Annotated in this window: 30 protein-coding genes and 2 pseudogenes (1 of these 32 running past the window's edge); 20 read left to right on the top strand and 12 right to left on the bottom strand. The window is 42.6% G+C overall.

Annotated elements, in window-relative coordinates; all coding sequences use genetic code 11:
* The 5 genes from ACKTT2_RS51390 to ACKTT2_RS51370 form a co-directional block, all read left to right on the top strand.
* Positions 1-114, top strand: the 3' portion of a protein-coding gene (locus tag ACKTT2_RS51390; RefSeq protein WP_407900853.1) for a hypothetical protein. The gene continues 87 nt to the left of window position 1, outside the view; only the last 114 of its 201 coding nucleotides appear in the window; the start codon falls outside the window, past its left edge; the stop codon is at positions 112-114.
* A 224-nt stretch (positions 115-338) separates the two neighbouring features.
* Positions 339-2042 (top strand): protein kinase domain-containing protein, encoded by a 1704-nt coding sequence (locus tag ACKTT2_RS51385; protein WP_407900852.1) that lies wholly within the window; start codon positions 339-341, stop codon positions 2040-2042.
* Between the two features lie 8 nt (positions 2043-2050).
* On the top strand, positions 2051-4225 hold the full coding sequence (locus tag ACKTT2_RS51380; RefSeq protein ID WP_407900851.1) for a protein kinase domain-containing protein: 2175 nt from the start codon (positions 2051-2053) through the stop codon (positions 4223-4225).
* Between the two features lie 192 nt (positions 4226-4417).
* Positions 4418-4855 carry an adenosylmethionine decarboxylase gene (gene speD / locus ACKTT2_RS51375; RefSeq protein WP_407900850.1) on the top strand — a complete coding sequence of 146 codons (438 nt, stop codon included), beginning with the start codon at positions 4418-4420 and terminating at the stop codon, positions 4853-4855.
* A 113-nt stretch (positions 4856-4968) separates the two neighbouring features.
* Positions 4969-5919 carry a fused MFS/spermidine synthase gene (locus ACKTT2_RS51370; protein ID WP_407900849.1) on the top strand — a complete coding sequence of 317 codons (951 nt, stop codon included), beginning with the start codon at positions 4969-4971 and terminating at the stop codon, positions 5917-5919.
* A gap of 333 nt (positions 5920-6252) precedes the next feature.
* On the opposite strand, the gene ACKTT2_RS51365 is transcribed toward ACKTT2_RS51370, so the two are convergent.
* The 5 genes from ACKTT2_RS51365 to ACKTT2_RS51345 all read right to left on the bottom strand — a co-directional run bounded on the left by ACKTT2_RS51365 (position 6253) and on the right by ACKTT2_RS51345 (position 9893).
* Positions 6253-7182: a PEP-CTERM sorting domain-containing protein gene (locus ACKTT2_RS51365; protein WP_407900848.1), complete on the bottom strand. Its 930-nt coding sequence runs from the start codon at positions 7180-7182 to the stop codon at positions 6253-6255.
* Positions 7183-7769: 587 nt separating this feature from the next.
* Entirely contained in the window at positions 7770-7964 is a 195-nt protein-coding gene (locus ACKTT2_RS51360; RefSeq protein ID WP_407900847.1) for a hypothetical protein, read from the bottom strand.
* Positions 7965-7969: 5 nt separating this feature from the next.
* Positions 7970-8281, bottom strand: coding sequence for a hypothetical protein (locus ACKTT2_RS51355; protein WP_407900846.1), 312 nt, complete (start codon positions 8279-8281; stop codon positions 7970-7972).
* Positions 8265-8567, bottom strand: a complete 303-nt coding sequence (locus ACKTT2_RS51350; RefSeq protein WP_407900845.1) for a type II toxin-antitoxin system TacA family antitoxin — start codon at positions 8565-8567, stop codon at positions 8265-8267. Before ACKTT2_RS51350 ends, ACKTT2_RS51355 begins: the two co-directional genes overlap by 17 nt.
* 123 nt (positions 8568-8690) lie before the next feature.
* Positions 8691-9893: a phosphoglycerate kinase gene (locus ACKTT2_RS51345; RefSeq protein ID WP_407900844.1), complete on the bottom strand. Its 1203-nt coding sequence runs from the start codon at positions 9891-9893 to the stop codon at positions 8691-8693.
* Positions 9894-9983: 90 nt separating this feature from the next.
* On the opposite strand from ACKTT2_RS51345, the gene ACKTT2_RS51340 reads away from it, so the two are divergent.
* The gene (locus ACKTT2_RS51340; protein ID WP_407900843.1) at positions 9984-10385 is read left to right on the top strand and encodes a universal stress protein; all 402 of its coding nucleotides are present in this window, start codon (positions 9984-9986) and stop codon (positions 10383-10385) included.
* Positions 10386-10708: 323 nt separating this feature from the next.
* Here the strand turns inward: ACKTT2_RS51340 and ACKTT2_RS51335 are convergent, their stop codons facing one another.
* The 6 genes and pseudogenes from ACKTT2_RS51335 to ACKTT2_RS51310 all read right to left on the bottom strand — a co-directional run bounded on the left by ACKTT2_RS51335 (position 10709) and on the right by ACKTT2_RS51310 (position 17529).
* Positions 10709-11470 carry a thioesterase II family protein gene (locus ACKTT2_RS51335; RefSeq protein WP_407900842.1) on the bottom strand — a complete coding sequence of 254 codons (762 nt, stop codon included), beginning with the start codon at positions 11468-11470 and terminating at the stop codon, positions 10709-10711.
* 35 nt (positions 11471-11505) lie between these two features.
* A complete protein-coding gene (locus tag ACKTT2_RS51330) occupies positions 11506-11745 on the bottom strand; it encodes a PepSY domain-containing protein (protein WP_407901012.1) in 240 nt (79 codons plus the stop codon).
* Between the two features lie 60 nt (positions 11746-11805).
* The gene (locus tag ACKTT2_RS51325) at positions 11806-12750 is read right to left on the bottom strand and encodes a PepSY-associated TM helix domain-containing protein (protein ID WP_407900841.1); all 945 of its coding nucleotides are present in this window, start codon (positions 12748-12750) and stop codon (positions 11806-11808) included.
* Between the two features lie 371 nt (positions 12751-13121).
* Complete coding sequence (locus ACKTT2_RS51320; RefSeq protein WP_407900840.1) at positions 13122-15872, bottom strand: TonB-dependent siderophore receptor; 2751 nt, start codon at positions 15870-15872, stop codon at positions 13122-13124.
* Between the two features lie 205 nt (positions 15873-16077).
* A pseudogene (locus ACKTT2_RS51315) lies at positions 16078-16652 on the bottom strand (thioesterase II family protein).
* A gap of 151 nt (positions 16653-16803) precedes the next feature.
* Positions 16804-17529 (bottom strand): VOC family protein, encoded by a 726-nt coding sequence (locus tag ACKTT2_RS51310; protein ID WP_407900839.1) that lies wholly within the window; start codon positions 17527-17529, stop codon positions 16804-16806.
* 812 nt (positions 17530-18341) lie between these two features.
* On the opposite strand from ACKTT2_RS51310, the gene ACKTT2_RS51305 reads away from it, so the two are divergent.
* Positions 18342-19355: a DUF3102 domain-containing protein gene (locus tag ACKTT2_RS51305; protein WP_407900838.1), complete on the top strand. Its 1014-nt coding sequence runs from the start codon at positions 18342-18344 to the stop codon at positions 19353-19355.
* Positions 19356-19426: 71 nt separating this feature from the next.
* Here the strand turns inward: ACKTT2_RS51305 and ACKTT2_RS51300 are convergent, their stop codons facing one another.
* On the bottom strand, positions 19427-21460 hold the full coding sequence (locus ACKTT2_RS51300) for an AMP-dependent synthetase/ligase (protein WP_407900837.1): 2034 nt from the start codon (positions 21458-21460) through the stop codon (positions 19427-19429).
* Between the two features lie 783 nt (positions 21461-22243).
* Between ACKTT2_RS51300 and ACKTT2_RS51295 the strand changes: the two genes are divergently transcribed.
* The 13 genes and pseudogenes from ACKTT2_RS51295 to ACKTT2_RS51235 form a co-directional block, all read left to right on the top strand.
* The gene (locus ACKTT2_RS51295; protein ID WP_407900836.1) at positions 22244-22504 is read left to right on the top strand and encodes a hypothetical protein; all 261 of its coding nucleotides are present in this window, start codon (positions 22244-22246) and stop codon (positions 22502-22504) included.
* Between the two features lie 117 nt (positions 22505-22621).
* Positions 22622-22951: pseudogene (locus ACKTT2_RS51290) on the top strand (AMP-binding protein); the annotation flags it as partial.
* Positions 22952-22997: 46 nt separating this feature from the next.
* Positions 22998-23840 carry a cupin-like domain-containing protein gene (locus tag ACKTT2_RS51285; protein WP_407900835.1) on the top strand — a complete coding sequence of 281 codons (843 nt, stop codon included), beginning with the start codon at positions 22998-23000 and terminating at the stop codon, positions 23838-23840.
* Between the two features lie 265 nt (positions 23841-24105).
* Positions 24106-29430, top strand: coding sequence for a non-ribosomal peptide synthetase (locus ACKTT2_RS51280; protein ID WP_407900834.1), 5325 nt, complete (start codon positions 24106-24108; stop codon positions 29428-29430).
* Complete coding sequence (locus tag ACKTT2_RS51275; RefSeq protein ID WP_407900833.1) at positions 29423-36097, top strand: SDR family NAD(P)-dependent oxidoreductase; 6675 nt, start codon at positions 29423-29425, stop codon at positions 36095-36097. Before ACKTT2_RS51280 ends, ACKTT2_RS51275 begins: the two co-directional genes overlap by 8 nt.
* Positions 36090-41978 (top strand): beta-ketoacyl synthase N-terminal-like domain-containing protein, encoded by a 5889-nt coding sequence (locus ACKTT2_RS51270; RefSeq protein WP_407900832.1) that lies wholly within the window; start codon positions 36090-36092, stop codon positions 41976-41978. The genes ACKTT2_RS51275 and ACKTT2_RS51270 overlap by 8 nt, the downstream gene beginning before the upstream one ends.
* A gap of 26 nt (positions 41979-42004) precedes the next feature.
* Positions 42005-42910: a 3-hydroxyacyl-CoA dehydrogenase family protein gene (locus ACKTT2_RS51265; RefSeq protein ID WP_407900831.1), complete on the top strand. Its 906-nt coding sequence runs from the start codon at positions 42005-42007 to the stop codon at positions 42908-42910.
* Positions 42911-42976: 66 nt separating this feature from the next.
* On the top strand, positions 42977-43246 hold the full coding sequence (locus ACKTT2_RS51260; RefSeq protein ID WP_407900830.1) for an acyl carrier protein: 270 nt from the start codon (positions 42977-42979) through the stop codon (positions 43244-43246).
* Between the two features lie 45 nt (positions 43247-43291).
* On the top strand, positions 43292-44473 hold the full coding sequence (locus ACKTT2_RS51255; RefSeq protein ID WP_407900829.1) for an acyl-CoA dehydrogenase family protein: 1182 nt from the start codon (positions 43292-43294) through the stop codon (positions 44471-44473).
* A 4-nt stretch (positions 44474-44477) separates the two neighbouring features.
* Positions 44478-45548 (top strand): HAD-IIIC family phosphatase, encoded by a 1071-nt coding sequence (locus ACKTT2_RS51250; RefSeq protein ID WP_407900828.1) that lies wholly within the window; start codon positions 44478-44480, stop codon positions 45546-45548.
* Positions 45549-45586: 38 nt separating this feature from the next.
* Positions 45587-48148 carry a condensation domain-containing protein gene (locus tag ACKTT2_RS51245; RefSeq protein WP_407900827.1) on the top strand — a complete coding sequence of 854 codons (2562 nt, stop codon included), beginning with the start codon at positions 45587-45589 and terminating at the stop codon, positions 48146-48148.
* Between the two features lie 21 nt (positions 48149-48169).
* Complete coding sequence (locus ACKTT2_RS51240) at positions 48170-53674, top strand: non-ribosomal peptide synthetase (RefSeq protein ID WP_407900826.1); 5505 nt, start codon at positions 48170-48172, stop codon at positions 53672-53674.
* Between the two features lies 1 nt (position 53675).
* The coding region (locus tag ACKTT2_RS51235) for a non-ribosomal peptide synthetase (RefSeq protein ID WP_407900825.1) at positions 53676-57671 on the top strand (3996 nt) is incomplete at its 3' end.

Here is a 57671-nt window from a genome sequence, read left to right as displayed (position 1 = left end):
TATCATCCAGAATATATTGCTCTAGTTCCAGTCATTGCACCTTTCACACTTAAGATACTAACAGAACACAGCCAGAATAATGATGCAGGTGACGACGATGATGCAAAAACCTAGAGCGTCAGTATAGTAGTTAAGCAGGGGGTAAAAGTTTACAACAATGGAAAATCTACCGTTGGTGTTGTTCTACCTTCGCTTCCAATACTCCCCTGCTTTTTGTATAGCCATACAAATCTCTGCCAATTGCTGAAAAAATTTAGAAGAAGAAAAGCTAAGATGCGTAAATGAAGCTGACCACCTTGTAGCCATTTATAAAAATCTTTGATTCATCCTTCAGCACTATGCACGTCTATTGCAGCAAAAATCACGCGAATAAAGAGGGACACCGCTTTTGCACTCAATGCGGAGAACCATTGCCTCTTGCACCAGAGCAAATTGTGGATAATCGGTATCGAATTATACGTCATTTAGGGCAAGGTGGTTTTGGGCGTACCTACGTAGCTGAGGATTTGAAGCAGTCTCCAAAACAGTGCGTGCTGAAGGAATTTGCACCTCAAGTTGAAGAACAGCAGGATTTACAGAAAGCAAAAGAGCTTTTTGAACGAGAAGCGAGTGTTTTGAAACAACTACAGCATCCCCAGATTCCGCGTTTTCACGAATCGCTGCAAGTGAAGGTCGGTAACAAAGATTTTTTCTTGCTGGTGCAAGACTATATACAGGGCGATAATTACTGGGATCTGTTACAAGCGCGTTACGAACAGGGGCAAACCTTTAGTGAAGAAGAAGTTGTCAAACTGCTGCAACAACTCCTACCCGTATTATCTTATATTCATTCTCGTAATGTAATTCACCGCGATATTTCTCCTGATAATTTGATTTTGCGACGTACTGATAATATGCCAGTGCTAATCGATTTTGGTGGTGTCAAACAATTACCAGCTTCTAAAGGTTTTTGGTTTACTCAACTCAGTGGAAATCGCACTATTTTAGGTAAAAAAGGATATGCGCCAGAAGAACAGTTACGTCAGGGCAAAGCATTTCCTTGTAGTGACTTATACTCTTTGGCTGTGACGGCACTCGTGTTATTGACAGGGAAGGAGCCACAGCAACTTTACGATACCTATGAGGGAAATTGGCGTTGGAGAACAGATATTCAAGTTAGCCCAAAACTGGAAGCAGTGTTAAAAATAATGCTTGCTTACAAACCGAGCGATCGCTACCAAAAAGCTGACGAAGTTCTCAAGAACCTACAGCTATACGCTCCTGCGGAACCAACAAGTACCCGTCAAACAACCAAAATCAAAACAATGGTCGTTGCACCGGGACGAAAACCTATCAAAACCATTGTTACTAGCCTTCATAACAGAACTCAAGCAATTGCCCAAACACTTCCTTTACCTGTTTGGCTTCGCCCCTTTGCTGTCAGCCTTGTAGGGACAAGCGTTGTTCTGTTAACCTTTGCGGGAACTTGGGCGCTCGTTAACGCTGTCATTGCAGCAGTATCATCTATTACCATACCAAGCATTTCTTTACCAAAATTACCAGAAGGTTCCAAACCAGTCAACAATCCCTCAAGTAATAATGAAACAAATCGGATAAACGCGATCGTGAGTCGTCGTCAGCAACTAGGAATTCAAGACTCTTATTTTACACCAACAGTAGATAAAATTTTTTATACCAAATATCCTGAAGCACAAGGACGTGCTTTAACGAGTAAGCCAGAGGATACCGCTCTAAGGAATAATTGGTATCGTATTGCCGAAGACTTGCTAGATAAGTTAGAAAGAGCAGAACTGAGTACTAGAGCTAGGAACAAACTAGGAAGGTACAGTGGTACAGATTACCAAACTTGGAGGAGACAAGCAGAATCAGGAGAACTCGGAGATTATAGCATCGAACAACTAACTAAAGACACAAATAGAAAATTTGATAGATTATTTCCAGGGTTGCGTCGGGGTCAGGAGAAACTCGAATCCCAAACATACGGTCAAATTTGGTATGCCATAGCTGCCGATCGAGTGAGTAAACTAGAATCTGCAAACTAAACGTTATTATGGTTTATTGCTCCAAAGGACATGAAAATCCCACAGGTAGTCGCTTTTGTCTTCATTGCGGCGAAAAATTGGATAGCCAGGTGAATCTTGCTGGTATTCAACCGGGGCAAACTTTGGGTCATCGATATCTGATCGTGCGTCAACTCGGTCAAGGAGGATTTGGACGCACGTATTTAGCTGAAGATAATAATCGTTTTAACGAAGTTTGTGTTTTAAAAGAATTTTCGCCTCAAGTTCAAACGCCATACGTCTTACAAAAAGCTGAAGAACTCTTTCAACGAGAAGCGACTGTTCTATATAAATTACAACATCCTCAGATTCCACGTTTTCGAGAACTATTCCGCAATAATATCAACGGGAAGGAATACTTATTTCTCGTACAAGATTATGTAGAAGGGCGAACTTATGGATCTTTATTAGAGGCTAAAAAACAACAGGGTTTGCGATTTTCAGAAGCAGAAATTCGTTTGCTGTTGGAGCAAATTTTGCCAGTTATACAGTATATCCATTCTATAGGAGTTATTCATCGCGATATTTCTCCAGATAATTTAATGCTTCGTCATCTAGACCAACTGCCAGTTTTAATTGACTTTGGTGGTGTCAAACAAGTGGCAGCAACGGTTGAATCGCAGTATTATCAATCGGGCGCTGTGGTATCTCCGGTACCACTTACGCTTTTGGGTAAGGCTGGGTATTCTCCTCCAGAACAGATGCAGACAGGTTTAGTTGAACCTCACAGCGATTTATATGCTTTGGCAGCGACGATTCTCGTTTTACTGACAGGCAAACAACCACAAGAATTAATTGATACGCAAAGTCTCACTTGGCAGTGGCGACAGTTCGCGAACATCACCCCTTCTTTGGGGATGGTTTTGGATAAGATGCTGTCTCCAACAACAGGAATCCGTTTCCAAAGTGCTACTCAAGTTCTGCAAGCACTCAACCCAGTTCCTGTGGTTTCGCCACCATCACCTCCTCCTCCCCTACCAACACCACCACAACGCACGGAACAAACTGTAGCTGTATCTCCACCACCTCCGCCATCTCCGCCATCCCCTCCTCTTCCCGAATCCCCCTCTCCCTCCAAAAGTTGGTGGACTCCAGCCAAAGTTATAGTCATAGCTGCAGTGTTGACTGGAACGGCTGGTGTGGGTTTTTGGGGAGTGACTCAGTTAATCAACTCCTCTTCTGATAAAGTCCTGTCATCAAACGATCCTAAGTTACCTACAGAAGAACGACAGCGCAAAGCACGACTTGAGGAACGCCGTCAGCTATTGGGGATCGATGTCAAATTTTTAAACGATGTCGTCAATCAACTGTTTTGGGAAAAGAACCCGAATTTACGCAACCGCACATTAACAGATTCTCCAGACGATTTACAATTGAGAGCAGATTGGGATGCAATTGCAGATGATACTCTATCCAAAATCTCTGTCTTAAGTTCTGGTTCGCGCCGACAGTTAGGTAGTTTTACTTCCGCCGAGCGCGATCGCTGGAAAGTGGAAGTCAATCAAGTTAATGTTGGTAGCCGTTCTTTATTCGATTTAGGAGATGCGGCTTTCTTTCGTTACTTTCCACAACAGCGAGGTAAAAATTTTATTGACCAACCCATCGGTCAAATATGGCACGGGTTTGTGACTGATAAACTCAATGCTATCTTAGCTGGAAGTGCTTTCAAAAAAATTTCATTTGCAACCGGGGCTACCAGTACCAGAAGAAAGGGAACTTTAAAACCAGGTGAAGGTCAAGTGTTCATAGCAGATCTTCAGCAAGAGCAGTTGATGGAAGTGAAACTGAGTGCCAGCCTCAAAATTTTGCTTTCCGTTTACTCTCCTAGTGGTAAGCTCAAAATTTTAGAAGATTCACAAAAACGGAATGTATCTCTTAAGCTTACCGAAAGCGGATTTTATGAATTTGTTGTTGTCTCTACAGCTTCAAGAGACGCTTTGGATTATACGCTAACCATCACAGCAACTACAGAAGACCCCACCCCACTTCCAACTCCTACACCAACACCTACAGAAACTCCCACATCTACCCCAACCCCAACACCCGTAGAAACACCAACGCCTGCGCCAACACCTACAGAAACCCCAACCCCAACACCTATAGAAACGCCCACGCCTGTAGAAGTACCCACACCTACACCAACACCCACTCAATCAAATATATAAATTTCAAAATAAAATTCTATAACAAAAAACTATACACAAAGCCCCTTTAAGTATGCGATAATTGCCGTTCTGTGCATAACTGCATAGCAGCCTCTTAAGTACAATAGCTCACTTGAAAGTAGCGAAGTGTGTATTTAATGCCAGGGGTTCATTTTCTGTAGTCTTCTGTGTTTTTAGGGTGGAAAATTGAAAATGCAATCTTACCCGGTGGGGGACACTCCTTTGGTTCCAGTTGGCAGACACTGCATTTTAGAGCTTTATGACTGTCCAACACACCTACTCAACAATCCTGTTTTTATTAAACAGGCTCTTGAGGAAGCGGCTAAAGTGGCAAAGTCCACTTTGCTTTCTGAGGTGACTCACCATTTCGAGCCATATGGGGTCACTGGTCTAGCACTTTTAGCCGAGTCTCACATCTCAATACATACTTGGCCGGAGTATGGCTATATAGCTGTAGATATTTTTACCTGCGGCGAACATGCCGAACCGGAGAAAGCTTGTAAATACCTCGTGCAAGCTTTCCAAGCTAGCAATCATACCCTCTTAACGCTTCCCAGAGGGAAGTTATCGCCTGAAATCCAAAAACGACTTGAGGACAGTTTGGTTCTTCAAGCTGCGGCTGAGCGTTAGGCAGATCGGTAAATAGTACACAGTTATCAGTAAACAATACACAGTCTTAACTGATAACTGATAACCGATAACTGATAACCGATAACTAATCAACAAGTAGAGAGGGTTATTGTATGTCAGGTAGCAGTGTGGGTGCAGATTTTTGGATGAGCGAGTATATTACTCCTTGGGATATTTATTCTCATGGAGTTACGGGGGTACTCGCCCACAAGAAAACTGCTTACCAGGAAATGTATATTGTGGAGACTGGTACTTACGGTAAAGCACTGGTTTTAGACGGTAAGTGGCAGTCATGCACTGGGGACGAGTTTTTATACCACGAACCTCTAGTTCACCCAGCAATGATTTTTCATGGTACACCTCAAAAGGTACTGATTTTAGGTGGTGGTGAAGGAGCAACAGCACGGGAAGTGTTGCGATGGCACACCGTCGAAAAAGTCGTGATGATTGACATTGATGGCGAAGTGGTGGATGCATGTCGCCAATACTTAAGTGAGATGCATCAAAACGCTTTTGATGATAAGAGGTTTCAAGTTATCATTGCAGATGCGCTTGATTTTCTAGACAATACCCAAGAACAATGGGATATCATCATTTCCGATCTTTCCGATCCCATTGAATCCGGTCCGTCATTTCCGCTATTCACTAAGGAATACTTTGAGAAAGTCCGTCGGGTACTCTCCCCGCAAGGATTTTTTGTTATCCAAGCAGGTCCGGTGTCTCCAGGTGAGTTAACCCTCCATGCCCGCTTGGTACGGACTTTAAAAGAGGTTTTTCCTCAAGTTCAATCATACAGTAGTTATACCTCTACCTACGGTAGACCTTGGGGTTTTGCCGTAGCTTCTGAGGAAAAGATTGACACTCGACCCACACCAGAAACAATCGACCAACTGTTAAAGGAAAAAACAAGCGGTGGTTTGCGAATGTTAGATGGTGTTACACTTGTTGGGATGTTGCATTTGCCGTTGCATTTGCGGCAGGCGATCGCAGCAGAAACTCAAGTTTACACCCTTACCGAACCTCCAAAGTTTTTTGGACAAGGAGCGGTAAAACCGATTTCATAATGGTCAGGACTTACGCAAAGCCCCCCAATTTATCGGGGGGTTGGGGGGATCTACAAAGCGTGAAATCCCTAAAGTCCCGTTGAGGTTGCGTAAGTCCTGATGGTATGGAAAAGTCAAAAGTTAAAAGACTTCTTTTGACTTTTTCCTCATTAAAATTCTTAACTTTGATATATAGATGCACTGATAATTGTTAAATAAGTAAGTCGGTACAATTAAAGTTAACTAGTAAGGAGCGTCATTAGTCATTCGTCCTTAGTAAGGATTTCAGACAGATTTACATTTTGTCATGTAGTTCTAGTTATTTCCGCCTACCTACTTAGGGTTGTTTTAGAATTAGCTAAACAATTTAGCTCTTTTATGACTGAGAACTTTGCGACGCCGGGAGATTAAGTAACCTCCCATAAGAAAAAGACCTCCAATAGTTGTTGGTTCTGGAACTGTTTGAGATTTTTTGGCACAATTAGCAAGGCTAGGATCGGCAGAACCACCTACTTTAGCATTTGCGTCTAGACAAATATCGACTTTGGCAACATTGCCGACTTTTATATGCTCATCGGAATCTACATGAATGTTAATGCCGCTAGAATCGTGTGTTATGTCCAACGTTGTTCCATTACCAGTTTTTTCAATAAGTGGATTCAACGAAGGTGATTCTTTAGTTGGATCTATCACTGCTGTATGGATTGTCTTATCACTCGTAGCTCCTACCTTATCGAGAACTTTGGTGTCTGTTGTCCCTTCAAGTGTATTATTAACGCCTTCCTTGATTTCTAAATTATCAACATGCTCGGTTTCACTTTTTAAAGTACCTTGAAGAACGTCAACATCAGATTTGACTTGTGCTTTTACATCAGATTCGCTTGGTGTTTCTGGTTTTGCAATCTCAGCAACCGATTCTTTTAGTTGCTCTGTTAATTTTGCAATCTCAGCAACTGGTTCTTTTGGTTGCTCTGTTAATTTTGCAATCTCAGCAACTGGTTCTTTTGGTTGCTCTGTTAATTTTGCAATCTCAGCAACTAGTTCTTTTAGTTCTTCTTTTGGTTTTAGAGTCTCAGCAACTGGTTCTTTTGATTGCTCTTTTAGTTTCCCAATCTCAGCAACTGGTTCTTTTGATTGCTCTTTTAGTTTCCCAATCTCAGCAACTGGTTCTTTTAGTTCTTTTTTTAATTCCATATTCAGAGCAGAAGCTGGTGCAATGGCAGAAGTTACTCCAATCAAGTTTGCACAAATAACGAGAATGCTGAGGGAAAGTTTATTATTCATTGATAGCTCCAAGTGAATCTTTAGGGCTGTTTGATTCTTATCCTAAAGACTCTAATGAGAACTTGTAAGTTGAAAATTTACTAGACTTTTTTATAAAGTTAGATTGAAATAAAAGCAATTTTTTCAGTATAAATATAAATATTTAAAATTTTCAGTAAATTTATTTAGTAGATAAGCTATCTCAAGTTGAAGATTTCATCAAGATAGTCCGTACTTACAAATTATCCGTAACTACTCCCTTTCCGCTATAAGACTACCGAACATATGTTCCTCTTTCTTTGCGCTCTTTGCGTCTTTGCGGTTCATTTAGATAGGTAATCTTTGGGCGGGAAGGGAGTAATCAAAGTCTGTAGGCGGATTTGGATTGCGGCAATGTTCAAAAAGTCAAGTAATTTGAGTTGGTGTCACGCGCCCAAGAGAAAGTTCTGGAATCAATACTACAAGGGCTGAGAATTTTTGTGGGTTGGGATCACCGTGGAGAAACTCAACAAATACCTATAAATGTTGGGTAGAGTTCCTCTACCCAACCTACGTACTTGAAGAAAGAAGTCGGGGAGTGGGGAGTAGCAGGAAAAGGGAGTAAGATATCAAGATTGTGGCAAGGATTCGACGATTGATTTCATGGGTAAATAGAGATTAAAAGAATGTTCCTTAAATTGCTGAAAACCATATTTTTGATAGAAATAAACTGCATTTTCATCTATAGCTTCCACTACTATAGCTAGTGATGCAACCAGTTCTGTAGCGTCCAGCGATCGCTTGAGAGCATCAAAAAGAACCAATTCACCTATACCTTAACCTTGACAGGTACGTCAACAGCAAGGCGTCCTAGTAAGGTCGAAGGTAGTAATGGATAGCGTGGTAAACCCTTAGCTAAAGTCTCATCTACTGCTTTAATGTCTAGGGTATACGCAGAAAGAGTGTAGTAAGCAATGATATCAGTGTTAGGTGCATTAATCAAAACAAACACTGCGGCAACCTTTTTCTTCTGGTCTTGAGATGCTCGCTTGCGTATGTAATCATCTAAAGTATCATTTCCACAAGAAAACAGAGAGCGGTTATGCTTTTTGGTATCAAGCAACTCAATCGTTAGTGCCATAATTTTGCATTACTTGCTTGTAGCGTAAAGCTGCGGTGACGAGAGCATCCGAGGGTTGAGGCGGATTTAAAAGCGCTTCTACAAGAGCCTCGCTGTCTTCTATACTCAACTTCAGCGTTTGATGCCGATCGATTATCTTATGAGCTGCTGCCTGAACGCTAGCGATAACAAAATCTGTTAAGGTGACCCCCTCCAAATCAGCGGCTTTTTGCCACAGGGCTTTTATCTCCGGAGCAACGCTAGCTTCCAATTGAACCATTGGTTGCGGCGTATTAGGGGAAATCATAAAACATCCTCATTAATCCACATCTCTAATTATATGGGGCAAAATTTTGTTAGTGGATAGTAGTTAGTGGATAGTGGAAATATAACTAACCACTAACTACTAACTACTATCCATTATCATACTTTACGCTTCATCCAAGGCAGCGATACCGGGTAGTACCTTACCTTCAAGCAACTCCAAACTAGCGCCCCCACCAGTGGAGATGTGACTCATTTGGTCGGCTAGACCAACTTTTTCCACAGCCGCTACAGAATCACCACCGCCAATAATGGTGATAGCGCCTTTTTTGCTAATCTCGGCAAGAGTTTGAGCAACAGCCTCAGTACCAACAGCAAACTTATCAAATTCAAACACACCCATCGGACCGTTCCAAATAACCGTTTTGCAATCAGCAAGGGCATCTTGGAAGAGTTTTACAGAGTCGGGACCAATATCCAAACCCATCCAACCATCGGGTATATTTTCCACGCTTACGGTTTGTGAGTTAGCATCGGCAGCGAATTTATCTGCAACTACCACATCAGTAGGAAGCAGGAAAGTTACGCCTTTTTCCTTTGCCTTAGCTTCCAAAGACTTAGCTAATTCTAGCTTATCTTCTTCCACCAAAGACTTACCGACACTTAAACCACGGGCTTTAAAGAAAGTGAAAATCATACCACCACCCAGGATCAGCTTGTCACACTTCTCCAAAAGGGCTTCAATTACACCGATCTTGCTGGAAACTTTGGAACCACCGATAATCGCCACCAAAGGACGTTGGGGATTCTCGATCGCATTTTGCAGGTACTGCAATTCTTTTTCAATCAAATAACCAGCAACAGAAGGTTTTAGGTATTTTGTGACACCTTCAGTAGAAGCATGGGCGCGGTGTGCGGTACCAAAAGCATCGTTGACGTACAGATCTGCATTTGCTGCTAATTTTTGGGCAAATTCCGGGTCATTTTGTTCTTCTTCCTTGTAAAAACGGACGTTTTCTAGTAAGAGAACTTGACCGTTTTCCAACGCTGCGACTTTGGCTGCAACATCATCGCCGATGGAGTCATCAGTTTTCACAACTTCTTGCCCCAATAACTCGGAGAGGCGCTTGGCAACTGGAGTGAGGCGAAGTTTATCATCCACACCCTTGGGTCGTCCAAAATGACTTGTTAGAATTACCTTAGCTCCCTTTTGTGTTAAATCCTGAATGGTTTGTAGGGCTGCCCGGATGCGCGTATCATCTGTGATGTTACCGGCATCATCTAGAGGTACGTTAAAGTCAACTCGCACTAGGGCGCGTTTACCAGACAAGTCTGCTGCAGATAAATTTGCCAAAGATTTCTTTGACACGTTACGAACCTCCTGATTGCCTTTTTGATATGTTTTGATAAGTAGACCCATCCAGATTTTACCGACTCAGGGGGGCGGAGGTGAATCCAAATGTTTAAAACTGTTTTATTTCCAATTGACCAAAGTAGGGAAGCACGAGAAGCAGCCGATATGGTTGTGAATATTGTGCAAAAGTATGGTAGTCGCTTGGTGCTGCTGAGTGTGGTTGAAGAAGTTACAGATTCCACCGGAAGTGTGATGACATCCCCAGAGACAGTAGCCCAACTTCTAGAAAATGCTAAATCCTTGTTTTCCCAACAAGGGATTTCAGCCGAAACTATCGAACGGCAAGGAAAACCTGCTTTTACTATCTGCGATGTTGCAGATGAGGTAGGAGCAGATTTAATTATCATGGGTTGTCGCGGGCTGGGATTAACAGACGAGGGGTCACAAGATAGCGTGACAACTCGTGTCATTAATCTTTCTCCGTGTCCCGTGTTGATAGTGCCGTAGGGCAGTGACCACCTGACCAGTGACCAGTGACCGGGTAAATAGTTTCTTGGCTAGGGACGCATCTACCTTTAAGTTCTTGTAGGGTGGGCAAGATGCCCGCCTTATTATTTATGACGGGCATCTTGCCCGTTCCACGGGATTTATGACGGGCATCTTGCCCGTTCCACGGGATCTATGACGGGCATCTTGCCCGTTCCACGGGATCTATGACGGGCATCTTGCCCGTTCCACGGGATTTATGACGGGTATTTTTATTTCCCCAGAGTGACTGAAGAGGGTTAATCTGAAAATTGCTGTCAATTGAAACCCTGTAAATCCAAAATCTAAAATTTCAAATTCAAAATACGCTTAGCTAAACTGTCCAATAAAAGCGACTGCGCTGAATTGATAAAAAAGTGGTCGCCAGGAAACATTTGTAATGAGAAACTAGAACTTGTTTGCTCCCGCCATGCTTCCAATTCTTCATAATTGGCTTCTAAGTCTTCCAAACCACCAAAAACAGCTATAGGAGAGTCAAGCGGTGGCTCCTGAGTATAAACATATGTTTCCAAAGTCGCAAAATCTGCCCGTACAATGGGGACAAGTATTTCCATCAATTCGGCGTTTTCCAGTACTGCTTTGGGAGTCCCATTAAGTTGGCGTAATTCTTCTTTGAATTCAGAGTCTCCCAAAGTGTGGATAGGCGGTTTTGGATCGGAAAGTTGTGGAGCACGACGACCAGAAACAAACAGGTGTACTGGTTCAAAACCGTACTCTTTTCGGAGTAAACGAGCAAGCTCAAAGCTAACAAGCGCACCCATACTGTGACCAAAAAAGGCGAATGGTTTGTCTAAGTGCGGTTTGAGAGCTTGAGCTAGAGCCTCAACCAAAGGTACCAGTCGAGTAAAAAGAGGCAATTTTATTTGAGATCCCCGTCCGGGAAGTTCCACAGGGCAAACTTCTACAGTTGAGGGTAGACTGTCTGACCATTTGCGAAAAATCAGAGAGCTACCACCTGCATAGGGGAAGCATAACAAACGTAAGTTTGCGTCAGGGTTGGGTTTGGGATATGTCACCCAAGAGTTAAAGGTGGATGTAGGAGTCATAGCTCCCGATTATACCAGAAAGTTCTTTGTATCTGTTAGCGAAGTTGCTCGCTTTGCTCGGCTAAGTTCAAAACTTTCCTTGCTTCTTTGCGTCTAGCTTCTGCCCAACGACGCTGTTGCCATAGAATTAAGCCAGTGATAAATAGACCATTAGGAGCCACGCCAACTAAGCTGTATAAAATTTTAATTAAAAAACCTCCGTATTGACCGCCATGCAAAGTATATTGTGCATCCATGATGCGTTTGGCAACAGGAACTTCTTTGGGATTATCTATCCGTAACAGTTTACCAGTATATTGGTCAAAATAAAGGAAAGGTCTTTTATGAAACTCGTTTTACTGGGGGAATTCCATCCATATCCTAAATGCATCTTCCGGTTTCTTAGCTGGAAAAATCTTGAAGAATTTGGCATTTGGTAAAGTTGCTTGGGCTTTCTCCAACAGTGCGTCAATTTCCATTGGAGCCACACCAGCTACAACTGTAGATTTGGGTTCAGGGGCTGGTTGTGTGTTTGTTATTTGATAGAGAGCAGTTTCCACAGGAGTCCAAAAAACCATCATAGTGCCAGTAAAGGCAATCAGGCTTAAAAGCACTACTGAGACGATCCCTCCTACTTTATGGAGGTCATAGTTCACCAGTTGTTTGGGGGAATTCCAGCGAATTTTGAAGCCATGTTTTAGGCTGCGCCAGCCATTCCACAAAATTAAGCCTGTCACCCCCAAGAGCAAAAGTATCCCGCCGCAGACCCCAACTACTTGCATCCCTATGTCGCCAGCAAACAAATGAACGTGTGCTTCAATAAGCCAACCGTATAGAGATTGTTTCCAAGGACGAGAACCAGTCACCTCACCGTTATATGGATTGATGTAAACATCAGTATATTCATCCTTTGAAGATGTCATCATCACTGTGTACACCCGTTCGGGTTGTTCGGGAATGGTGATGCGGTGGGGTTTTAAGTCTGGATAGCGCTTCTGGGCAATATCTACGACTTGCTGCATTGCAATAAGATCTCCTTGCGGAGAGACTTGGGTAACTTCTAATACCTCTGGTGCAGCTTGTGGAGAAGGTGTTGGCGACTGAACTAGCTTTTGGGCACTCCTGAAAGGACGCTCTATCTCACTCAGTTGTTGAATCTTTTTAGTTGGTGCAGATGGCTGTGCTAAAGTCAGCTGGCGGAATAGTTGGCGATCGCTTTCCCCTTTGTCAGTTATCCTATGTCCAGGCTTTACATCTAGAACTCGTACCTTCTCACTCCTCGCAGGAGTTATTAACAACATAATAGGAGAGCCTGAGATTAACAGGCTGAAAAGTAATTGCTATAATTTCATCTGTTTTTTTACACCGAGCAGCGCCACTCAACTTGCGGTTAGGAAGGCATTAAGTTATTAGGATTTATTAGCATTAGTTTTGCCATCATAAACTACTTTTGTGACAAAATAAAGTGATAGTTCGTGTAAAAATTCTGTAATAATATTATCAAGATGTATGTTACTACTTTTTCCACTTAGAATCATTTAAAAACAACGTGTAAATTATTACAAGTAAAATTTCTGTTCTTCAAGCGGGTAAAAAGCTTTGCTCGTTAATGAATTATGCTTTATACTATGTAAGGGCTTGACTTTCGTTCTCCTATCTAAAGAAGTCGCGATCAAAATTCCACCGACAACGAACCGATGATAGTTAATGGAGCACCCGGTCTGACTGTTACTCTACCGAAATCGGAAGCCTCAAAATACTTCACATCGAAAAGGTTATTGACGTTAATTGCAGCTCTCCAATTGTTTTGTCGATAAAAAATCGCTGCATCACTGCGGAGATAGCTTGGTAACACAAAAGTGTTTTCCAGGTCACCCTGTCTTTCACCAACAAAAAACAATCCAATCCCAAAACCTAGACCTTTCAAATTGCCGCTTTGGATTTCATAAGTCGTCCACAGACTGGCACTATTGTATGGGACATTGGCTAATTGATTACCTAAATTACCTCCTCTGGATCTTGGATTATCTTCCGTCACTTCAGCATCGGTATAAGCGTAAGAAGCGATAATATTCCAGCCAGGAAGGATTTCGCCTACCACATCCAGTTCGAGCCCTCGACTTCTTTGCTCGCCAACTGGAACTACAAAAGCATTATTGTTAAGGTCAGCCGTGGCTATATTCGTCTTCGTAATTTGGTAAGCTGCTAGTGCTGTTGAAAGCTTTCTGTTGAAGAATTCGCCTTTGATGCCAACCTCATATTGTGTGCCACGAGTAGGCTCAAGGATTGAACCATCAACCCTGATTCCACTATTTGGAACAAACGACTGACTATAGCTGGCGTAAAGGGAAATCGGTTCTATGGGTTGATAAACGATGCCAATACGCGGAGTAAAGGCTTCATCATATTGGCTGGTAGTAGTATCGTTTAAGTTGTTAGTACTTTCTTGATCGACAAGATCGAAACGACCGCCCAACAGCAGTTTGAAATTGTCTGCAAAAGCAATTTGATCTTGTAAAAAAATACCTAGTGTGTTTGCTGAGGAATTATTATCTCGAACTACATTTGTCAGAAGCGAAAGACCAGGTCGGGGAATCAAATTGTAAACCGGAGCAAAAATGTTTATAGATGGAGTTCTTCCTCCAGGTAACCGACGCTGTGTCCCTTCAGTCGTTTGCCTGGTGAGATCGACTCCAAACAAAAGAGTGTGTTTGACTGCACCCGTCGCAAACTTACCAACAATATCTGTCTGTAGAGAATACCTTTCAAGGATGTCATTGTTAGATCTGAAGTTCCGCGATAAAATTCCTGTAGTCGCGTTAAGTGCCAAAGGCTCAGCACGGTAATCAAAAGTATCTTGTGACAGAAATCGGAAGCTATTGCGAATCGTCAGGTTTTCGCTAAACTGATGCTCTAAACGATAACCAACACCTAGTTCTTCAAACTCGAAGACATCATCCGGTTCGCCCAAAATGCGTGTGATTGGAATATCGGCTACTTCTCTACCAATGGCAACCAAACCGCGATCGAATGGTCGCTCGTCGTTGAGATAATCCAATTCAAGGTTCAGTTTTGTGCGCTCGCCAATATTCCAAGTTAATACAGGCGCAATGAAATAACGCTCAATTCCTTGGTCAAATTTACGAAAAGTATCTGAATTTTCATAAACTGCATTTAATCTATAGAGCAATGTTCTATCTAAGTTAAACGGACCAGATAAATCAATGCTGGGTCGATAAAGGTTGTAGCTTCCTATTTGAAGTTCACCTGAGTAGAAAGGATCTCTCAGTGGCTGTTCTATGACTATGTTGATGACTCCCCCCGGTTCGAGATTGCCATATAAAACCGAGGCTGGTCCTTTAAGAACTTCAATGCGTTCGATATTAGCAGTTTCTCGAAAGCCACCTTCACCTTCTCGAAAACCATTTCGCAGAAAACCACCTCCGAAAGAGGAGAAATTTGAAAAACCACGGATGTTAAACCTTTGCCGTGCAGATCCACCCTGACCGTCTGCAGCAATACCACTCACGTTGCGGACAGTATTGTCAATACGAATGGTTCCTTGATCTTCTAACACCTGTCGAGGAACAACCTGGATCGACTGGGGAATATCGCGGATAGGAGTGTCAGTTCTGGTCGCAGTTGTCGCATCGGAAGCGCTATATCCGTCTGCCTGTCCTGTGACTACCAATTCAATTGGCTCATCACCCCGAGCTGATGGTTTCTCTGGCGGATTTTCACGCGAAGGCTTATCAACTCCTGGCTTCTGTTGAGTGTCCGGTTGCTGCTGTAGCTGCGTAGAAGATGCAACTGGCATCAAACCAAGAATCAAACCTTCGTCAGTGTCAAACAATTCCACGGTTGGCATACCTGTTTCACCTATTACCGTCACCCGGATAGTATTGGCATCCTGATTAATCACAGTTATTTCCGTAATTCCCGCAGTTGGCTTTTGGGAGCGGAATGTAAACGCATCGCCACTAGGTAGACGCAGTTGTGCGTTCTGGATGTCAGCAATAAAGCTCTTCCCCGAACTGCGGTTAATCAGTTGCAACTGTTCCCCAACGGAGGTCTGTAAAATCACCTCCACACCTTTGTCGGTAGGATTGGCTTTAACTCCGGTAACTTGCACAACTTCTTTGGAGGGTGCTGTTTGGAGTGGTGGTGACTGCACTAGTAACATTTGGGCGCTCTTAAGTGGATGCTCTATCTCACTGACTCGCTGAATCTCCTTTGTGGGTTGAACGCGCCGGGAATTGGTCACCAGAGATGTTTGTTGGGGAGAACTGGCCCTCAAGTCAGTAGATGCTGTAATCTTTTTCAATTTAGCTAATAATATTTCCTCACTCCTAGTAAATGTTGTGAACGAAACAAATACCGTACCAGTCAGCAATAGACTGGGAACGAGTTGCAAAAATTTCATTATTTTCCTCTTAACTCCATCACACCACTGGATTTACCGTCGATTAGTCGAGCATTAAGAAATTTAAGAAATTATTGAAAATAGTTTGTAGTCATTTAGCAAGCCTAATTATACTACAATTAGTAATAATTTGCATTTAGTAGCAAAATTTTAACAAAATTATTGCTACTAATTTTTATATAATTTACCAGATTACACAATCATGTCAATTGGCTAGACTTTCCAGCAAGAGTGACTGCGCTGAATTGATAAAAAAGTGGTCACCTGGAAGCATATCTAATGAGAAAGCAGAATTTGTCTGTTCTCGCCATGCTTCCAGTTCTTCATAATTAGCTTGTGTATCTTCTAATCCACCAAAAGTAGCTATGGGAAAGTCAAGTGGTGGCTCATAACTATAAACATAGGTTTCCAGAACTGTAAAATCTGCCCGTACAATGGGGAGAAGGATTTCCATCAATTCGGCGTTTTCCAGTACTGCTTTGGGAGTCCCATTAAGTTGGCGTAATTTGTACTTGTTTCGGAGTAAACGGGAAAGCTCAAAGCTAACAAGCGCACCCATACTATGACCAAAAAAGGCGAATGGTTTGTCTAAATATGGTTTGAGAGCTTGAGCTAGAGCCTCAACCAAAGATTCCAGTCGAGTGAATGCAGCTAACTTCATTTAGGTTCCCGTCCGGGAAGTTCCACAGGGTAAACTTCTACAGTTTGAGGTAAGCTATCTGACCATTTGCGAAAAATCAGAGAGCTACCACCTGCATAGGGGAAGCAGAACAAACGTATGTTTGCCTGAGGGTTGGGTTTGGGGAAGGTAACCTAGGAGTTAAAGAAAGTGTGAGTGAACACTTGGAAATTTTGATGAGAACGATTGACTGTGATTGACTCCTAAATACTCCAAGATTCAGCTATCTGGTACTACGTCAATAAAACTTCTTCAGTACTTCAACAAAATTGGTAGTATTGGTCGTGCATCGAGAATTTTCCCTCTTATCTCACTATCAAACGTTAGCTCTAGCAGTGGGGATGTTCCTTTTTCAATAGTGACAATTCCGTGCAAACACAGCAAGGAGATAGCACGACTTAGAGATCTATCGCTACTCACTGTCACTTTAACTCCTGTTAACTTGTTTACACCTAGAGGATGAGAGATTAACTGCTGGTGTTCTGGTAATGAGGCATTAAACCAAGTTGTGAGTGCAATGGAGTTAGGAATAACAAAGCAAATAGGCTCTTCCAAACTAACAACGTTGGGAGTTGCAAAGCGAACAGATAAATCCGATCGCGTATTTTCTATCCTTCGTTGCCTAAAAGATAGGGGTGATTTGGCTGTTCTAAACTTGGAACGTAAACCAAAACCGAAGGGTGAGGCTCCCGTGCGCTGCCAATCAAAACGTGCCAAGGTATGGATACCATTACACCCAAAGTGCCGTTCAAAAGCACGTTCGTCTTCTACCCAAATCAGTTCAAGATAAGTGTTCTCAAAAAAAATTATCCTTGAGGCTGTTCCTTGTTCTACACGCCGAACCAGACATGATGAGCAATGAAGACCAAGTTCTTGAAGAACTAAAGCCTCGGCAACATATTTTGTCGTGCAAACAAAAATGTGATCGACTTCTAGGATGAAACTATTCACGCTTACCTGTGGTGAGGAAGTCAGCATGGCAACTATTTTTAGATGTGGCTTTATCTACTGTGGATCGAGGTCAAAAGATTTGATTTGCCTCGATCCAAGTCTGGAGAAGGTTGGAATGGAATCTGGAAGGTTTTTATTTTCCTGCCGTAATATCAAGTTCGGACACTCGGCGATCGTTGCAGTCCTCCGTTACCCCTGTTCAACCCTCGTCAAGGCATCAAGGAAGGTGCTGTCAGGCGGGTGGGGTTAGTAACTGCTGTACAAGCAATTGCTTTACAAAAGTTATCTAAGCGAATTTTGGACGGGATGACCCAAACCCAAAACACCACTATGTAGAATACTCCACAAAAATTTTGCCTCTAAAACCTTGTTTTTTTTATTTATCATCAGTCAATACAGTGATTAATTAAAATTATTGTCATTAAGCATAACATAGAATTGAATATTCTACAATCAAATAAATTCATAATACCGATCTAAATATTTTGAGTGGCTTTGAAAACTGGTGTAGTTTGACAAAAGCGATTAACAAATTAGAGTGCGATCGGGATAACCTTGAAGGCATTGCTGACTTCAGCAATGAATAACTTTCTCAATAGAAGTGTAATTGTCGTCGCAAAGAATTTTTTGGCATCAAGTATGGCGACTCAACTCCAGTCACTAGACGAAGAGTGCATTCCCGGAAGGTCTATGTGAACGCACTCTTCGTCCGGTGAGGAAAGGGAACGTCGAATGCGTGAGTTTTTATATTTGAAATCAGCAATGCCTTATTTTCGCTAGTTTACACTATGCTATTAAATAGAATACAGTAATATTATAAGCTTAAAGTATATAAAGTAATGTTACAAGGAAAGCAGCCTAAAGGAATTGCGAGCAAGTTGGAAAAACAGAACCAAGTCGTCACTAGTTTTGACTATGAAACTTTAGATAACAAACAGCGTAGTGTAGTTCAGCAGCGAACTGGGGAAATTAAAGAGCGTTTGCGGCGCACGGCTGAGGATATATGGGAAATTGGTCAAAAGCTAGCTGAGGTGCGATCGCAGCTAAAGCACGGTCAGTTTGAGACGTGGTTGAAAGCTGAGTTTGGTTGGAGTCGGCGCACAGCTTACAACTTTATTAATGTTTATGAAGCGTTTGGTGAATGTGCAAATCTTGCACAAATAGATATTGCCACAACTGCTCTTTATATACTAGCTGCACCATCAACCCCACAAGAAGTACGTCAGCAATTTCTACAACGAGCTAAAGAAGGTGAAAATATAACTAGTAAAAATCTTCGTCAGGTGATTGAGTCAGAAAAATCACAACCAACTGCTGTTGTTTCGTCTGAGCTACCAAAGCCACCTACTCAAAAGCAGGAGAGTACTGCTACGGTACCTCAAGTTACTGAGCTCGAAGCATCAGCGATGGAGGTGACTGCACCGAAGAGTGCGACTTCTTCTGTTGTTGCTATGGGTAACGAACTTCAGCCCGGTTGGTACTTGCTGGGAAAGCAGCATCTTTTGTTTTGTGGTGATACAGCCTCACACGAGTTTATCGAACGCATACCCTTTTCGACTCTTGCGATTGCGGTTACCGCTGATGACTGGGATCACGATTGGTTAATTGAACGGGCGAAGACTGTCATCGTTTTTCCGGAATCAGATCTCAAAGAGCAATTGATCGAACAGCTCGTCAAGATGTTTTCCTCAACTGGGGAGGTCATCGTTTTTCCCTGGTTACCAAACCGGGATATGATAGAAGTCGCTCATAAGCTACAGAGAAAGATTTTTGCAGGCGATCCCTCAGAGAAGCGTTGTGTTCAAGCGATCGCTCAGTCAGGATTGACAGCTGAGCTATTGAGTATGGCATAGCTGTTAAGTTTTCAATCTCTACAAATCCACACACCTTTTTTAAGTTCTGCCTGAAGAATTGGGCAACTGCCTTACCTTGAACCGTCTGCAAGGCTTGACGAGCCTTGTGAGGTAAACATCCCATTAATAAGATCGCGATAGCGTTCCATAACGATGTGTCGCCTAACTTTTAGTGTTTGTGTCATCATGCCATTTTCTATAGAAAACGGCTCCAAAATCAACTTGAATAAACCAATGCGGTCATTAGGTCGATAACCAGGACGGTTTTGCACTTCCCGATTCAATTCTTGCCGAAATAAATCCTGAAATATCTTACTCTCTAGATCCACTTCTGTCTTAGATGCCCAATCCTGAGTCGAGCTAAGTTCAATGGCTGCTTCCTCTGGAAGACGTAGATGCAGATTGAGAGTTTCTGCCCATTTTCGTAGGGCTTCGAGATTGGGAACAATCAAAGCACCGAGACTACGTCGATCTTGCCCAACAAGCAGAATTTGATCGATATAGGGCGATCGCAAACAAGCGTCTTCTATCGGTTGTGGCTCGATATTTTCTCCATTTGTTAATACAATTGTGTCTTTCGCCCGTCCGGTCAGTACCAAATCATTTTGCGGTGTCACCCAACCTAGATCGCCGCTATCAAACCAACCTTCGGTGTCAATTGCTTTCGCCGTTGCTTCAGGATTTTGGTAATAGCCTTGCATAATTTGCGGTCCAGTGAGCAGTACCAAACCTTTCTCTCCAGTGGGTAGGGGTTTGCGAGTCTCAGGATCTACTATTTTAGTTTCTGTACCAGATATCGGTTGCCCTGCAGAACCGCGTAAATTATGCCAAGGACGACGCACATGAGTGACGGGAGAAGTTTCCGTTAAACCATAGCCTTGCAAAAGCTCGACATTAATAATCTCAAAAAAGTTATCTATATGCTTGGGTAGCGCACCGCCACCGCTAATCATCTGCTTGATTCTTCCCCCTGTTGCTTCTCGTACCTTGGCATAAACTAGTCGTTCTCCCAAAGCGTGGAGAGGTAACAAAGCTGATGCTTGTATTCTAGCTGCTAAGCGCCCGACTAATGAGGGGTTCAAATTTTCTAAACTCAATCCTTGGGCAACTCGTTGCGCTTTAATATATTTCTCACTAACGCCCAGAAAATAATTAATCAAGCGTTGCTTATTTGCAGGTTGTTCGCGGAACTGCTTTTGTGCTCCTTCATAAATCGATTCCCATAGGCGCGGTACACCCAACATATAATTGGGTTTAAATTCTTTCAAATCCTGTTTGACAAAGCGTAAGTTAGTGTAGATTTGCGTGCAACCTTGAGAGAGTAAAAAATATTCAACTGTCCGTTCGTAAACGTGCCAAGTAGGAAGGATGCTGAGGGCTATGTCTCCTGGTTGCGGTTGTAGTACTGTCCCTAACACGATCGCCTGATGTATCAAATTGCCGTGAGAAAGCATCACCCCTTTGGGTTTGCCTGTGGTACCAGAAGTATATATAAGTGTCGCCAAAGTATCGTGAGTTTGCTTGACTGGCGTCAAACTACGCTTTGCCCCAATTTCCAATAACTGAGTAAAGTTAACTATTTTTAGGGTTTCGTCTGTCGGGGAAGCTTCATCTGAAAGTAAGATGACTAATTGAATTGGCAGCTCGTGAAGACGCTCTTGTAACTTATTGAAAGTTTTTAAATCTTCCACAACCAGCGCCGTGCTGCCACTATGGGCGATGATAAATAACAGTTCTTCTCGTTCGGCTTGGGAGCTACGCACCGCATCAACCGCCCCTGCGGTCATAATGCCTTGATCGGCAACGAACCAACGAGGACTATTATCCGAAATCAGGGAGACACGCTCAAGGGCTTTCACCCCTAATGCTTGTAAGCCAGCAGCAAATTGTTGAATTTGTTGACCGAGTTGAGTAAATGTCAAAATGACTTCTGGTTTAGCATGAGGGTCACGAAGGGCGACAATATCACTAAATCGCTGTGCTGCTAATGACCAAATTTCTGGCAGAGACTGAATGTTGGAGTAATCTGCTAGACGCTGTAATCCTTGGCGTTCTTGCTCAGTAATGTTAGATAGTAAAGAACAGTTACTGTATGTTTTTGTCATAAAACATTGTCTAAAGAGTAAATCTGTTGTATGTGCTGACCGTTTCTCTCTTAACTCAATTACACCACTGAATCTGCTGGTGCCGATCGCAAGCAGGATAGAGATTATTAAAAGTTATTTGCACTGAGTAAAGCAAGCCCAATGAGACTACAACAAATAAAAATTTACACGAACAGAGGAAATCTTAACATAATTATTGCTAATTCTTATCACTTATTGATGAGATTTAGCCGTTATGTTAAGTCGATATTCAGCCAAATCTTGGAAGCCTCTTGTTTATTTCTACACTAAACAATTCACCGTATTTTCAAAGAAAGCATTCCGCTGTCAAATCTTCTTGGGGAGTTTATCTCAGTAACCAAGACTACACAGAATCTTTAGACGATATTGAGACAGGCAAATTTATCTAAATTTTGCATTTAGCATCTATCCTAAGTTATAACTTTTTTGAAATTAGTGGCAGCCGATAGTTAGAGAAAATATTGATAACTTTTATCTATAACTCTGGGGGTTGCAAAAGATAATAAGCTACCTGTAGAGTAAAAAGAGTTAACTAAAAATAACTAGCAATAAGTTGAAACTAAGACCAGCGTGGCTAACTGGGCGGTTGCGCTGTATATTCTGTAAGGGAACAGTTGAGGTCTATCCAATAAAGAATTATCCCTGATTGAATAACATGAAGGCTTAAAGGCAGTGTCTTTTCTCAAGAGAGGGTTGAATTTGTCATTGAGCTTGCCCCCACTTAACCATTGTTTGCGTGTATCCGATCGCTTGAGGCAGAAAATGACTCAAATTCTCAGTAAATTACAAGAAGTCCCCTATCAGTATGCGACAATGGTTGAAGTTCTGCTCGCTCGCAGTTTCAAAACGCCGCACACACAAGCGTTCACCTTAATTCTTTCCACTGTACAGTCTTTAGTTACAAAAGAAACAAACCAGGAAAATCTACGTTGGCTAACAACGGATAACCTAACACAAGGGATAGAAGATTTTTGGCTTGAACGTGCAATTAATGCACGATTAGTTGAATGCTGCAATCATTAAAGAATTATGAATATGAAGGTTTAAAGGCAGTATTCCTTCTCTGTGAGGGTAGAATCTGTTATTGAGCTTGCCCTGTTGAACCATTGAAAGCGTGCATCTGATAGCCTGAGGTAGAAAATGACTTCGATTCTCAATAAGTTACAAGACATTCCCCATCAGTATGCGACAATTGTTGAAGTTCTGCGCGCTCGCAATTCCAGAACACCGCACACACAAGCATTCACCTTCCTTGAAGATGGAGAGACTTTAGAATCGACGCTGAGTTACCATGAGTTGGATCGGCGCTCTCGTGCGATCGCAGCTCAACTCCAAACCCTTGGTTTAAGTGGGGAACGTGCTATATTGCTTTATCCACCAGGGCTAGATTACTTGAGTGCTTTTTTTGGTTGTCTCTACGCAGGAGTCGTGGCGGTTCCAGCTTATCCACCAGTAACGCCAACTAAAAGCCACTATTACTCAACAAATAAGAGCAATTAAATTCTTGGAGTTTTTTATGGTAGTTAAAAATAGTGATTCAATTTTGAAGATTACAAATCCTAGTAGAAAAAAATTTGTAGAGCTTTGGAAGCAATATCAACCTTTTTTAATTGATAGTGTTGCTGAAAATTGGAATGCCTGTAAAAATTGGTCTAATGATTATCTAATAAAAAAATGTGGCAATCATACTATTCGTGTACTTTGTTATGCCGAAAACTATTTGAATAATTATCAATATGTATACGATAAAACTTACCCTGACACATTTATGAAGTTCAAGGAATATGTAGATATAAAATTTAGTGAAAAGAAAACAGAAAATTCTTTAAGATATTATATGTGTGCAGTAGATTTAGAAAAATTTTTTCCTGAACTAACTGTTGATATAAATTATCCAGAGTATTTTAGTAGAAAACCAAAAATTAACTTCTGGTTTGGTTCCTGTGGTAATACTACTACTCTTCACTTTGATAGAGAACATAATATTCTTGCTCAAATTCGAGGCAGAAAAAGAATACTTCTGTATCCTCCTTCAAATTATTTATCATTTTATCCACCTAATGGAGAGCGTGGCGCTTTAGAATATTGTAGTAAAGTAGATCCTCTCAACTCCAATTTGGAATTATTTCCAAAATTTCCTTGGCAACAAAAAAAGGAAATTATACTCCAAGCTGGAGAAATGCTCTATATACCACCTTTTTGGTGGCATCATGTTACAGGAGTAGATGAGAACATATCATTGTCATTTTGGTATGATATTAACATAGGAGATTGGTTCAGACAAAAGAGAATTTTCTCTATTATTTTGAATATATTGCATCATTCTAAAACAGTACTATTTACACATGATGGCTCGTAATTTTAGGCTCTTCAGTACCCGTTCAGGGTAAATGCATTAGATTTTTCTGATTCCTTGTGTCAAGCTTAATTGAGATGTTCTTACCCTGGGTATTTGCGCTATAGATTCTGTAAAGTAACAGTTGAGGTTTATCCGAGAAAAATTTTCCAAACATTAATTATGAAGGCTTGAAGGCAGTGTCTCTTCTCGAGAGAGGGTTGAATTTGTCATTAAGCTTGCCCCGTTTAACCATTGAAAGCGTGCATCTGATAGCCTGAGGTAGAAAATGACTCAAATTTTCAATAAATTACAAGACATTCCCCATCAGTATGCGACAATTGTTGAAGTTCTGCGCGCTCGCAGTTCCAAAACACCGCACACACAAGCATTCACCTTCCTTGAAGATGGAGAGACTTTAGAATCAACGCTGAATTACCACGAGTTGGATCGGCGCTCTCGTGCGATCGCAGCTCAACTCCAAACCTTGGGTTTAAGTGGGGAACGTGCCTTACTGCTCTATCCGCCAGGGCTAGATTACTTAACGACATTTTTGGGTTGCTTGTATGCAGGAGTCGTAGCGGTTCCAGCTTACCCACCGCACAATCAGCGCAATACCCCTAGAGTACAGGCGATTATCTCAGATGCACAAACTTGTGTTGCGTTAACCACAACTACTCTGTTGTCTAAATTACAATCTCTGCTTGCCCAAAAAAGGAATCTAGAGGATTTGCAGTGGCTAACAACTGACAACCTAGCACAGGGAATAGAAGACTCTTGGGAACATCCAGCTATTCATCAAGATTCTCTAGCCTTTCTACAATACACATCAGGTTCTACAGGAATACCGAAGGGAGTGATGGTAAGTCATGGCAATTTACTACACAATTCCGAGTACATAAAGCAGGCGTTTGAACTCACACCAGAAAGTGTCTCCGTTACGTGGTTACCTAGTTTCCATGATATGGGACTCATCGACGGGATTATCCAACCCTTATATACGGGGTTTCTAGGTGTTTTGATGCCGCCCGGAGCTTTTATTCAGAGACCAATTCGATGGCTTCAAGCAATTTCGCGTTGTAGAGCAACTCATTGTGGCGGTCCTAATTTTGCCTACGAGCTTTGTGTTAACAAGATTACCCTAGAACAACGGGAAACTCTTGACTTAAGCAGTTGGCGTAGCGCTTACAGTGGAGCAGAGCCAATTCGCCAAGAAACCTTGGAGAAGTTTGCAGCATTTTTCAAACCCTGTGGTTTTCAGTCTAGCTTTTTCTATCCCTGTTATGGTATGGCTGAAGCCACTTTAATGGTTTCGGGCGGTGATGTGAAAGATGAACCGATTTACTGTACTGTTCAAGCAGAGGCTTTAGAACAAAACCAAGTCGTGGAAGCATCTGAAAATACTGAGAATGTTAGGTATCTAGTAGGGTGTGGACGTTCATGGCTTGATACAAAAATTGTTATTGCCGAACCAGAATCGCTAACTCTGTGTGCTTCTGATAGAGTGGGGGAAATTTGGGTATCAGGATCGAGTGTTGCTCGGGGTTATTGGAATCGGAAAGAAGAAACAGAACAAACCTTCCATGTTTACTTGCGAGACACAGGAGAAGGACCTTTTTTGCGAACTGGGGATCTAGGCTTTTTGCACAATGGAGATCTCTTTATCACGGGAAGAGCCAAAGATTTAATCATTATTCGAGGTCGCAACCTCTACCCACAGGATATAGAACTGACCGCTGAGCGCAGCCACTCTTCATTGCGTTCGAGTAGTAACGCTGTTTTTTCTGTGGAAGTAGGCAATGAAGAACGGCTGATCGTAGTGCAAGAATTGGAGTTTCGCGCTAAACCGAACATTGATGAAGCGATCGCAGCAATCCGTCAAACAGTCACCGAAGAACATGAGGTGGAAGTGTATGCGGTAGTGCTCATTAAACCTGGTAGCATTTGCAAAACCTCTAGTGGTAAGATTCAACGCCGCGCCACTAAAGCAGATTTTCTGGCTGGCAAATTGGATGTAGTTGGTAGCAGCATCCTCAAAACCGCTGATATTGAAACTCAGGAAAATAGGGTGCAACGCGACGCTCTGTTGGCGCTTACCCCACAAGAGAGTCAGCTGTTGTTAGAGTCTTATTTAGTGGAACAAGTAGCGCGGGTGCTTTCAATAACACCGCAAGAGGTCAATTCTCAACAACCACTCAGTACTTTGGGACTCGATTCTTTAAAAGTTTTTGAGTTAAAAAATCGAATTGAGGTTGACCTGGAAGTTACTGTATCTATTGCTGATTTCTTTGAAGGTTTGAGTGCGCGATCGCTTTCCATCAAAATACTTGCTCTTCTGACAACAGAGGCTCATAAACCCTCCGTTTCTCAAGTGCAAAAAACCACGTCCTTTCATCCTCTCTCTTTTGCCCAGCAGCGACTGTGGTTTATCAATCAACTAGCTCTGAATTCCCCTGTATATAATATTCCTATCATTATTAATCTCACAGGACATATTAATGTAGTTGTACTAGAGAAAAGCTTAAACGAAATCATCAGACGTCACGAAGTTTTACGGACTAACTTTGTAGTCAATGAAGGCAGACCCGTTCAGGTTATCAAACCAGCTATACTTCTAACTTTGTCAGTTGAGGACTTGCAAGAATTCTCAGAAAGCGAACGCACAAAAGAAGTACAACGTCTATCCACTCTCTTAGCTCAACAGTCCTTCGACTTGTCAAGCGAACCGCTTTGGCGTGCAAAACTTCTACACTTAGCTGAACAAGAACATAGGCTACTCCTGACGCTGCATCATATTATTGCAGATGGATGGTCTACGGGGATTCTTATTAAAGAACTAGCAGCACTGTATGAAGCATTCTCCCAAGGAAGACCCTCTCCACTTCCTGAATTACCTATTCAATATGTAGATTTTACCTATTGGCAGCACCAGTGGTTACAAAGCGAGCGTATTCAACCCCTGTTGGAGTATTGGAAGCAGCAGTTAGGTGGAGATTTGCCAGTATTAAACTTGCCGACCGACCGTCCGCGATTGCCAGTTCAGACTTTCAATGGTGCTCAAGCTAGATTAGCTCTGCCTCAAGCCCTGACACAAGAACTCAAAAAGCTAAGCCATCAAGAAGGCGTCACTTTATTTATGACCTTGCTGGCGGCTTTTAAAACCTTACTTTACCGCTATACAGGACAGATAGATATCCTGGTGGGTTCACCAATTGCTAGCCGCAACCGAGCAGAAATTGAGTCGTTAATAGGATTTTTTGTCAATGTTTTGGTACTGCGGAGCAAACTTGATGGTAAACTCAGTTTTAGAGAGTTGCTTTTCCGGGTAAAATCAACAGCCTTAGAAGCCTATGTTCACCAAGACCTACCTTTTGGGAAGTTAGTGGAGGAATTACAACCGGAGCGCGACCTCAGTTACAACCCGTTATTTCAGGTAATGTTTGTTCTCCAGAATATGCCGTTGCCAACTCCTAAGTTATCCAACATATCAATAGTCGGTCAAGAGAGCTACAGCGGTACGGCAAAGTTTGACCTGACTCTGTTTATGGAAGACTCTGAACAGGGGTTGGTTGCGACTGGTGAGTACAATACGGATCTGTTTAATGCGGATACTATAACTCGAATGCTGGGTCATTTCCAGACAATGCTGGAAGGTATTATTGCGAATCCCAATAATGCAATTGTCGATTTGCCCTTACTGACTGCATCTGAGAAACATCAACTCATAGTTGATTGGAATGATACAAAGACAGATTATCCTTGTAATCAGTGCATTCATCAGTTGTTTGAGCAGGAGGTAGAACGAACGCCCAATTCGATTGCAGTCGTCTTTGAAAACCAGCAACTGACTTACCGTGAGTTAAACAACCAGGCGAACAGAGTCGCGCACTACTTGCAGAAGTTGGGTGTTAAACCAGAGGTGCTTGTTGGTATTTGCATGGAGCGATCGCTGTCCATGGTTGTGGGACTCTTGGGCATCCTCAAAGCTGGTGGAGCCTACTTACCACTAGATCCTGCATATCCTAAAGAGCGCTTAGCATTTATGCTAGCAGATGCTCAAGTGACAGTGCTATTAACCAAGCAGAGTTTGACAGAGAAATTGCCAACTGATGGATTAAGAGTAGTTTGTCTTGATACTCATTGGGAAAAGATTGGGGACGAAAGTTCAAAAAACTCTTTGAGCAAGATAAATTCTGACAACTTAGCCTATGCAATTTACACTTCTGGTTCTACAGGTAAACCCAAGGGCGTAGCAATCGAACATCGTAGCGCAAGTGCCTTATTGGGTTGGGCGAAAAAGTTCTTTTCTATTGAAGTTTTAGCTGGAGTTTTGGCAACAACTTCAATTTGCTTTGACCTTTCAGTTTTTGAGATCTTTGTCCCACTCAGCTATGGTGGTAAGATAATCTTAGTCGAAAATGCTCTTCATTTACCTACCTCGTCACAAGCCTTAGAAGTAACCCTTATCAATACCGTTCCCAGTGTCATTACAGAGTTATTGAGTGTTGACGGTATTCCAGATTCAGTGCATACAATCAACTTAGCTGGTGAACCACTTCAGAACAAACTTGTACAACAACTATATAAAAAGGATAACATTCAACAGGTTGTTAATTTATACGGTCCCTCAGAAGATACAACCTATTCAACATTTGCTTTGTTGCAGAAGGGGAGCAACGATATCCCGCCTATAGGTTGCCCTATTGCCAACACAGAAATCTATCTGCTCGATCGATACTTACAACCCGTTCCTGTTGGTGTACCAGGCGAACTTTACATTGGCGGAACAGGGCTAGCCAGAGGTTATCTAAATCGATCTGAGTTAACTGCTCTTAAATTTATTCCCAATCCCTTCAGTAAGAAGCTCGGAGCGAGATTGTACAAAACGGGAGACTTGGCTCGATATCGAGGAGACGGAACTTTGGAGTTTTTGGGGCGAATTGACCATCAGGTGAAGATACGAGGTCACCGTATTGAACTTGGAGAGATTGAGGAGACACTAGGACAACACCCAGAAGTGCAAGAAACCGTAGTGTTAATGCGGGAGGATACCCCAGGAAATCGTCTTTTAGTAGCTTACTTTGTAGCCAAAATAGAAACAAAAATTTTTACTGATGATTTACGGCATTTTCTCAGACAGCAACTACCAGATTACTTGGTACCATCAGCATTTGTACAGATGAAGGCACTGCCATTGACAACAAATAATAAAGTCGATCGCCGAGCATTACCTGTACCAGATATCAATCGTCCAGAATTGACTGAAGGTTATCAAGCTCCACGCTCTAAATTGGAGCAAACGATCGCTACTGTTTGGCAAGAATTGCTGCACCTAGAAAAAGTAGGTGTTAATGATAATTTCTTTGACCTTGGTGGTCATTCATTATTGATGGTTCAGGTTAATAATAAACTCCAGGAAATTTTGCACAAAAATTTATTAATTGTAGAAATGTTTCAAAATCCAACTATCAATTCCTTAGCACAATATTTAAGTCAAAAATTAGAAAATACGCCTTCTTTTCAATCAACGCGCCATCGGGTTCATAAGCAAATAGAGGCTATCAACCGTCAAAAACAACAATTGAGCAAGCAAGGTAAAAAGATTTATGAATAGCGCTAAAGATTATGAGCCCTTGGAAGGGATCGCCATCATTGGCATAGCAGGGCGTTTTCCCGGTGCTAAAAATATTAAGGAGTTTTGGCAGAATTTACGGGATGGTGTAGAATCAATTTCTATCTTCACAGATAAAGAAGTCGTATCTGAAGGAATAGATCTTAATATACTAAGCGTTCCCAATTATGTAAAAGCCAGTGCCATACTAGAAGATATCGATTTATTTGACGCTTCCTTTTTTAGTTTTAATGCCAAAGAAGCGGAAGTCACTGACCCACAACACCGTCTTTTTTTGGAGTGCGCTTGGCAAGCATTGGAAAATGCTGGTTATGACTCTGCTAAGTTTACAAGTCGAATTGGAGTTTATGCTGGTGCTAGCCTCAATAACTATTATTCTTTAGATTTAAATCGCGAGCGCATGGGTTCAGCCCAATGCTACCAAACAGTTATTGGTAATGATAAAGATTTTCTGACTACCCGTGTTTCTTATAAATTAAATCTGACTGGACCAAGTATTACAGTACAAACAGCGTGTTCCACCTCATTAGTTGCAACAACACTCGCATGCCAAAGTTTGTTGAATTACCAATGCGATATGGCTTTGGCTGGTGGGGTTTCTATCCACGTACCGCAAAAAACGGGTTATCTGTACGAACAGGGAGGAACATTATCTCCTGATGGTCGCTGTCGTGCTTTTGATGCTAAAGCGCAGGGCACAACTATTGGTAATGGTGTAGGTATTGTCGTTCTCAAGAGATTGAGCGATGCGATCGCAGATGGCGATTGCATTCATACTGTCATTAAAGGTTCAGCTATAAATAACGATGGTTCTGGTAAAGTTGGCTATACAGCACCGAGCGTGAATGGTCAAGCAGAAGTGATTGCCGAAGCGATGATGCTCGCAGGAGTTGAGCCAGAGACGATAAGCTATATTGAAGCTCATGGTACTGGTACAGCCTTAGGCGATCCCATTGAAATTGCAGCACTCTCTCGAGTCTTTCGTAGCAGTACCCAGAAAAAAAGTTTTTGTGCTATCGGTTCAGTTAAAACAAACATCGGTCATTTAGATGCAGCAGCTGGTATTGCAGGACTGATTAAAACTGTTTTAGCCCTGAAACACAAACAAATCCCACCCAGTTTGAATTTTGAGGAACCCAATCCCAAGATTGATTTCGCCAACAGTCCCTTTTACGTTAATACTCAGCTAGCAGAATGGAAAGCAGAAAGTGCTCCTCGACGTGCTGGTGTCAGTTCTTTGGGTATAGGTGGGACTAATGCCCATGTCATTCTAGAAGAAGCACCAGCATTGGAACCTTCTAGCCCTTCTCGCCCGGTTCAGTTGTTAGTACTTTCTGCTAAAACTGACTCGGCTCTGGAAACTACAACGGAAAACCTGGTTCAACACCTCAAGCAACATCCTGATGTGAACTTAGCGGATATGGCTTATACGCTGCAAGTGGGGCGTGCTGAGTTTGATCGTCGTCGCGTGCTAGTGTGCCAAGATATTAAGGATGCAACCAGTGCCTTGCAGTTACGAGATCCTCAAAGAATTTTCACTCGCTTAAAAGAAGGTAGCGATCGCCCCATCGTATTCATGTTCCCCGGACAGGGCGCTCAGTATGTGGATATGGGGAAAGAACTTTACCAGACTGAGCCCATTTTTAGGGAGCAGGTTGATTTGTGCTGTCAATTGCTTCAACCTCATTTGGGGCTGGATTTGCGATCGCTCATTTATCCCAAGGAATCCGAATCAAAAGCCGCAGCAGAAAAACTGCAACAAACTGACATCACTCAGCCTGCATTGTTTGTCATAGAATATGCTCTCGCTAAGTTGTGGATGTCATGGGGCATTTCTCCCCAGGCAATGATTGGTCATAGTATTGGGGAATATGTAGCAGCTTGCCTTGCTGGTGTCATGTTACTTGAAGATACTTTGATTCTGGTTGCTATTCGTGGGCGACTGATGCAGCAAATGCCACTAGGTGCTATGCTTTCGGTTGGGCAAGCAGAAACAGAGATTAAAACTTTACTAAATGAAAATTTATCATTAGCTGCTAGCAATGCTCCTTCCTTGTGTGTAGTTTCAGGAACCCATGATGCTGTAGGCAGGATTTATGAGCAACTTGCAGCATCAAGTGTAGAATGTCGCCGTCTGCATACTTCTCATGCCTTTCATTCTGTGATGATGGAACCCATCATTGAGCCATTCATCAAAGAAGTTAAAAAAGTTCAACTAAATTCTCCGCAAATTCCTTTTATCTCTAACGTCACTGGAACCTGGATTACAACAGAACAAGCCACAGATCCGAATTACTGGGCAAGACATTTACGGCAACCCGTGCAGTTTGCAGCTGGCATTTCTACATTGTTGCAAGAACCAAATCCGATTTTACTGGAAGTTGGTCCAGGACGCAGCTTGTGTACTTTTGCTCAAAAGCATTCAGATTCCCCAGCACTCTGTTCATTACGACATCCTAAGGAAAAACAGTCAGATGTGGCGTTTTTACTGAACACACTAGGCAAACTCTGGCTACATGGAGTACAGGTGGATTGGTCAGGATTTTATGCCAACGAGCACCGTCATCGTCTCCCCTTACCAACATATCCCTTTGAGCGCCAGCGTTACTGGATTCAAGCTCAAAAACCAGCCGTAACTGTCAAGACGAGTGTAGAGCCATTGTCCACTTCTCTACCAAGTAAAAAGCCAGACATTGCCAATTGGTTTTACGTCCCATCATGGAAACGCTCTCCACTACCTGAAAAGCACAAGAGTGAAAAGTCGGCTTTGTCTTGTACTCTTGTGTTTGCCGATGAGTGCGGCTTAGGTGAAGAATTAGTGAAACGACTGGCACTGGAAGGTCGGGATGCGATCGCCGTCAGTATTGGTTCGGAGTTCACTAAACACAGCGAGTGCGAATACACGCTGAATCCTCAACAAAGGGATGACTACGATGCCTTGTGTAAGGAACTTCTAGCACAAAACAAGTTCCCAAGCACGATTGTGCATTTATGGAATATCACGCCTGTCGATAACGTAGAATTAAAGCTAGCAGCAGTTGACAAAGCTGAAGATTTAGGATTCTACAGTCTGTTATTTCTCGCTCAGGCACTTGGAAAACAAAACCTTACCGAGCAATTACATATAGCAGTTATCTCCAACAATATGCAGGAAGTGACAGGTGAAGAGGTGCTATGTCCTGAAAAGGCAACTGTCCTTGGACCTGTTAAGGTTATCCCGCAAGAATATCCCGACATTAGTTGTCGCAGCATTGATGTTGTAATTCCCACGCTCGTAAAAAGTTGGCAAGGTGAGAAACTTATAGACCAGTTGCTGAACGAACTAGAAGCTCAATCCTCTGACTCAGCGATCGCCTACCGGGGAAACCACCGTTGGGTACAACACTTTGAACCTGTCCGTTTGGGTAAAGATACCGCAAAAACACTAAGATTAAGGGAAAAAGGAGTCTATTTAATTACAGGTGGACTCGGAGGAATTGGACTTACACTGGCGGAGCATTTGGCTTTGACAGTACAAGCAAAACTGCTGCTTGTGGGACGTTCGGAATTTCCCGATCGAGACAAGTGGAGTGAGTGGCTAACCGAGCGCGGCGAGCAAGACAGTACTAGCCGCAAGATTCTCAAAGTGCAGGAACTCGAACAACTGGGTGCAGAAATTTTGGTGGCGAGCGCTGATGTTACCAATTTTGAACAAATGCATTGGGCGATCCAAAAGGCGCAGGAGCAGTTTGGCAAGTTCAATGGTGCGATCCACGCTGCTGGGGTTCCCGGAGGTGGCGTAATTCAACGTAAAACAGCGGAAGTGACAAAAAGTATTTTGGCACCTAAAGTCAAAGGAACGCTAGTTCTTAATAGTCTTTTCCAAAACGCTCAGCTAGATTTCTTTGTCCTATGTTCCTCAATGTCTGCCATCCAAGGTGAATTTGGGCAGGTGGATTACGTCAGTGCCAATGCTTTTCTTGACGCTTTTGCTCTTCACAAGAGGAATCAAGATAGCACATTCACTGTAGCTATTAATTGGTCTGCTTGGCAAGAAGTGGGTATGGCAGCAGAAGCGGCGAAACAATCTGCCCAAACGCTAGATATTCCTAAACCTCAATTTCAAGAAGTGAACCATCCTTTATTCGACAAATATATTGTCGATGGTTCGGAGCAAGAGATATATATTTCCAACTTGAGTGTCATCAAACACTGGGTTCTGGATGAACACAAGGTGATGGGAAAAGCAACACTTCCAGGAACAGCCTACCTAGAAATGGCTAGAGCCGCTGTTGAAAACCACGCTCAGAATTGCATAATTGAAATCCGCGAAGTATATTTTCTCGCTCCTTTAGTTATAGAAGCAAATGAGGAAAAGGAAGTTCGTACACTTCTGAAAAAGCAGGGAGATAAATTTGAATTTTCAATTATCAGCCAATTGAATTCTGGGGAAGATAAATGGCTTGAACACGCTAGAGGTGAAATAGCCATTCTAGAAGCAGAATCGCCTCAAAAATATGACATTGAAGAAATTGCAGCCAGATGTAGCGATCGCTCAATCAGCATTTCAGAAGGTGAGAGTAAACTTCAAGTAGGATACATAGAATTTGGCTCCAGATGGAACAACTTAAAGCAGGCAAAATTCGGGACTTTTCAGGGGTTTGCAACCCTGGAATTGCCAAGAGAATTTGCTGCTGACATCAACACATATAAGTTGCATCCTGCTTTACTAGACAATGCTAATGGTTTTCTAACCCTCAACTCTGAAGGCGTTTACTTACCGTTTTCTTATAAAAGGTTGAAGTTCAAAGAATCTTTACCTGAAAAAGTATACAGTTATATTAGATGTACCAAAAATGACTCGTCCCGAAACGATACTCTGAAATTTGACATCACTATTATGGATGACCAAGGAAGAGGGTTGGTCGAGATAGAAGAGTATACTCTGCGAAAGGTAGAAAGTGATACAAGCTCTACTCAACAACAATCTCCTCTTCCTGAAAGCCAAAACTTCTGTTTGCAAATTTCCTCTCCTGGCATTTTAGAGACTTTGACATTTCAAAGGGCATTACGCCAGCAACCAGGTCCAGGCGAGGTAGAAATTGAGGTTGGTGCGACTGGTCTCAACTTTAAGGAAGTACTCCTCGCTCTAGGAATGCTTCCCATACCATCTGATGTCGATCTCAAGTTTGGTTTGGAGTGTGCCGGAAAAATAGTTGCGTTGGGAGAAGGTGTTGAGGGGTTTGAAATTGGAGATGAAGCGATCGCCCTTGGCGACGGCTGTTTTAGCCGATTTCTCACGACTTCCGCTTTGTCAGTTGCACCCAAACCCAAACATCTGAGTTTGTCAGAGGCAGCAACACTTCCGGTAGCCTTTACCACAGCCTACTACTCCTTGATAAAATTGGGCAAGCTCAGTCAGGGCGATCGTGTTCTCATCCATGCTGCTACAGGTGGAGTTGGCTTAGCTGCAGTGCAAATTGCTCAGTGGGTTGGAGCAGAAATCTTCGCTACAGCTGGCAACCCAGAAAAACGGGCGTTTTTGAGTTCGTTGGGCATTGAGCACGTCTTTGATTCTAGGTCTTTGGGTTTTGCCGATGAAGTGATGCAACGTACTAATAGCAGGGGTGTAGATGTGGTTTTGAATTCACTTGCAGGTGAATTCTTGACCCGAAGCTTGGAAACTCTCGCACCTTACGGACGCTTTCTCGAAATTGGCAAGCGCGATCTCCTCAACAACAGCCAACTAGGTCTAGGAGTTTTTGCAAAATGCTTATCCTTTTTTGCTATCAACGTAGATCGGCAACTTCCTCACTTTAGTGACTTGTGGCACGAAGTTGTGCAACATTTCCAGGACGGAAATTTCAATTCCCTGCCTCATCAGGTCTTTCCCATGAATTCAGTCGCTCGCGCCTTTGAATATATGGCTAGGGCTAAGCATATCGGCAAGATTGTTGTATCTATTCAAAATCAAGACTTTCTGAGTACCGAGGTTGTTCCAAAAAACGGGGTTAGTCACCAACAAACAGTCAGAACAGCCTTTTCTGACTCGCGGCATTCTGCTTTTGGTGGACTCAATAAAAAACCCACTACACCTGTCAATGCGTATCAAAGACAACTACTTCAGCAAGGGTTATCACCAAAAGAAGGAGTAGAGGCGTTCAGCCGCATTTTGGAGAGTACATTTTCCCAGGTTTTGGTATCAACCTATGATTTCCTGACTCAAGTTCCATCAAATGGGATCGGTAAGGAGCCAAGTGCCTTGGAAGCCATAGAGAGGGATAATCTCTCTAAACCAACATATCCAAGACCGCAATTGAGTAATGCCTATGTTGCTCCCACAAATGAAATCGAGCAAAAAATCTCTGTCATTTGGCAAGAACTTCTTGGAAGAGAACAAGTCGGTGTCCATGACAACTTCTTTGAGCTTGGCGGCGATTCACTTCTGTTGGTGCAAATACGCAGCAAACTACAGGCTGCATTGAGCCGCAATCTCTCAACGGGTGACTTATTTGAATATCCTACTATAAGTGCCTTAGCAACATATCTCAGTCGAGAAAATAATGAACAACCTGCTTTTGAGCAAGCACAAGAGCGTGCCAAGAGGCAAGAAGCGGCGATTGCCGAAGAAATGCAACTGATGAAGCAAAGGAGAAGGGTTTATGAATAATGGGTTGAAAGGCATAGCCGTTATTGGCATGGCAGGGCGATTCCCTGGAGCCAAAGGTGTAGCTCAGTTTTGGCAGAATTTGTGCAACGGTGTGGAATCTATTTCATTGTTCAGCGATGAAGAGTTAGTTGCACAAGGTGTAGACTCCGCTTGTTTGCGCGATCCCAACTATGTGAAAGCTGGGTTTGTGTTAGAAGACATTGAGATGTTTGACGCTTCATTCTTTGGCTACTCTCCTAGAGAAGCTGAAATTCTCGATCCTCAACAGCGAGTTTTTTTGGAGTGTGCTTGGGAAGCGTTGGAAAATGCTGGTTATAATCCAAAAGCAGATAAGAACTTAACTGGTATTTATGCTGGGGGCAATTTAAGTACATACTTACTCAATAATCTTGCTTCACACCCTGAGTTGTTCAAATCGCTAAACATGCAAATTGCCCTTGGCAATGATAAGGATTCAATATCTACACGAACTTCTTACAAGTTAAATCTAAAGGGTCCTAGTGTCAGCATTGGTACAGCTTGCTCTACTTCCCTTGTAGCAGTTCATCTGGCGTGTCGAGGATTGTTGAGTTATCAGTGTGATATGGCGCTGGCTGGTGGTATTGCAATCCAAACTCCGCAAATAGAAGGTTATTTCTATCAAGCAGGTGGAATGGCTTCTCCCGATGCTCACACTCGTGCCTTTGATGCACAAGCCCAAGGCGGTCCTTTTGGCAGAGGCGTTGGTATTGTTGTTCTCAAGAGACTAGAGGATGCTGTAGCGGATGGGGACTCTATTTATGCGGTTATTAAAGGTTCTGCTATTAATAATGATGGTGCAGTGAAAGTTAGTTATACGGCACCTAGTGTTGCGGGTCAAGCAGAGGCGATCGCAGAAGCACAAGCAATCGCCGGATTTGACCCGGAAACAATCACTTATATCGAGACGCATGGAACGGGTACAGCCTTGGGCGATCCAATCGAATTTCGGGCGTTGTCAAAGGTGTTTCGTGCTAGAACCAATAAGAAAGGTTTTTGCGCGATCGGCTCGGTCAAACCAAATGTTAGCCATTTGAATACTGCTGCTGGCGTCACGAGCTTGATTAAAACTGCCTTAGCTCTGAAGCAGAGACAAATACCGCCTAGCTTGTACTTTGAAGACCCTAATCCCGAGATAGACTTTGACAGTAGCCCCTTCTATGTCAATACCGAACTGTCTGCATGGCAAACGAATGGGACACCCCGTCGCGCTGGGGTCAGTTCTTTTGGTCTTGGAGGGACTAATGCCCATATCGTCCTTGAAGAAGCTCCGATGGTTGAATCTTCTGGCAAATCTCGTCCTTGGCAGTTACTGATGTTGTCTGCCAAAACTGATTCAGCCTTAGAAACTGCAACAGCTAATTTAACCGATCGCCTCCAGCAGCACCCCGAACTTAACCTTGCGGATGTAGCTTATACGCTGCAAGTTGGTCGTCACCCTTTTAGCTATCGGCGCACGGTTATTTGTCAAGACATTCAAGATGCCATAATTGCTTTCCAAAACCCCAAACGAGTTCTGACGACCACTGAGGAGACGAATGAGCGCCCAGTAGCTTTCATGTTTACTGGTTTAGGGACGCAATATATTAACATGGCTCTTGAACTTTATCAAGTCGAGCCCACTTTTCGCGAACACCTCGATCGCTGTTGTTCTCTCTTCCAACCTTTGTTGAGTGTTGACCTCAAAGAAGTCATTTATCCTACTTCCCATTCAACAACCGAAAAGCAAGAAGCAACAAAAGAAAAATCGGGTATCGATTTACGGCAAATGCTTGGTCGCGCTCGCCTACCAGTAGATCCCGCCACACAAAAACTGAATCAAACCTATCTTACCCAACCAGCGCTATTTGCTATTGAGTATGCTTTAGCTCAATTATGGATGTCGTGGGGGATTCGTCCAGTAGCAATGATTGGCTACAGCATTGGTGAATATGTAGCAGCAACTCTAGCAGGGGTGTTATCTCTAGAAGACGCTATTACTCTGGTTGCTAAAAGAGCGCAAATGATTCAAGAGCTACCAGGCGGAGCAATGCTGGCGGTTCCCCTTTCTGAGACAGAAGTACAACCTTTTTTGAGCAAAAATCTTTCATTGTCAGCAGTCAATGGCTCATCTCAGTGCGTGCTTGCTGGAACTACAGAGGCTGTAGAGGAATTAGCACAGTCCTTAAGCGCTAAGGGGTTAGCTTGTCGCCAATTGCAAACCTCCCATGCCTTTCATTCTTACATGATGTCCGCGATCGCTAACTCTTTTACTGAAGTAGTACGCAATATCGATCTTAAGCCACCGCAAATTCCCTATGTATCAAACGTTACAGGAACTTGGATAATAGCAGAGCAAGCCACAAATCCGAGCTACTGGACACAGCATATGTGTCAACCCGTGCGCTTTGGCTCGGGAGTACACCAGTTGTGGACACAACACAGTCCAATTTTGTTAGAGGTAGGTCCGGGACAGGCATTAAGCAGCTTGGCAGTGCAATGTTTAGAAAATGTTTCTGGTGATGACAAAATAGTGTTGTCCTCGCTGCGTTATGCTTATGAGCAACAGTCAGATGTTGCTTTCATCTTGAACACATTAGGTCAGCTATGGCTTGAGTCCGTCAAGATTGATTGGTCGGGATTTTATGCCCATGAGCGCCGACATCGCCTTCCCTTGCCAACATATCCCTTTGAGCGACAAAGATACTGGATTGAACCGCAAAAATTATCACCTGTACAAAGAGACGTACAACCCAAGTTAACAGCGTCAGAACTTTGGCAATCTCTGGTAGAAGTTGGTCAACTCCAAGCTCGTGTCGGAGCTTCGGAATTTGACAACCAAGCTTATCAAGAGAAAAGACAGTGGTTGGATCGTTTATGTACTGCCTATATTAATCTTGCTATAACACATTTAGGAGCTTTTAGCAATCCTAGTAAAAAATATTCTCTGGAGGAATTGTTTGAGCAATGTCAGATTATTCCTCGCTACCGGGAGTTGTTAGGTCGATGGTTGGAAATATTGGTAGAGCAAGGTCAGTTACATCAAGAGCAAGAGCTGTTTACTAACCTAATGCCACTTTCAACAGATTCTGTGAATGAGCTTTTAGCAGAAGTGAGAGCCAGATGGACAGACACACTACAACAGATCGATCTGCTCCAACTTTATGGCGAAAATATGGTAGCCATACTGACTGGTGAAAAAGAACCTTTAGAGTTTCATGTTTCTACGTTAGTCAAGGAAGGAGAATTTTCAGTTCAAAGCTTGCCTTCGCATAATTACTACAACTCAATTATGCGAGTATGTACAAAACAGCTCGTGAAGTCATTACCGCCAGAAGTTAAGCTAAGAGTTTTAGAAATTGGTGCTGGAACTGGTACTGCTACAGCAGAACTGTTACCTATATTGCCATCAGAACAAACTAATTACACCTTTACTGACGTAGGTGGTTTTTTCCTGAATGCAGCTAAGAAAAAATTTAGCGATTATCCATTTATTGAATATCGATTGTTAGACATCTCGCTGTCGCCACTAGAACAGGGATATGAAAAGCACAGCTATGATGTGGTAGTAGCATTCAAGGTATTGCACGTTGCTAAAAACATTGGACAAACTCTTGAACACGTGCGCTCTTTACTCGCTCCTAACGGCTTACTTCTACTTTGGGAGACAACTCAAGCCACCTTGGAAGCTGAGGTCATTGACGCCCTAATCATGAATCCGATAGAAGACCCTGAAGGCAAGCGCAATATGGGTAATCCTTTTATATCAAAGGATGAATGGCAGGAAGAACTCAAATCTCATGGATTTGTTGAAGTGGCGGCTTTTTCCGAATTTGAAGCTTTTAGGGAACACGTAATTGTGGCTCAGGCTTCTTCGTCAACAACGCACGAAGTACCAGCAGCATTTACAGCGTTGCTTCATGAACAAAATGCTCCCAAAACACATGAAGTATCATTAGGCAAAAAGCTCAACGTTGCTGACTGGTTCTACATCCCTTCATGGAAACGTTCGCTACCACCGCAGTTGAATGGTCAGGTCAAACAAGCGGAGTGCTGGTTGGTATTTGTCGATGAGTATGGGTTGGGCGCTCAAATCGTAAAGCGACTCGAACTTGAAGGTCATGATTTGATTACCGTCAAAATTGGGGAGCAATTTGGCAGTAGAAGCGAATCAACAGAGGAGCAGTTTGGCAAGCGTGCATATACAATAAATCCTCAACAAGGGGATGATTACAATACCCTACTCAAAGAACTTCGCGCTCAAGATTTAACACCAAAAAGAATTATTCATCTGTGGAGTGTGACACAGTCAGAACTTACAGACTTTAACACAGCTCAAGAACAAGGATTCTACAGCTTGCTGTTTTTGGTACAGGCGCTTGGAAAACAGAATTTTACTGATGAGTTACAACTTGCAGTTATTTCCAACAATGTGCAAGCAGTAACCGGAGTTGAAAATGTCTGTCCGGAAAAAGCAACAGTACTTGGACTTGTTAAAGTTATCCCACAGGAATATTCAAATATTAGATGTCGCAGCATTGATGTTATTATTCCTTCAGCAGGGGGTTGGCAAGAAGAGAAATTTGTAGAGCAATTGCTGAACGAGCTAAGAGCTAATTCCCCTGACTCAGCGATCGCTTACCGTGGTTTGGAACGGTGGGTGCAAACCTATGAGCCTGTCCAACTGGATGCAAGCGTCCCTAAAACACCAAGGTTAAGGGAACAAGGGGTTTACCTAATAACTGGTGGACTTGAAGACATAGGACTTGTAATAGCCGAACATCTGGCAAAAACAGTACAAGCAAAACTGCTGCTTTTGGAGCATGACGATTTTCCCAACCGAGAAGAGTGGGAAGAGTGGCTGGTAACTCACGATGAGCAAGATAACATCAGCCGCAAGATTCTCAAAGTGCAGGAACTGGAAAAGCTGGGGGCATTGGTCTTAATCTTGAGCGCCAATGTGGTAAATTTAGAACAGATGCATTGGGCGAAAGCGAGAGCACAAAAGCAATTTGGTGAACTCAATGGAGTGTTCCACACAGCTAAAGTACCTGTAGAGAAGTTATTTAGTCCTATTGTAGAGATAGACCATACGGAGTGCGAGCAGCAATTTCAAGCAAAAGTGCAGGGACTGTTAGTCTTAGAAGAAGTTTTGCAGTCCCAAAAGCTTGATTTTTGTCTATTGATGTCGTCGTTAACCTCTGTTTTAGGAGGATTAGGCTCTGTTGGCTACTCAGCAGTCAGTCTTTTGACGGACGCTTTTGCTTACCAGCACAATCAGAAAAATCCTGTTTCTTGGATGAGCGTTAACTGGGATGCATGGCAATTTGGAGCAGACAATCAACAAATACCTTCAGGCACAAGTTTGGCGGAATTTGCCATTGAACCGCCTGAAGGAATCAATGCTCTTGAATATATTCTTTTATGGAGTCAATATCATCAAATAGTTATCTCGACAGGTAATTTACAATCTAGAATTGACCAATGGATTAACCTAGAATCAAGACAAGAGAAAAGTGCTGCTCAACAAGTCAATTTATCTTCTCGTCACTCAAGACCGAATTTAAAGAATACCTATGTTGCTCCTAGTAATGATGCAGAGCGCAAACTGGCTGAGATTTTTCAAGAGTTACTGGGTATTGAGCCGATTGGTATTCATGACAGCTTCTTTGCATTAGGAGGAGACTCTCTAACGGGAACTGTACTTATTTCTCAGGTTCGCAAAAATTTTCAGGTAGAACTACCTGTTCGTTCTCTCTTTGAAGCACCTACTGTAGCTGAATTAGCTTTGGTTATTGAAGAAATTGTCATAGAAGAGTTAGAAAAATTAGAAGACCAAAATTCCCAGCTTTTTAGAGGAGAAGTTGGGGATCTTGTTTCGTAAAAGTCTGTCGTCTAAGAAGAAAAATCATGAAAATTCAAGTTGTCGGTGTAGTCGGAGCAGGTGTCATGGGAATTGGGGTCGCCCAAAACCTCTCTCAAACTGGACATCAAGTGATTTTAGTAGATATTTCCGAAGATATTTTGGATAATGCTAAGAAGGAAATCAGGAATAATGTCCGTTTTCAAGGTTTTTTTCAGAAAAACCAGCAAGCAGAAAGCCCTGACAATATTCTGCATCGAATTAAATTTTCTACAAATTATAAATTTCTTGAAGATGCAGAATTTGTGATTGAAAATGCCACGGAAAAGTGGGATATTAAAAAGGGGATATACGCACAGCTTGATGCGATTTGTCCCGATAAGACTGTATTTGCAGCCAATACTTCTGCTATTTCTATTACTCGCATTGCTTCAGTCACTAAGCGTGCTGACAAAGTTATTGGTATGCATTTCATGAACCCGGTACCAATGAAGCCGATGGTGGAAATGATTCGCGGGTATCACACCAGTGATGATGCGATCGCAACAGCCAAAGAATTGTTGGCGCAGATGGGTAAAGAATGCATTCTTGTTAACGACTCACCCGGTTTTGTCTCCAACCGCGTACTAATGTTGACAATTAATGAAGCCATTTTCTTGCTACAAGACCGAGTCGCGTCTGTAGAAGAAGTGGATAAAATTTTCAAATCCTGCTTTGGACACAAAATGGGACCACTCGAAACTGCTGATTTGATTGGGTTGGATACTATTCTATTCTCCATCGAAGTCTTATATGAAAGCTTCAACGACAGCAAATACAGACCCTGTCCGTTGCTGAAAAAAATGGTAGATGCAGGATTGTATGGTCGCAAAAATGGACAAGGTTTTTATACTTACAGTGGAGCCATTGAGTCACTGGGTACAAATAAAGATAACTCTGTCGCTTGTTATTAGTCAAAAGACCTTTGTCCAAAGTACTGAACAAATGACAAATGACAAATAACAAATGACAAATGACAAATGACAAATAACCAACCTATGAAAGAAATACCAGTAAAAATCAAACAATTCCTTTCAAAGTTTTTCCGCAATCATGACTTGCAGCTAGATGAAGATATCTTTGCACTTGGTTTTGTCAATTCCATGTTCGCCATGCAACTCGTCTTGTTTATCGAACAAGAATTTCAACTGACTATTGATAATGAAGACCTAGAATTTGATAATTTCAGGACGATAAATTCTATGACTCGTTTGATTGAACGTAAAACAGCTTTAGTTGCACAAAAATGAGTAAAAGATAAAATTTTCAATCCCTGTTAACATTTAAGTAGTAAGATGAAAATAGAGTTAACAACTCAACAAAAAGATGCTCAAGCTGAATTTAGAGCTTTTGTAAACTCAGAGGTTATACCTTACGCGAATTCCTATGACCAAGAAGAGCGTACCCCGACAAAGCTAATTGAAAAGTTAGCTCAACACGGATATTTGGGTGCTGTATTACCCAAAGAATTTGGTGGCAAAGCTATGAACACGATCGCCTATGGTCTTCTCAATGAAGAAATTGGACGGGGATGTTCTTCGCTACGGAGTTTGCTCACAGTTCATTGCATGGTTGCTCATGCTCTTTGTAAATGGGGCAATAAGTCTCAAAAAGATTATTGGCTGCCAAAGTTAGCATCTGGTGAAGTTATAGCTGCTTTCGCTTTAAGTGAACCTAACGTAGGTAGCGATGCCAAAAGTATAGAAACCACGGCGACACTTTCTGGCGACTCTTATATCTTAAATGGACACAAAAAATGGATTACCTACGGACAAATAGCCGATATCTTTTTGGTGTTTGCCCAATGTTCGGGCAAACCTTCTGCTTTTTTAGTTGAAAAAAACAGTCCAGGACTTTCGATACAACCTATTTCTGGAATGTTGGGTGTTCGGGCTTCCATGTTAGCTGAGTTGCAATTTCAAGATTGTCGAATTCCCCAGGAAAATCTGGTAGGTAAGTTAGGATTTGGTTTCTCCTATGTGGCTTCTTCTGCACTAGATTACGGGAGATATAGTGTTGCATGGGGTTCTGTAGGTATTGCTCAAGCGTGTCTGGAAGCTTGTATTCAGTACACAAGTAAACGAAAGCAGTTCGGTGTTTATCTCAAAGAACACCAATTGATTCGGCAAATGATAACTGAGATGATAGCTAATGTGAAAGCAGCAAGATTACTGTGCTATCAAGCTGGTTATCTTAAAGAGATTGGCGATCCAAGCTCGATAACAGAGACTTCAATTGCTAAATATTTTGCATCCACAACAGCAACTAAAGTTGCAAATGATGCCGTACAAATCCACGGTGCTAATGGTTGTACCAGTGAATATTCTGTTGCTAGATATTTGCGAGATGCCAAAATCATGGAAATTATTGAAGGAAGTACGCAAATACAACAGATAACTATCGCTGATTACGGTTATCAGGAGTATCTGTCACAACCTGCTCCCATTGTGTCTCAAAAATTACTGGCAAGGACGTGAGAAGATGATTGGCATACAAGCTGAACTTTCAAATAATAGACAAGCCGATACAAAATCTATCAAATGTGTAGTTTGGGATTTAGATAACACGATTTGGGATAGTGTTTTATTAGAGGACGAGCGCGTTTATTTGCGCTCTCAAGTAGTCGATATTATCAAAATATTGGATAGTCGAGGCATTTTACAATCTATTGCTAGTAAAAATGATAACGCCAGAGCAATGGCGCAACTTCAGGAGTTCGGTTTGCACGAATATTTTCTCTATCCTCAAATCAATTGGAACTCAAAATCCAGTTCGATTCAGGAAATCGGTAAGTCACTCAATCTTGGTATCGATACCTTTGCCTTTATAGACGACCAATTATTTGAACTGGAAGAAGTCAATTTTTCACTGACTGGAATCCTTTGTATTAATACCGCCGATCTGGCGCATCTACTGGATATGCCAGAAATGAATCCTCGTTTTATCACGGAGGATTCAAAATTAAGAAGACTAATGTATATTAGCGATAGAGAGCGAAACAATTCCGAAAAAGAATTTGTTGGGACGCAAGAAGAATTTTTAGCGACACTCAATATGGCTTTTACTATCTCTGATGCCAAAGAAGAGGATTTACAGAGAGCCGAAGAATTAACAGTTAGAACCAATCAATTAAATACAACTGGTTATACATACTCCTATGATGAACTCAATCAATTTCGGCAATCCGATAAGCATAAACTACTCATTGCTAGTTTGGACGATAAGTATGGCAGTTACGGTAAAATTGGATTGGCTCTTGTAGAATGCCAAGAGCTTGTGTGGACTGTAAAACTTTTGCTGATGTCTTGTCGCGTTATGTCCAGAGGTGTCGGCACAATTATGCTAAACTATATTATGACATTAGCTAAAAAAAATAATGTCCGTTTGCGTTCTGAGTTTGTTTCAAACAATCGCAATAGAATGATGTATGTGTCTTATAAATTTGCAGGTTTTCAGGAAACTGAGAAGAAAGGAGATTTGCTCATTTTAGAAAATGAACTTACACGAATACAGCCTATTCCTAAGTATGTAAAGGTCAAAATTATGGATTAATCAGCATTGCTAGTTAATGTAGTTTGATAGGGGGCATCATGGACAACAAAAAAGATGAACTTTTGAAACGACGGTCAAAGCTTTCATCCACTCAGCGAGAGCTTCTAGAAAAGCGATTGCGGGGTGAAGTTGACACGATCTCTCGATTAGAAGTTATTCCAAAACGTTCCCAAACAAGTCCTGCTCCCCTATCCTTTGCCCAACAACGGCTGTGGTTTCTCCATCAGTTAGATCCTAGCAACCCGAATTATAATGAATTAGCAAGTATACAGCTAACAGGTGTTCTTAACGTAGTGGCTCTAGAGCAGAGTCTCAACGAAATTGTGCGACGCCATGAAGTTCTACGTACTACTTTTGAAACGCTAGAGGAGCAACCAGTTCAAGTCATTCACCCTACTATAATTGTAGCGCTGCCTGTAGTGAACCTGTGTTCGTGGCCACAAGCCATGCGACAAGTAGAAATAGAGCGGCTAACAGCAGAAATAGCTCAAAAACCCTTTGATTTGGTATCCGATCTGTTGCTGCGAGCCATGCTGTTACAAACAGGTGTGCAGGAATACTTGCTGCTGTTCGCAATCCATCACATTGTTATTGATGGCTGGTCGGTAGGAGTGCTGATTCGGGAACTAGCAGCACTTTACGAAGCCTTCTCTACCAATAAGATATCTTCACTCCCTGAACTCCCGATTCAGTACGCAGACTATGCTGTCTGGCAACGTCAGTGGATGCATAAAGCAGGAGTGCATGGTCGTACACCTCTACAAACCCAGCTTGTTTATTGGAAGCAGCAACTGGGTGGCAGCCTCCCGATACTGCAGTTGCCTGTAGACCAACCACGACCAGCTGTCCAGACCTTTCGAGGTGCAACCCAATCTCTGGTGCTGCCTAAAACCCTGACCGAAGCGCTTAAGAATTTCTCGCAGCGTGAAGGGGTGACGCTGTTCATGACGCTGTTAGCTGTGTTTAAGACTTTACTATACTACTATACAAAGCAAAACGACATCATTTTGGGCTCGCCTATCGCTAACCGCAACCGGGCAGAAATCGAGGGTCTTATCGGATTCTTCGTTAATACTTTGGTTTTGCGAACTGATTTTTCGGGCAATCCTAATTTTCGCGAGTTATTGGGTCGGGTTCGAGAGGTAGTTATTGGAGCATATGCTCATCAGGATCTGCCTTTCAATCTGCTGGTGAAGGAACTGGAGCCAGAGCGAGACTTCAGTCGAAACCCACTGTTTCAGGTGGCGTTTACCTTTCAAAATGCCCCGGTTCCAGATCTAAAACTTGCAGGTTTAACTCTAAGCTTTCTTGAGTACGATAGGAGAGTGGCGACGTTTGATCTGCTGCTAGATCTGTGGGAAAAGCCAGAGGGTCTTGTTGGTATGTTTCGTTACAAAACAGATTTGTTTGATGCTTGCACCTTTCGCCGTATGGTAGAACAGTTTGAAACTCTTCTTCAAGAGGTTGTTACACAACCTGATGTCAGATTGAACGTTCTCGAAAAGGTACTTGTTGAAGCAGATAGGCAACAACAAATTCAAGAAAAAAAGAAGCTGGAAGAGACTCGTCAAAAGAAGTTAGAGAACATCAAGCGTAGAACTAAACGACAAGCTTTGAGTATTTCACAAGAAAGGTTGATCGATACACAGCTACTAACACCTGAAAAAAACCTTCCTTTGATGATTCAACCAACTGTGGCAGGTGTAAATCTAATAACTTGGGCTCAAAACAATCGGCAGTTCATTCAGACACATCTGTTAAAGCATGGTGGAATACTTTTTCGTAACTTTAAGGTGAATGAAGTAGCCGAGTTTGAGCATTTCATTAGGATCGTATCAGGCGAGTTGTTAGAGTATGGTGAACGTTCATCGCCCCGTAGTTTCGTAAGCGGTAAAATTTATACCTCAACAGACCATCCTGCTACTCAAAGTATCTTCCTACACAATGAAAATTCGTATCAGTATACTTGGCCTTTGAAAATCTTCTTTTTCTGCATCACACCCGCACAGCAGGGAGGGGAAACGCTAATAGCCGACGTGAGGAAAGTTTATGAACGCATTCACCCTACAATTAGAAACCGCTTCATGCAAAAGCAGGTAATGTATGTCCGCAACTTTGGTGACGGCTTTGGCTTGCCTTGGCAGGAGGTCTTTCAGACAACAAACAGGGCAAAGGTCGAGGAATACTGCCGTACAAATGGCATTGAAGTTGAATGGAAAAATGGTAATCGCTTGAGAACTCGACAAGTTCGTTCCTCTGTTGCAAAACATCCGCAAACGGATGAAATAATCTGGTTCAATCACGCTGTTTTTTTTCATGTTTCTACCTTGGAGCGGACGATACGCGATGTTTTGTTAGCAGAATTTCAAGAAGAAGATCTTCCACACAATACCTATTACGGGGATGGCTCGATTATTGAACAATCAGTTCTAGATGAAATTCGCGAAGCCTATCAGAAGGAAACAGTTTCTTTTCCTTGGCAGTCAGGAGACATCTTGATGCTTGACAATATGTTGACAGCACATGGAAGAGCACCATTTCTCGGCTCTCGAAAAATTGTGGTAGGAATGACAGAGCCTTTTAGTAACAAAAACATTTAACGCCAAGTAATAGAGAAAAATATGCAAAAAGAAATTAATGAAGGCTATCAACTCTCTCCCCAACAAAAGCACCTGTGGTCGTTACAGCAAATTGACTATAGTCTGCCTTATCGTGTCCAATGTGCAGTCCGGATCGAAGGGAATCTTAATACAAATACTTTAAAAGAAGCTATACAAAATGTTGTCGAGCGGCATGAAATCCTTCGCACAACTTTTTATTACTTGCCAGGAATGGATATCCCCCTACAATTTATAGCTGATACCAACATAGCATTAGTTCATGAACACGACCTGAGCAGTAAGAGTTTGCAAGAACAAGATGAGAAGATTGATGTGCTTTTTCATGAAGTGAGCCAGCTACCTTTCGACTTTGAGCAAGGTCCACTATTGTATGTATCATTAGTGACTCTATCCTTACAAAGGTACGTGTTACTCATTAGCTTACCAGCTATGTGTGCAGATACCATTACTTTGACGAATTTAGTATATGAAATTAGCAGTTCCTATGCCGTATGCTTGCATGGCAAGGAACTATCTAACGAAGCACTACAATACGTAGACCTTGCTGAATGGCAAAATGAGTTACTTGCTGCAGAGGATACAGAAGCAGGTAGAGAGTATTGGCGCAAGCAGAATATCTCTGCTCTTCCAAGTTTGCAACTTCCTTTCAAAAATCAGACTACTGGAGAACTTAGATTTAAGCCTCAATCTCTCTGTTTGAAGATTGCTCCTGACATGGTAGCGAGACTTCAAGCGCTAGTGCAGTGTTACAACATCTCCACATCCGTCTTATTGCTGGCATGTTGGCAGATTCTGCTCTGTCGGCTTACTGGACAACCAGACATCATTATCGGCATGACCTACGATGGTCGAAAATCTGGGGAACTAAAATCAGCTTTAGGGCTGTTTGCCAAATACTTACCTGTTAGGTGTCATCTGGAAGCGAATTGTAGATTCGGTGAAATACTACTGCAGGTTAATCAATTGATCTGGGAGCTATACGAATGGCAGGAATATTTTACCTGGGAACAAGTTGTTGAATCGACAGGGAGTGGCAACAGGTCACCGTTCTTCTTTCCTTTTTGTTTTGAGTTTGAGGAATGGTCTTCACAATATTCTGTTGCCGATGCATCATTCTCAATTTACAAGCAGTATGCCTGCGTCGATCGGTTTAAAGTGAAACTCTCTTGTGTTCAAAGAGATGATTTTATAAGTGCAGTATTTCACTACGATGCCAACTTGTTCAAGGTAGAAGATATCCAACGGTTAGCGGCACAATTTCAGTCTCTGTTAGAAAGTGTTGCCAAAAATCCCAAAGCATTAATTAGTGAGTTAGAGATATTAAGTGCTCGCGAACACCAGCAACTTTTAGTCGAGTTTAACAATACAAAGACTACTTACCCAAATGACAAATGCATTCACCAATTGTTTGAAGAACAGGTAGATAGAACACCGGATAACGTTGCTGTTGTCTTTGGAAATCGGCAACTAACCTACCGCCAACTCAACGTCCGAGCAAATCAACTGGCTCATTATCTACAACAGCAGGGAGTTGAACCAGAGGTGCTAGTTGGGTTATGCGTAGAGCGCTCGCTAGAGATGGTAGTAGGACTGCTAGGTATCCTAAAAGCTGGTGGAGCTTATGTGCCTCTCGATCCGACTTATCCGTCAGAGCGGCTGACATTCATTATAGAGGATACTCAAACCCCAGTGCTGTTGAGTCAACAGCGGTTAGCTGAAAGACTTCCCCATCTCCAGGCGAATGTAGTCTTCCTTGACACAAATTGGGAAACAATTACCCAATACAGCGAGCATAACCCCACGAGCGGGGTGAGAGCCAACAACCTTTCCTATGTACTATATACCTCAGGTTCTACTGGTAAACCAAAGGGGGTAATGATTCAACATCAAGGGCTCGTCAATTACCTGAGCTGGTGTACCAAGGCATACGCGGTTACAGAAGGTCAAGGCACTCCCGTTCACTCTCCCTTTGGGTTCGACCTGACCATCACCAGCTTGTTCTCTCCTTTACTGGTGGGAAAGAGCATCGTTCTTTTGCCAGAAGAACAGGGAATAGAAGCACTCAGCAATGCATTACGCACTTACAAAGATTTCAGTCTCGTCAAAATCACTCCGGCACATTTAGAGTTACTCTCTCGGCTGTTACCAGCCACAGATGCTGCCGAGCGGACAAAGGCGCTGATTATTGGTGGTGAAGCACTATGGGAAGAAAACCTTTCTTTCTGGCGACAATATGCCCCCAACACCAGGCTGATCAATGAATATGGTCCTACAGAGACAGTGGTGGGATGCTGCGTCTATGAAGTTCCAGTAGAAAACTGTAAATCGGGTGCGGTTCCCATTGGTCACCCAATCGCTAATACAGAAATTTATCTGCTAGACCAGTACTTGCATCCTGTCCCTGTAGGTGTTCCTGGCGAATTGTACATCGGGGGAGATGGAGTAGCGCGTGGTTATTTCAATCGTCCCGATTTAACGGCTGAAAAGTTCATTCCTAACCCATATAATGAATACTTAGGGTCACGGCTCTACAAAACCGGAGACTTAGCCCGTCACCTGCCTGATGGCAATATTGAATTCTTGGGTCGTATCGACCATCAAGAAAAAATTCGGGGTTTCCGAATTGAGCTTGGAGAAATTGAAATTGCACTAGAGCAGCACCCCAGTGTTCAGGAGGCAACAGTCATAGCTAGGGAGGATAACTCTGGCAACAAGCGTCTAGTAGCTTATCTTGTTCCCGATCCGCAATATGCACTAACAGTGCGTCAACTTCTGCGCTTGGAAAGAGAGGGCAGGCTGACTAACCAAAAATTGTACGAACTGCCGAATGGAATGATAGTTGTCCACCTGAATAAAAACGAAACCGACTACTTATACAAAGAAATATTTGAAGAGCAGTCTTATTTGAGACATGGAATCACCTTGAATGAAGACGATTGCATCTTTGATGTAGGAGCTAACATCGGTTTTTTCACTCTTTTCGTAGGCCAAAGATGTAGAAAAGGCGTTATTTACGCCTTTGAGCCTATCCCCCCAACTTTTCAAGTGTTACGCCTCAATACAGATCTTTATGGTTTAGATGTGAAGGTATTTGAGTGCGGCATTTCTAATAATGCTAAGAGCGAAACGTTTACCTTTTATCCTCACCTTTCCATGATGTCTGGACGCTTCGCAGATAGAATGGAAGACCGAGAAGTTGTAAAATTATTTGAGTTTAACCAGCAACAGGTGAGTAAGAGTTATGACGAGCCGTTGCAAGAAGAACTTCTCGATCAGGTACTCACAGAGCGTTTGACGAGCGAGAATTTTACTTGCCAGTTAAAAACCATCTCTGATGTGATTCGCGAGAATCATGTTGAGCGGATCGATCTACTAAAAATTGATGCAGAAAAAAGCGAACTAGATGTACTTGCTGGTATCCAACAGGATGATTGGCAAAAAATCAAACAAATTGTTATTGAGGTTCAAGATATTGATTGCCAACTCGAGCAGGTTACGGCGTTGCTTAAGCACCATCAGTATAGCGTCACTTTCCAGCAAGAGTCATGGTTAAAAGATACTAACCTTTATAACGTCTATGCCCTTCGACCGTTTGAAAAACGATTGCCGACAAACGAAACAATTACATCAAAGCTAGTTTGGAACAGCCCAAATCAATTGATAAGTGATGTGCGCCGCTTACTACAGGAGAAGCTGCCCGATTATATGGTGCCGGCTGCCTTCGTGCTACTGGAGGAACTGCCAGTGACGCCAAATGGCAAAATAGATCGCCGAGCATTACCTGTGCCTGAACAAGAACCAGTGAATCAGGAAAAATCTTTTGCTGCTCCTCGCAACTCGGTTGAGGATAAACTTGCCCAGATATGGGCTGAGGTTCTCAGTCTCAAGCAGGTGGGTATTTATAACAATTTCTTTGAGTTGGGCGGGGATTCTATTCTAAGCATTCAGGCGATCGCCAAAGCTAACCAAGCTGGACTAAAGTTGACCCCTAAGCAGATGTTTAAGCACCAGACGATTGCCTCTTTGGCAACGGTGGCTGGCACAACTGTTGCTATCCAAGTAGAACAAGAACTGATAACAGGTCTAGTACCCCTAACACCAATCCAACATTGGTTCTTTGCACAGAATCTACCAAATCCACACCACTGGAATCAGACAATCCTGCTAGAAGTGCAGCCAGATGCTGATGCCAATTTATTAGAGCAAGGAGTGCTGCACTTGCTGTTGCACCACGACACCCTCCGCCTACGCTTTACTCAAGAGACCGAACGTTGGCAGCAGACGATTGCGGATGACAACTTTGTTGTGCCATTTATGAGGTTGGATTTATCGGCACTACCACCAGAGGCGCAAGTAAAGGTTATTGAGGTAGCTGCCACCGAATTACAGACTAGCCTGAATTTATTGAACTGTCCGCTAATGCGGGTAATCTTTTTTGACCTTGGAGCACAAAAAACAAGCCGCCTATTGCTGGTCATTCACCACATAGTCGTCGATGGTGTCTCTTGGCGAATTTTGCTTGAAGATCTCCAAACAGCCTACCAACAAATTAGCCAAGGTGAGTCGATCCATCTGCCACTCAAAACATCTTCGTTTAAGCAGTGGTCTAACCGTCTGCAAGAATATGCACAGTCAGAAAATCTGCACTCAAAGCTAGATTACTGGCTCACTACCCTAGGTCAACCTGTTGAGCCTATACCCGTAGACTATCCAGACGGAAACAACACGGAAGCGACAGCTCGTACAGTGTCAGTATCGCTTTCTATAGAAGAAACGCAAGCTTTGTTGCAACAGGTGCCAGCAGCTTATCAAACGCAAATTAACGACGTCTTGCTGACGGCACTGATACAGACATTTGCTCAGTGGACGGGAAAAAGATATCTGCTGATTGACTTAGAAGGACATGGGCGAGAAGAACTGTTCGAGGATCTGGATTTATCGCGGACTGTGGGCTGGTTCACTTCTATCTTCCCAGTACGCCTTAGTCTAGAAAACACTTCTCATTTGGGAGAAGCACTGAAGACAGTTAAAGAGCAATTACGAGCTATACCAAACCGAGGTATTGACTATGGCGTGCTGTGTTACCTTAGCAAGGAGCGGGAAATTGCCAAACATCTGAGTTGTTTGCCCCAAGCTGAGGTAAGTTTTAATTACTTGGGTCAGTTCGATCGAGTTTTACCGGAATTGTCTTTATTTAGCTTAGCTCATGAGTCCAGTGGTTCCAGTCGCAGTTTGCAAGGCAAAAGATTTTATGTGCTGGAAATTAGCGGCTGCATTTCTCAAGGAAAGCTACAAATGAACTGGACTTATAGCGAGAAACTGCATCGGCAAACCACGATTGAATCACTTGCTCAACGGTTTATTGAGGCAATGCGATCGCTAATTGCTCATTGCCAATCTCCTGATGCAGGAGGCTTTACCCCTTCTGATTTCGCTGAGTTTAAGCAAAGCCAATGGGATCAAACCGATCTCGATGCCATTACAGCAGCTATAGGAGATATTTGACATGGGCATAAAAAACAAAAACATTGAAGATTTTTATCCCCTCTCGCCCATGCAGCAAGGCATTCTCTACCATAGTCTTGCAGCTCCCAAATCTGGCGTCTATTTTAACCAATTTAGTTGGATTCTCCAAGGAAAGCTCAACATCATAGCATTCCATCGCACATGGCAGTATGTTGTAGCGCGCCATTCAATTCTACGAACCTGCTTTGCTTGGGAAGGTTTAAAAGAACCAGCACAAATTGTGCATCGACAGGTGATGCTACCTTGGCAAGAGTATAATTGGCAGCATCTGTCTCCAGACGAACAACAACAAAAGTTAGAACTTTTCTTGCAGAGCGATCGCTCCAGTGGCTTTGAACTTACGCAACCACCACTGATGCGTCTAACACTGATTCAACTTTCGGATGCATACTATAACTTTACCTGGAGTCATCATCATCTGTTACTAGATGGCTGGTCTTTTGCTACAATTTTTAAGGAAGTTTTTGCTTGTTACAAAGCTTTCAGCAATAGTGAAGACGTATACTTAGATCCTATTCGCCCATATCGGGATTACATTGTCTGGCTACAGCAACAAAACCTATCCGAGGCTGAGACTTTCTGGCGAGAGGCGCTCAAAGGTTTTACGACTCCAACACAGCTGTGGGTAGATCGAGGAGCTAGAAAATCACTGACTCCACAAGATGATTATGCCGAACAAAAAATTCAGCTTTCAGCATTAACAACCGCAGCATTGCAATCCATAGCACAGCAGCACCAGCTAACACTAAATATTCTAGTACAAGGAGCTTGGGCTTTGCTGTTAAGTTGTTACAGTGGTCAGGAGGATGTAGTTTTTGGGGCAGTAACTTCTGGTCGTCCTCCTACTTTGGCTCAAGCCGAGTCTATGGTAGGGTTATTTATCAACACACTACCGATTAGAGTACAAATATCACCCAAAGAATTTCTTTTACCTTGGCTTCAGAAAATCAAAGATCAACTAATTGAGGCACATCAATACGAATATTGCCCATTAGTGAAAGTTCAAGGATGGAGCGAAATTCCTAAAGGTTTATCTCTATTTGAGAGTCTAGTAGTTTTTGAGAACTATCCTGTAGATGCTTCTGTACGGCAGAGGGATATAAATTTTGAGGTAGATGATTTTCATGGCTTTGAAAGGACAAACTATCCCATAACTCTAACCGTGAATCCTGGTAAGGAGTTGTTGCTCAAGATTACTTACGATGATAGCTATCAATTTGATACCATTACTCGAATGCTAGGACATTTGCAGACTTTGCTAGAGGGTATGGTCACTAATCTACAGCAGCGCCTTTCAGAATTGTCGGTCTTAACAGAAACTGAAAGACATCAGTTGCTTATGGAGTGGAATGATACAGAAGTTGAGTATTCTCAACAGATATGTATTCATGAATTATTTGAAGTTCAAGTAGAACACACACCTGATGCAATAGCAGTAGTCTTTGAAGACCAACATTTAACTTATTGGGAACTAAACGTCAGAGCTAATCAATTAGCACATTACTTGCGTTCACTAGGAGTAAAACCAGAGGTATTAGTCGGGATTTGTGTAGAGCGATCGCTCGATATGATCATCGGACTATTAGCCATCCTCAAAGCTGGTGGTGCATATGTACCTCTCGACCCTAGCTATCCCAAAGAACGCTTGGCTTATATGTTAGAACACTCCCAACCAAGTGTGTTATTAACACAACAATATCTAGTAGAAAGTTTACTAAATCATCAAGCTAAAGTAATTTGCATCGATAGCGACTGGGAACTCATCGCCGATAAAAACACAGAAAATCTTGCGTACAACATCACAGTAGATCATCTTGCTTACGTCATCTACACCTCAGGTTCTACAGGGAGACCAAAAGGTGCAATGAACACCCATCGGGGAATTTGCAATCGCTTACTTTGGATGCAAGATACTTATCAATTATCATCATCAGATTGTGTGTTGCAGAAAACCCCCTTCAGTTTTGACGTATCTGTGTGGGAGTTTTTCTGGACGTTAATTACGGGTGCGCGTTTAGTAGTAGCTCAACCAGAAGGACATCGAGATACCAACTATCTAATCAACTTGATTTTACAGCAGCAAATTACGACTTTACATTTTGTCCCATCAATGCTGCAAGTGTTTTTGGAAGCGGAAGGGTTAGAAAAATGTCGGTCTCTAGTGCGGGTGATGGCAAGTGGTGAGGCATTGCCAGCGCAACTGCAACAACGCTTCTGGAATCGACTTGATGCCCAACTGCATAATCTCTACGGTCCAACAGAAGCGGCTGTAGATGTCACTTTTTGGCAGTGTAAAGATAGTGTTACCAACCAAAAAACAGTTCCCATTGGTCGCCCAATTGCAAATATTCAGATTTATCTGCTTGATAAGTATCTTAACCCTGTTGCTGTAGGTGTAACGGGTGAAGTTTATATTGGTGGTGTGGGAGTCGGTAGAGGTTACTTAAACCACCCCGATCTAACAGCAGAAAAATTTATCCCCAATCTCTTTAGCCAAGAAGCAGCGCGTTTCTACAAAACTGGCGATTTAGCGCGCTATCTGCCGAATGGAGAGATAGAGTACATTGGTCGTATTGATAACCAAGTGAAGCTACGTGGTTTTCGTATTGAATTGGGAGAAATTGAAACACTCATCACTCAACACCCAGCGGTGCGCGAAACTGTAGTTGTAGTAGACTCAGATTCAGCTTCTTCTCAACGAATAGTTGCCTATGTAGTTCCTCAGAAAGAGCAAACACTGACGATGATTGAACTGCGTAGCTTTTTGGAGTCAAAGCTGCCAAACTACATGGTGCCAGCAGTTTTTGTCATACTAGAGGCACTACCGCTCACACCTAATGGTAAGGTTAACCGCAAAGCGTTATCTACACCTGAATTTACACAGGTATTACCACCCTCCCGCATTATCCTTCCCTCTACATTAATTGAAAACCTATTAGCAGGTATTTGGGCGGAAGTGCTTGGTATTGACAAAATAGGTATTGATAATAATTTCTTTGAATTAGGTGGGCACTCCCTAATCGCGACTCGCGTAATTTCCCAAATACGGCAAGTGTTTCAAGTAGAGCTTCCTTTACATTATTTATTTGAAAAACCAACAATAGCTAGGCTAGCCAAAGAAATTGAGAAAGCTATTAAGGTAGGCTTAGGAGTTGAGGCAACGAATATTAAGCGGATTTCACGCTCGCAAGAATTACCGCTATCATTTGCCCAACAACGGCTGTGGTTCCTAGCTAAATTTGAACCAGATAGTCCGTTCTACAACATTCCTGCTGCTGTTCGCCTACAAGGAGAATTAAATGTAGGGGCATTACAACAAAGTTTCAACGAAATTATTAGTCGCCATGAAACGCTGCGAACTAATTTCCAAACAAGAGAAGGGCAAGCAATAGCTGTCATAAAGGAAGCGATACCCTTAATATTACCAATATTTGATATTAGCGAGCTACTTTCAAATCAACAACAAGCCGAAGTCAAACAACTGGCTTCTCAAGAAGCACAAAAACCTTTTGACATCAGCAGCGATTTGCTGCTGAGAGTGAAACTCTTACGTCTTGATGCACAAGAACACATTGTACTACTAACAATGCACCACATCGTCTCTGACGGTTGGTCAATGGGTGTACTAGTGCAGGAGTTGGCAACACTTTATCAAGCCTTCTGTAATAGGCAACCCTCACCGTTGCCTGCACTGCCAATACAGTACGTAGACTTCGCGGCTTGGCAACGACAATGGCTGCAAGGAGAAGCACTCGAAACTCAGATTTTTTATTGGCGACAGCATTTAGAAAATGCGCCAGAAGTATTAGAGTTACCCACAGACCATCCAAGACCAGCAATTCAGACATTCCGGGGTGCAACTTACTCATTTAAGTTATCGGAGGAACTATCTCTTGCTTTGAATAAATTGAGCCAGCAGCAGGGAAGTACTTTATTTATGATGCTGTTAGCAGCTTTCCAAACACTGCTATGGCGT

The sequence above is a fragment of the Scytonema hankhaensis NUACC26 genome, assembly GCF_045865695.1.
GTDB lineage: Bacteria > Cyanobacteriota > Cyanobacteriia > Cyanobacteriales > Nostocaceae > Scytonema.
This window is presented reverse-complemented; position numbering and strand designations above follow the sequence as displayed.

What these genes read in the sequence shown, in the direction of transcription:
- ACKTT2_RS51385 (WP_407900852.1), top strand. Translation starts at nt 339, where the DNA reads ATGCACGTCTATTGCAGCAAAAATCACGCGAATAAAGAGGGACACCGC.
- ACKTT2_RS51380 (WP_407900851.1), top strand. Translation starts at nt 2,051, where the DNA reads ATGGTTTATTGCTCCAAAGGACATGAAAATCCCACAGGTAGTCGCTTT.
- speD (WP_407900850.1), top strand. Translation starts at nt 4,418, where the DNA reads ATGCAATCTTACCCGGTGGGGGACACTCCTTTGGTTCCAGTTGGCAGA.
- ACKTT2_RS51370 (WP_407900849.1), top strand. Translation starts at nt 4,969, where the DNA reads ATGTCAGGTAGCAGTGTGGGTGCAGATTTTTGGATGAGCGAGTATATT.
- ACKTT2_RS51365 (WP_407900848.1), bottom strand. Translation starts at nt 7,182, where the DNA reads ATGAATAATAAACTTTCCCTCAGCATTCTCGTTATTTGTGCAAACTTG.
- ACKTT2_RS51355 (WP_407900846.1), bottom strand. Translation starts at nt 8,281, where the DNA reads ATGGCACTAACGATTGAGTTGCTTGATACCAAAAAGCATAACCGCTCT.
- ACKTT2_RS51350 (WP_407900845.1), bottom strand. Translation starts at nt 8,567, where the DNA reads ATGATTTCCCCTAATACGCCGCAACCAATGGTTCAATTGGAAGCTAGC.
- ACKTT2_RS51340 (WP_407900843.1), top strand. Translation starts at nt 9,984, where the DNA reads ATGTTTAAAACTGTTTTATTTCCAATTGACCAAAGTAGGGAAGCACGA.
- ACKTT2_RS51335 (WP_407900842.1), bottom strand. Translation starts at nt 11,470, where the DNA reads ATGACTCCTACATCCACCTTTAACTCTTGGGTGACATATCCCAAACCC.
- ACKTT2_RS51325 (WP_407900841.1), bottom strand. Translation starts at nt 12,750, where the DNA reads ATGTTGTTAATAACTCCTGCGAGGAGTGAGAAGGTACGAGTTCTAGAT.
- ACKTT2_RS51320 (WP_407900840.1), bottom strand. Translation starts at nt 15,872, where the DNA reads ATGAAATTTTTGCAACTCGTTCCCAGTCTATTGCTGACTGGTACGGTA.
- ACKTT2_RS51310 (WP_407900839.1), bottom strand. Translation starts at nt 17,529, where the DNA reads ATGCTGACTTCCTCACCACAGGTAAGCGTGAATAGTTTCATCCTAGAA.
- ACKTT2_RS51305 (WP_407900838.1), top strand. Translation starts at nt 18,342, where the DNA reads ATGTTACAAGGAAAGCAGCCTAAAGGAATTGCGAGCAAGTTGGAAAAA.
- ACKTT2_RS51300 (WP_407900837.1), bottom strand. Translation starts at nt 21,460, where the DNA reads ATGACAAAAACATACAGTAACTGTTCTTTACTATCTAACATTACTGAG.
- ACKTT2_RS51295 (WP_407900836.1), top strand. Translation starts at nt 22,244, where the DNA reads ATGACTCAAATTCTCAGTAAATTACAAGAAGTCCCCTATCAGTATGCG.
- ACKTT2_RS51285 (WP_407900835.1), top strand. Translation starts at nt 22,998, where the DNA reads ATGGTAGTTAAAAATAGTGATTCAATTTTGAAGATTACAAATCCTAGT.
- ACKTT2_RS51280 (WP_407900834.1), top strand. Translation starts at nt 24,106, where the DNA reads ATGACTCAAATTTTCAATAAATTACAAGACATTCCCCATCAGTATGCG.
- ACKTT2_RS51275 (WP_407900833.1), top strand. Translation starts at nt 29,423, where the DNA reads ATGAATAGCGCTAAAGATTATGAGCCCTTGGAAGGGATCGCCATCATT.
- ACKTT2_RS51270 (WP_407900832.1), top strand. Translation starts at nt 36,090, where the DNA reads ATGAATAATGGGTTGAAAGGCATAGCCGTTATTGGCATGGCAGGGCGA.
- ACKTT2_RS51265 (WP_407900831.1), top strand. Translation starts at nt 42,005, where the DNA reads ATGAAAATTCAAGTTGTCGGTGTAGTCGGAGCAGGTGTCATGGGAATT.
- ACKTT2_RS51260 (WP_407900830.1), top strand. Translation starts at nt 42,977, where the DNA reads ATGACAAATAACCAACCTATGAAAGAAATACCAGTAAAAATCAAACAA.
- ACKTT2_RS51255 (WP_407900829.1), top strand. Translation starts at nt 43,292, where the DNA reads ATGAAAATAGAGTTAACAACTCAACAAAAAGATGCTCAAGCTGAATTT.
- ACKTT2_RS51250 (WP_407900828.1), top strand. Translation starts at nt 44,478, where the DNA reads ATGATTGGCATACAAGCTGAACTTTCAAATAATAGACAAGCCGATACA.
- ACKTT2_RS51245 (WP_407900827.1), top strand. Translation starts at nt 45,587, where the DNA reads ATGGACAACAAAAAAGATGAACTTTTGAAACGACGGTCAAAGCTTTCA.
- ACKTT2_RS51240 (WP_407900826.1), top strand. Translation starts at nt 48,170, where the DNA reads ATGCAAAAAGAAATTAATGAAGGCTATCAACTCTCTCCCCAACAAAAG.